Genomic DNA, 54,685 nt, shown 5'->3' with positions numbered 1-54,685 from the left:
CGTCACCGCGGCCCTCGTGCTAGCCGGCACCATGCTGGCCATGCTCTCCAGCGACGTGGTCAACATCGGCCAGGCCGGATCCACCATCTGCATCGGACTGATCTTCGACATGATGATCGTCCGGCTGTTCCTGGTCATGCCACTGGCCAGAATCCTCGGACCATGGTTCTGGTGGCCCCAGAAACTGCCCGCACGGAAACACGCCACGTTCAGGGATGAGCCCGAACGGGGCCTGCAATCGGGCGAGTCGGAGACCACCCGGGTTTGATGGATTGCCCACATTCTTGACGTGATCACTTGCCGGTCGCGGGCCACAGGACGAACAGTGGCCCGCGACCGGCGAGTGTGGGGTAACCGCAAGGAGTTTCCTGCTTCATTGCCTACCAATGATGTATATGCAACAATGGTCTCATGGTCACTGGCGCTGTCGACGAGATCGCGAGTAACTGCCTGGCGGTCCGCGTCCGGCTGCTCGGCCGGGCCATTACGGGCGTCTACGATCGCGCCCTCGAGGGCCATGGTGTGAGCATTGCGCAAATCAACCTCATGGCAGCGCTGGGCAAGATCGGTCCCTGCTCCCCGGCACGCATCGGCGAGGTCTTGCAACTGGAACGCTCGACCGTCAGTCGCAACCTGAGTCTGTTGATCAGGCGCGGCTGGGTAGAAGCCGTGTCGTCGGACGCCAAGGGAGTGCGCGAGGTCGCGTTGACTTCATCGGGTGGTGAAAAGGTCGAGACCGTGATGCCCGAATGGCGGCGAGCGCAAGAAGAGGCTGCGCAGCTCTTGGGATCCGGTGGGGTCAAAGCCGTCCGTACCCTGGCGACCAATATCGGTCTGCTGCCCGGCGATTAACGATCAACATGGTCCACCCATAGTCATCCCAAATGTTGCATATACACCATAAGGAGTACGTCGCAATGCCATCACATGCCACCTCAAAGATCTTCATGATCGGGGCCACGGGTGCCCAGGGCATTCCCGTCGCGCAGGCCCTCGTAGTTGACAAGCAGTATTCCGTCCGATTCCTCACCCGCGATGCCGCGAGTGCGCGGGCACGAGCGCTGCTGGAATTGGGAAATACTTCGGCCCTTGAGGGCACCTTTGCCGACGAAACCATTCTCCGAGAAGGGTTTCGCGGATGCGACGGTGCGTTCATCAACATCGACGGATTCAATACCGGCGAGAAAACCGAGATGTACTGGGCGATCCGCGCGTACGAGATCGCAATCGAGGAGGGGATCAAGTTCCTCGTGTACGGAAATCTTGACTACGGGCTCAAGAAGGCAGGCTACGACTCCACGTACCGCGTCGGTCACTATGACGGTAAGGGGCGCATCGCAGAATGGATTCTGCTTCAGAATCAGACGAACGCCGAGCGGATGGGTGCGGCCATCTTCACGTCGGGTCCGTACATCGAGATGACGATCTCGCCGCTGACACCCATGGCGCCCACAGTGGAGGACGGCATCGTCACCTGGCGTGTTCCACTCGGCAATGGAGCGGTACCCCATGTCTCGCTTGAAGATTGCGGCTATTACGTCCGGTGGCTCTTCGACAACACCGACCGGTCCAATGGCATGGACCTCGAAGTGGCCATCGACCACATTCCGTACAGCGAGCTTGCTCGGGCGTTCGAAGAGGTCACCGGGCATCCCGCGCGGTACGTAGACACCGATCTGGACGCCTATTGGCAAGGGCCACTCGGCGGCATGGCTGACCGTCCCGCCGGATACAACGCGGACCCGCATGACCCAAGCACCATGACATTCCGCGACAACTTCACCGGCTTCTGGAATCTGTGGAAAGACGGAATCGTCACACGTGATTACGCACTGCTGGATGAAATCCACCCGAATAGGATCCGCACAGCTGAGCAGTGGTTCGCACGTGAGGAGGAATTGGGCAGGGAGCGCGGGCAGGGCAGCCTGTGGGAGCGGGTGCAACCGGAAAACTGGAGTCTGGACGCAGCAATTTTGAAGAGTAGTCAAGACCTGCGGACCGGCAAGCTGTGATAGTCATAGAACGTGATGGACCCTGTCGCGAAGATTTCGGATTCGACTGCACGATAATAGAATCCGGACAGGCAGTAGCCCGTGCGGTAGCGACCGTTAAATAGGTTGTTCGCGCCCATAGGATGGCAACCATGGGTGAGATGGATGGTTGGCTAGGTGCCAATCGCGCCAACTGGAACGAGCGGGCCGCGATTCATGCGGCCCGTGACGGGTCCGGATACCAGGTTCAGGCGTTCGTCGAAGATCGGTTGTTGCTCTCCGAAGTCGTCCGTTTCGACCTGCCGGTGTTGGGCGATATCGCGGGCAAGAACGCGGTGCATCTGCAATGCCATATCGGTACTGACACCATTTCACTGGCCCGTCTGGGCGCCACCGTGACGGGACTCGACTTCTCCGACGATGCCATACGTGAGGCGCGGGTGCTGGCCGCCGAGGCCGGTGATGCCGTGACGTTCGTGCAGGCGGATGTCCATGATCCGTCAAAGATATTACCGCGCAACAGTTTCGACCTTGCCGTTGATCTGCTGATACGGATCAATCCCGATATCGGTGCCGACCTCCACGCCGGGCGACGAATCGGTACGGCACCCCACGAAGTACCCAGACTCCAGCTGGGCGTCCTGAATCACGGCCTCACCAGAACCACTCACTCGCGCTTCTGAGCGCAGCGTGACGCGGGCCTGCCACGAGTTGGAGGCCCCCGGCCAGGTTGTCGATGTGGTTGATCACCTCATTGGTGGTGTTCACATCGACCACCCAGCCGTCATCGGTGACGAACTGCGTCCACCTGTCCGGCATCGCTTGCGGATCTGAATTCGCAACGCCCGCCGGAAAAACGCAAGAAGCAACAGATGTAGCGAACACCGATAACCCGGTAACACAGGGACGGAAAGTCCCCAGACCGCCACCCATACAGTGACCTTCCCCCGCGAAATCCGGTCAAGCCACCCGGCCACCTTCACATTTCGCCTCTACCGCGAAGATTGACACAATTACCCAACCCCGTCAACAGGAAACCGTCAAGGTCGCGACAGCTAACACAGGCTCGGTGATCGCCGTCACCGCCCGACACGCGCGCCGACCGCTGCACCGCCACAACGATTGCGCGTGACGCTCACCGTCATTTGCGGTGGGGGCCGCGGTGTGCCAACGCCGCGGATGCCGTTCTGAGGGAGGGGACCATGGCGATGGCGCAGATGAAATCATGGGTGGGGCGCATCGCGGCGCTGGTAGCTGGCGTGCCAATGGTGTTGGCTTCCGGCGTAGCCGTGGCGTCCCCGGGGATGGACATCTCCCGGATTGAGGCGGTTAGGAACCAGCTTCCGCCGGGCTACAGCCCGGTACCCAAGGCCTCCGTTGCCTCGATCATTCCGGACCGGCTGCTCAAAGACTCGGCCAACGACCTCATCAACAATGCCGTCGTCACACCACCGGAGTGCGTGCGCACCGCCCCCGACAGCGTTCGGCGCATAGCCGGCAGCAGAACGGACCTCGTGGTCGCCTTCAACGACGGCCAACAGTTGCTCATGGCGACCGGCATCGAGACGCCCTCCCCCATCCCACCGCGTTCTGTGCCGCCCGCCTGCGCCACATTCACCGTGTCGATACCCGGAAAATAGGACGCCATCGTCGACCTGATACCGGCCCCTCCCGTCGCCGGCAGTGTGTTCACCCTGGGCGCTCGCGTGAGCACGCACAGCACCGAACCCGGGCAGGAACAGACCCAAGACACGACCACCATCTACCAGGCGCAACTCGACGCCACCCACGTGGTGTCAGCCGCAGGCACAGCAGGTGTCGATGACGCTGACCTGCAACAGCTGTTCCGCACCGCAGTGACCGCGATGCGCGGCTAACACCCACCAACCAGTTCCAGTTCATGCCGTCACGTTCGCCAAGCAGTGAACCGACCGCGACATGGGTCGGTCCCCACCGTCGAATGAAGGGGCTAGGGGTTGAGCCGATGAGCCACAGCGACTAAATACTGCGACTTGAGGCTACGCTGCAGAATGCCCACCCGGACTTGCTTGCCGCCCTTGCCCCCGGGGCGAGCGCCGAGCAGCTCGACGAGCTGGAACCAGTGGTCGGTCAGCCACTGACGCCGATACTGCGGGACCTGCTCGCCTGGCACAACGGCACCCTCGACGGCGCCGTGAACGTCCGGATCGACGGGCCATGGTCACTGATGTCGGTGGAAGAGATCATCGGGACAGTCGAGATGATGCGCGACCTACTCCATGGCGAACCCGGCTGGATCGAGCAGACATGGTGGAGCGAAGACTGGGTCCCATTCTTGGACGACGGTGGCGGCGACAACATCTGTGTCGACCTCACCGGCGACGGCCACACCCTTCAACGTAATCGCAAGCCCTACCAAGGAGTCCCCGGACAGCTCATCATGTTTGACCACGAGGCCGAATGGCGCACGGTCGAGGCCCCATCCCTGCAGACCTGGCTGTCGAGATGCAGCGCAGATTGACAAGACACGCCTGGCCGCTTTGACGAGATTTCGGGCGTGTCGTCGAGGCCGTCGATCTAGGATGCAAAATCCCAGCTCAGGGGGCAATGGTCAGATGCGGACCAAGCAGGGTGGCGAGCAGTCGACTGGCGGTTGCGGCGGCGTGGTCGGCATCGCCTTCGGCGAGGCCGAAGAGGGGGTCGAGGCCGGATGAATGTGGGGCCAGTGCCAGGTGGGGCAGCAGCAGCAGCAGCAGTGCCAGCAGGGCCTCGAGGTCCGCGGTGGGCAACAGGATGCCGGTACGGGCGGCGTGGTCGAGCAGGGGTTTGAGCACGGCCAAATAGTGGCGGTCGACGCTCTCGCGGACAGCGACGCGGGCCGCGGAGTCGGGTTCGAGATTGGCCGCTGCGGTCATCGCGCGTTCGAGTGGGTGATCGTAGAAGTAGCGCACCCAGGTGTTGAGCAACGCTTCGAGTGAGGCGAAGAAGTCGGTGGCCCAGTCCAGAGTGCGCGCCTTGGCGTCGATCGCGGCGTGAACGCGTTCACTGGATAGCTCGGCGAGGTGGACGTAGAGGTCGGCCTTGTCGGTGAAGTACTGGAACAGGCTGCCCTTGGACACCCCCGCGTTGCGACAGATCGTGTTGAGGCTACCCGCGCTGAATCCGCGCGTAGCGAATTCGGCCTCAGCCGCTGCCACCACTGCGGCACGGCGCGGGGCCGGAAGTCGCTCCCATGTTCCCGTCGGCATACCAGGGCCCCTTCGTATGGGCGGTTGTTGACTAACTGCCATTCTTATCCTAATGTGACCAGTGGTCACATGACCATTGGTCACATTAAGTGCCCGTTGTATTCACCAAACGAACAAACCGGCCTGCCTTCCCTGAAGAACTCGCCACGCCTCACGAACTAGGAGACACCACAGCATGACCGCCCGCATCGTTCTGCTAGGAGCCACCGGCTACACCGGCGCGCTTGTATTGGAGTCCCTGCGGGCTCGGGGAATCAAACCCGTGCTCGCCGGACGCGACGAGGCCGCGGTGGCGGCGCTCGCCAAACGCCACGGCGGGTTGGACTCCCTGCGGGTCGATGTCACCGACGCCGCGAGCGTCGCCGGTCTTGTCGGCGCCGGTGACGTGCTGATTAGCACCGTCGGCCCCTTCGAACGCTACGGGTACGCGGTCGCTGAGGCAGCCGCCGAGGTGGGCGCCCACTACCTCGACTCCAGCGGCGAGGTCGGCTTCGCGCTAACTTTGCGCCAAAGGCTGGACGCCCGCGCTCGCGCCAACGGATCGGTGATGGTCCCCGGGTTCGGGTACGACTACGTTCCCGGCGTGCTCGCCGGAACCCTCGCGCTTGAGGAAGCCGGTCCGGCCGCCCGCTCGGTCGATATCGGCTACTTCGCCACCGGACCCCTATGGCGCGGCCTAAGCCAGGGCACACGCACCACGATGCGCGACGGGCAGACGCTGCCCTCGGCGCGCTGGCGTGATCACCGGCTGATCGAGGAACGCACCGCTTCGGCGACACACACCTTCACCGTCCGAGGCCGCCGCCGATCCGGATTCCTCGTCTCAGGCACCGAGGTCGTGCACCTGCCCGAGGCCTTCCCCACCCTCGCCAATGTCAGTGTCTACAACGGATGGTTTCCCGCTCTGGCCCGCGCCGCCACCATCGGATCGGCGATCACCGCGGCGACGCTGCGGATCCCTGGCGGCCGCGCACTCGTCGACCTGATCACCCGCCCCGCTATCGGGCGACCGGGCGGCCCCGACGCGACCGAACGCAGCCGGACCCGTACCCACGTGGTTGCCCTCGCCTCGTCAGAGACCACACAACTGGCTGAGGTCCATCTCGAAGGACCCAGCATCTACGACCTCACCGGCGAACTGCTCGCCTGGGGCGCCCAGCGTCTCGCGTCCGGGACCCATCCAGCCACCGGTGTTGTCGGGCCGATCGCAGCATTCGGTTCCGAGACCCTGATGCAAGGTTGTGTCGACATCGGGCTCGTGACTGTATGACCTCGCATCGTGAACTGGCTATGACCACGACGAACCGGCTTTGCACGACCGCGTGCTGGTCTGCGAGCCCTTTGGCGAACGACCGGCCCAAGACGTACTCACCGGCTTCGGCATCACCCGGCAACAGTTACGGTCATTGCCCTGGTTAACTACCTTTGCAGCATTTACAAAAACGGAAGACTTGTTAACAAGCATGCCTTTCCTTAGTATCCGTCGGCATGCTGCACCACAGGGTGAAGGGCGAGTAGATGACCGATCAACCAGTCACTATCGGAGTTGTCCGAGAGTCGGGTGAGGATGAGCGCCGCGTAGCGCTGGTACCGAAGTCGATCGCCGGCCTGATTGGCAAGGGTGTGAACATCGTCATAGAAAGTGGCGCCGGAGAGCGCGCGCTACTGCCTGACGAGCTTTACACTGAAGCCGGCGCGACGGTCGGTGACGCCTGGTCCGCCGACATCGTGGTGAAGGTGGCACCGCCATCGGAGGCCGAGGTCGCTCGCCTGCGCGAGGGGCAGACCCTCATCGGCTTCCTGGCGCCTCGCAATGCCGATAACAGCATCGGCGCGTTGAAGAGTGCCGGCGTGCAAGCCTTTGCGGTGGAAGCCATTCCGCGTATCTCTCGCGCACAGGTGATGGACGCGCTGTCGTCGCAGGCCAATGTCGCCGGTTACAAGTCGGTGCTCGTAGCGGCTTCCGAATCGACCCGCTTCTTCCCGATGCTCACCACCGCCGCCGGGACCGTGAAGCCCGCGCTGTTGTTGGTCCTCGGCGTCGGTGTGGCCGGCCTGCAGGCTCTGGCCACCGCCAAGCGCCTCGGTGCCCGCACCACCGGCTACGACGTGCGCCCCGAGGTGGCCGATCAGGTTCGTTCGGTCGGCGCCCAGTGGCTTGATCTCGGGATCGATGCGGCCGGCGAGGGCGGTTACGCCCGCGAGCTGACCGACGAGGAGCGTCAGAAGCAGCAGCAGGCACTCGAAGATGCCATCAAGGGATTCGATGTCGTCATCACCACCGCACTGGTGCCGGGACGCCCCGCTCCGCGCCTGGTGACCGCCGCCGCCGTTCAAGGGATGAAGCCGGGTTCGGTGGTTGTCGACCTCGCCGGCGAGACCGGCGGCAACTGTGAGCTCACCGAGCCGGGCCAGACCGTCGTCAAGCACGGCGTCACCATCGTCTCGCCCCTGAACCTGCCGGCCACCATGCCCGAACACGCCAGCGAGCTGTATGCCAAGAACATCACGTCCGTCCTCGAACTCCTCATCAAGGACGGTGCCCTGGCGCCGGACTTCGATGACGAGATCGTCGCGGGTTCCTGCGTTACCCGGGAGGTCTCCTAGTCATGTATGGACAGCTGCTGGCCAACATCGCGATCCTAGTGCTTGCCGGGTTCGTCGGGTTCGCCGTTATCTCCAAGGTGCCCAACACCTTGCACACCCCGCTGATGTCGGGCACCAACGCCATTCACGGCATCGTCGTGCTGGGTGCGTTGATCGTGCTGGGCAATCTGCCCGCTGATGCCAGCTGGGGTACCCGGATCATCGCGTTCGTCGCGCTGATCTTCGGAACCCTGAACGTGATTGGTGGCTTCCTGGTGACCGATCGCATGCTGGGCATGTTCAAGTCGAAGAAGCCAGCACAGTCTGAGCAGCAGAAAGAGGCAGTCAAGTGACTTCTGAGAGCCTCAACTACATCGTCGATGTTCTCTACATCGCCGCATTCGCCCTCTTCATCTACGGCCTGTCCGGGCTGACCGGACCCAAGACCGCGGTGCGCGGTAACTGGATCGCCGCCGTCGGTATGGGTATCGCGGTGCTCGCCACGCTGATCAAGGTCAGCGAGACGGCCACCACGCTGGACTGGATTCTTATCGGCGCCGGTCTGGGAATCGGTGTCGCGCTGGGTATCCCGCCCGCGCTGAAGACCAAGATGACGGCCATGCCGCAGCTGGTGGCGCTGTTCAACGGCGTCGGCGGCGGCACCGTGGCACTTATCGCCTGGTCGGAATTCATTGAAACCAAGGGTTTCTCGGAGTTCAAGCCGGACCAGTCGCCGACCGTCGCGCTGGTAGTGGGGTCGCTGTTCGCCGCGGTCATCGGCTCGGTGTCGTTCTGGGGCTCGCTGGTGGCCTTCGCCAAGCTGCAGGAGTCCATTCCGAAAAACGTCGAGAAGCGGCTCGTCGCCTCCGCCAAGCTCTTCCAGGCCTCCAACATCGTGCTGCTGCTGGCCGCCGTCGGTGCTGCCGTTTACATCGGGCTGCACCCGGGTCTGCCCGTGTGGTGGATCGTCGCGGTGCTGACATTCGCCGGTGTGATGGGTCTGTTCGTGGTGTTCCCGATCGGTGGCGCCGATATGCCGGTGGTCATCTCACTGCTCAACGCGATGACCGGTTTGTCCGCCGCCGCAGCAGGTTTGGCACTGAACAACACCGCCATGATCGTCGCGGGCATGATCGTCGGCGCGTCCGGTTCGATCCTGACCAACTTGATGGCTGTCGCGATGAACCGGTCGATTCCGGCCATCGTGTTCGGCTCGTTCGGTGGCGGTGACACCCCGGCTGCGGGTGGCTCGGCCGAGCAGGGCACGGTCAAGGCCACATCGGCTTCCGATGCCGCGATCCAGATGGCCTACGCCAACCAGGTCATCGTGGTGCCCGGTTACGGTCTGGCCGTCGCGCAGGCCCAGCACACCGTCAAGGAGATGGCGGACCTGCTGGAGAGCAAGGGTGTTGAGGTCAAGTACGCGATTCACCCGGTCGCGGGCCGCATGCCGGGCCACATGAACGTGCTGCTGGCCGAGGCCGATGTCGAGTACGACGCCATGAAGGAAATGGACGACATCAACGGCGAGTTCAACCGGACCGATGTCACCATCGTGATCGGCGCCAACGACGTCACCAACCCGGCGGCTCGCAATGACCCGTCGAGCCCGATTCACGGCATGCCGATTCTGAACGTCGACGAGTCGCGCTCGGTGATCGTGCTGAAGCGCTCGATGAGCTCGGGCTACGCCGGTATCGAGAACCCGCTGTTCTTCCAGCCGCAGACCTCGATGCTATTCGGGGATGCCAAGAAGTCGGTGTCCGCGGTCATCGAGGAGCTGAAGGCGCTGTAAGGAATCCCTTGCTCTGACAGGGCAAGTCAACGACGGTGACGTGATGGAGGGCTTCCTCCATCACGTCACTTCGTCGTTGAGGGCTTGTTCTAGAACCTTATGGGGCTTCCTTGGCGAACATGGGGCATGGAGTATCTCGATCACGGCCGCCTGGCGGTAACGACCGTGTGCCAGGTTCCCACTCGGCGTAGTCGGCGTTGACGTCGTAGCATTTGTTCGTGTCGCGTAGTGCGCTAGTGGTGGTTCTCATGTCGGCTGTCGCCGTGGTTGTGCCGGTGTCGGCGGCTGCCGAACCGCATGACTGTTCTTCGGTGGATAAGGCGCGTCAACAGATCCAACAGATGACGTACACCCAAGGGCAGTCGGCCAGTCAGGTCGGCGCCACCCGGAACCGTGCGATTGCAGAGGTACTTCGCAATGCTGCAGCGGGTACGACCGATGACCTGGTGCGCACTCGCGCCACCGATGCGGCGGCTGCCGCCGACCAGTATGCGGATCAGCTCTCCGCTGTCACGTCGGTAACCGAGATATTGCCTTCCCAGAACGACGCGATGGTTCGCGCTGTCAACGCGATGGCGACCCTGGAGCAGATCTGTCCGATCGTGCAACCACAAGAAGTTCCGGAACCACAAGAAGTTCCGCAGCCGAGCTAATGGGCTTCGGTGTCCTCGACCCGGCGCCAGGTCACCAGTGCGGCGGCCAGTGCCGCCAACCCGGCCAGCCAGTACAACGGGTGTGGCAGTGATGAAACCAACACTGCCACAACGGCAATCGCCGGTAGCCCGATATTCAGGATGGTGTCGCGGCGTTGCAGGAGCAGCACCAGCCACGCCAGCACCAGATAGATGGCGAACGGGACCGTGATCGTGAAGGCCGCAACGGTGGGACTTAGGTGACTCTTGCCGAGCCCCTCGTCGACGGCGATCTCGAATCCCGCCGACAGCGCGGCAACGGCGGCGAAGATGAAGTAGTGGCTGTAACCCCACAGCAGGGTCGACCGCAGGGACGTGTCCTTGCACTCTTGTTCCTGATCGAAGTAGATCCACCACACCGCGGCCACGATGAGCAAGGCCGACGCCGCGATGCCGATCATGGTGCCGGTGTGATCGGCTTCCTCGGCGCCGCCGATGATCGAGTTCGCCGAGGCCAGGATCGATTCTCCGAGCACGATCAGGGTGAACAGTCCGTAGCGCTCCGCGATGTGCTCGGGGTGCCACGTAGTCGGGGCCACGCGCTCGGCGAACACGGGCACCGACATATCGGCCAGTGCGATCACCACGAACAGTGGTATGCGCAGATGCTCCGGTGCGAACAGCCCCCAGCAGACCCATGCCGCCTGGACGACGGTAATGCCGGCCGCGTAGCGCAGGCAGGTGGCACGCGTGGTGGGATCACTGATGGCGGCACGCACCCATTGACTGCCCGCGGCGATGCGCATGAGCACGTAGCCACCGATGGCGATGCCGAAGTCGGCGCCTGTCATCGCGCGCTCGACACCTGCCGCGACGGTGAGCGCCCCGGCCATCTGAACGATCACCGTCAGCCGGTAGAGCCAGTCGTCGGTGTCGAAGGCGCTGGCGAACCAGGTGAAGTTCATCCAGGCCCACCAGATGGCGAAGAAGCCGATCGCATACCCGGCGAGTCCCTCGGCGAAATGACCTTCGGCCCAGAAATGGTGCAGGGTTCCGGAGGCACGGGACACCGCGACCACGAAGACGAGGTCGAAGAGCAGTTCTAGCGGGGTGGCTGCGCGATGCTGCTGGGCGGGATCGCGTGCCACCATGGCCCGCAGGCCACTGATCATGTGGTTACCTACCGGTGTCGGAGGAGCGATGGACGCAGGCAGCTTAACGTGCTTTTGGCGACAGAGCCGGCGAACATCGGGCCTCACTAATCCAACCAGTTGATCGGGATTCCGTCCGCGTGGGAAACCCTGCGCATATAGTGAGGCACCATGCAACCGGTCCCCGCTGCCTCGAAGGCAGGCAATTCCTCGCAGCGCCGTGCTGGCCGCCGCGAGGAATTGGTGGCGGTGGCGTCCAAGTTGTTCGCGGCGCGCGGTTATCACGGCACCAGGATGGACGATATCGCCGATGTCGCTGGCCTGAACAAGGCGACGGTGTACCACTACTTCGCCTCGAAGGCGCTCATCCTGTACGAGATCTACTTCAAGGCCGCCGAGGAGACGCTGGCCTGCCTGCAGGACGATCCGAGATGGTCCGCGCGTGAGTCGCTGTATCAATGCACGAGCCGCATGCTCGCGCTCATCTTCTCGAACCGCGAACAGGGGGCGGTGTACTTCCAGGAGAACCCGTTCCTTTCCGAATGGCTCTCACCCGAGCAGGTCGCCGAGATCCGCAAGCGCGAGGACATGGTGCAGGAGCGGGTGCAGAACATCATCGAGCGGGGCATCGCCAGCTCCGAGTTCGTCGAGTGCGACTCGCATGTCATGGCGCTCGGTTACATCGGAATGGTTCTGGGCTCCTATCGGTGGCTCAATCCGAGTGGTCGCCGCAGCGCTCAGGAGATCGCTGTGGAGTTCAGCACCACGCTGTTGCGGGGGCTGATTCGGGACGAGGCAACTCGGATCAACGATCCGTTGGGTGTGGCGACGACGACGTCTGCTGACGGCACCCTGTAGCGACGGACGTGTAGTGGCCGCTGATTCCGTCCTGACCTTGGACCTGCCCAATGTCAGACTGCAGGCCCTGTCCTGGGGTCCGCACGACGGTCCGCTGCTGATCTGCGGACACGGTTTTCCCGACTCTGCTCACACCTGGCGTCTGTTGGGCCCGAGATTGGCCGCGGACGGGTGGCGCGTGGTGGCGCCGTTCACCCGTGGTTACTCGCCCAGTGAAATCCCGGCCGACGCCGAGTACGGCGTGGGTGCGCTGATGCAAGACATCATCGACATCCACACAGTGCTGGGCGGTGACGAGCGCGCGGTGTACATCGGCCACGACTGGGGCGCGCTGGTCGGTAATGCCCTCGCCCGCAGCGGCCTGTCGCCGTTTGCCCGCATCGTCACCATGGCCGTGCCACCGTTTGAGGTTCTCGGCTCCAGTTTCGCCTCGATCGGGCCGATCGGCTGGCCAGGTGTACTCGGGCGTCAGCTGTTGATGAGCTGGTACACGTTGTTCCACCAGGTCCCGGTACTGCCGGAGTTGTTGTTGCCCTGGCTACTTCGGCTGTACTGGCGGCGGTGGTCGCCGGGATACGACGCGCACGCCGATCTGCAGTACACCGGTGAGGCGATGCTCCAGAAGGGGAACCGCAGGGCAGTCATCGGCTACTACCGCGCAAACATCGGGCGGGCCCTGGTTCCGGCGCGGAAGTACTGGAAGACCCAACGATCCCTCCTGGACGGCGCACGCACCCCACTGCTCTATCTGCATGGTCGTGCTGACGGGTGCATGACGCCGCGACTGGTAGAGTCTGCGCGCCCCGATCTGCCCGACCGCAGCGTTGAAATCATCGATGGCGGTGGACATTTCGTGCATCTGGAATGCCCGGATGTGGTGTATGAGCTCGTGCGTGAGTTCCTGCGCCCGCCCACTACGAAGGTAGAGTGAACTAATGCCAGTCGTCAGTCAGACCGTCGAGGTGGCCGCGCCTCCGCAGGTGATCGTCTCCATTGTCACCAACTATGAGGCCTACCCCGAGTGGAACAAGGAGATCACCAGCGTCGAGATTCTGGATCGCCTCCCCGACGGCCGCCCCCGCATCGTGCGGTTGAAGGTGGAGATGACGGGCATGGCCTCGACCAACGTCGCCGAGATCGCCTACCTCAACGCTGCTCAGGTGGCGACGCGGCTGCTGGAAAGCGACATCTTCGAGAAGCAGGAACAGACGTTTTCGATCGTTCCGATGGGGCCCACCTGCCTGCTCACGGTCGATATGGATGTCGAGACCAAGCTGCCGATCCCCAAGCCAATGGTGAAGAAGCTTGCCAACCAGGTCCTCGAGCATCTGGCCGAGGGGCTGAAGAACAGGGCCGAGCAGATCGCGTCGGGAGCTGTCGTGTCGCAGCAACCGCCGGCACCCGCCCCGGCCTATCAGCCCCAGCCGGGCCACCAGCCCCCGACAAGCCCGCATCTACCCCCCGGACCACATCCCGGCGCGGTCTAGGTACTCGATCAATCGGCGGGCACCGTCGATGAACTGAACCTCGGTCTGGGCTACTACCTCAGTGGCGTCACCAGCGCGCAGGGCGGCGATGAGCTTGTCGTGCGCGCTGACTGCGTGCCGCGTCCATTCGGCGTCAGATGCGAAGAGTAGGTGCGGGGTGTACCGCGTCGCCTGTAGCAGGAACCAGGCCAGCTTGGGGCGATTTGCCACGTGATTGAGAAATCTGTGAAACTCGAACTCCGCCACGGAGATTGATTCAGGCGCACTCGCATGGCGAAGCACGTCATTCAGGTCTGCCAGGGTGTCGATTTGCTCCGGGCCGATGCGCTCCGCGGCAGTCTTCGCCAACTCCACGGCAAGGTGTGATTGTTGCGCGAAAATGTCTTCGATATCGGCTCGGCTCAGTGGGGCGGCCATGTAACCGCGATGCGGGACGGCCTCGACCAGTCCTTCGCCGCGCAGCGTCAATAGCGCCTCACGTACCGGCGTGACGCTGACACCCAGCTGAGCCGCCGTCTCGTCCATCCGAATGTACTCACCCGGGCGCAATTCGCCTGTCATGATCGAGGCGCGTAGTCGGCCGGCAACCTCCTCGGATAGCTGCGGCCTACGGATCTCGCGGATCTGGGCCCGGGGAGCATTCATCCGATTCGCCTGCCATTTCCATGTGTGGTGACGCACTTGCATCTAAAGTCATATCAAATATATTTGACCAGACGCGACGAAGCGACAACCCAGGAGGCAGCGACTTGAGTCCCCATGAATCGGTCGGCGCACCTGATGTAGCCGCCGACGGTGGCATCATGCGGATCACGTTCACCAGGCCCGATCGGATGAATGCCCTCAACGGGCCGGCCACCGCGGGCTTGATCGAGGCGTTGGAATCTGTCCACGAGCGCAGCGACGTCCGGGTAGTCGTCATCAGTGGGGGAGCACCCGGGAACGCGTTCACGGCGGGCGCCGATGTCGCCGAGCTGGCGGCCGGAGCCGGCGACCTGACGCCGCTGCAAGCCGCCGAACAGACGATGGACAACGCCGAACGGTTGGTGCGCGCGGTTCTCAATTGTCCGGTGCCCACCATCGCGGAAGTCACGGGCGCTGCCGCCGGTATCGGCGCGTCGGTGGGTCTGGCGTGCGACCTGATCTACGCCGCCGACACGGCCTTCTTTCTGATGGCCTTCGCGAACATTGGGCTCATGCCCGATGGCGGATCGAGTGCCTTGGTCTCGGCCTCGATCGGCCGGGTGAAGGCCAATGCGATGGCGCTGCTGGCCCAGCCGCTCCATGCCGCCGACGCCTATGCGGCCGGACTGGTCAACGAGGTGCTGCCCGGGGATCAGCTGCGCGAGCGCGTCGACAAATCGGCGCGCAAGTTGGCCCATGGTTCCCGTCGCGCGATGCAGCTGACCAAGGAAGCCATGAATTCGGTGTCACTCAAGCTCTTCGACGAGGCCATTGCACGTGAGCGTGAGGGGCAGATCGAACTGTTGACCTCACCCGACGCCCAAGAAGGCTTCGCCGCCTTCCTTGAGGGCCGCCGCCCCAATTTTAGTTAGTAGGAGAATCTGTGACCGACACGATTGATGTGACCACCTTGCCCACCAGCCTTGATCAGCCTTACCGCGCACGTCGGCAGAACTGGTGTAACCAGCTGGCTCGGCATGCGCTCATGCAACCCAATGCCACAGCGATTCGATATCTCGGGCGCAGCATCTCCTGGGGCGAGCTGAACCAGCGTGTGCAATCACTTGCCGATGCGCTGTCGCGCCGCGGAGTCGGATTCGGGGATCGCGTACTCATCCTCATGCTCAACCGCCCCGAATATGTCGAATCATGGCTGGCCATTAACGAACTCGGAGCCATCGCCATTCCGGTGAACTTCCGCATGACTCCGCCGGAAGTCGCATTCCTGGTCGAGAACAGCGGGGCCAAGGTCGCTATCACCGAGACGGTCCTGGCGCCAGTGGCAGCCGCGGTGCGCCAGCAAGTGCCCGCGCTGGAGACAGTCATTGTCGCGGGCTCGGGATCCGAGGACGGTGCTCTTGGATACGAAGAGGTCATTGCCGAAGACGGCGAAGCCCATGCTGAGGTGGATCTGCCCGGGGATTCTCCCGCGCTCATCATGTACACCTCGGGGACGACGGGCCGCCCCAAGGGTGCGGTGCTGACCCATCTCAATCTGTCCGGACAGGCGATGACATACCTGTTGAGCACCACCGTCGACTTGAACTCGGATGTGGGATTCATCGGAGTCCCCATGTTCCACATCGCGGGCGTGGGGAACATGATCACCGGATTGCTGTTGGGTTTACCCACGGTCATTCACCCCCTTGGCGCCTTCGATCCGGGTGCTCTGCTGGACGTTTTGGAGTCCGAGGGCGTCACCGGGATCTTCCTGGTGCCGGCTCAATGGCAGGCCGTTTGTGCGGCGCAACGGGCAAACCCCCGCAAGGTCAAGCTCAAGACGCTCTCCTGGGGTGCGGCCCCGGCGAGCGATGTGTTGCTGCGGACGATGTCCGAGACGTTCCCCGACGCGAGAATTCTGGCCGCGTTCGGGCAGACCGAGATGTCGCCGGTGACCTGCATGCTCATGGGGGAGGACGCAATCCGGAAGATGGGCTCCGTCGGCCGGGTGATTCCCACGGTTGCCGCGCGCGTCGTGGACGAGAACATGAACGATGTGCCGGTCGGTGAGGTAGGGGAGATCGTCTACCGGGCGCCGACGCTGATGCAGGGCTACTGGAACAACCCCGAGGCGACCGCCGACGCCTTCACGGGTGGCTGGTTCCACTCCGGCGACCTGGTACGCCAGGACGCGGACGGCTTCATGTGGGTGGTGGACCGCAAGAAGGACATGATCATCTCCGGCGGCGAGAACATCTACTGCGCCGAGGTGGAGAACGTTCTGGCCGAGCATGAGCAGATCGCTGAGGTGGCGGTGATCGGCAGGCCGCATGAGAAGTGGGGCGAGGTGCCGGTGGCCGTGGCGGCCATCCACGGGGAAGCCCTGACCATCGGTGACCTCGATGGCTTCCTCACCGAGCGGCTGGCCCGTTATAAGCACCCCAAGGACCTCGTGGTCGTGGACGCGTTACCGCGCAACCCCTCGGGCAAGGTCCTCAAGACCGAGCTGCGCAAGCAGTTCGGTGGCAGTTGATAGCAAACATGAATCTGGATTCAGAAAAGTTTGGTAAAGCGTAATACGCAGAACTGTACGTCATGTACATTCCTGTAATCGCCGTCACATCGGAGGGGTTGACGTGACCGAACCTGTAGATCTTTGCAGGCCACGTTTGCTGACGAAAGGGACCCGGTGATGTCTCGGATGCTGTGGTGGCGCTGCACCGACGTACGCCCAGATGCCGAAGGAGGTCTGTGTGCCGAACTCCTTTGAGACCGACGGCCGCGGCCCGTCGGACCGCCAGCTCCTCCTGTGCGGTGTGGCGATCGCTCTGGTGGCCGCCCTGATAGGTACGGCCTTGGTCATCAAGTCGACGGGCCGGTTCAACTACTACGTGCGGGTGGTAGCGGAACTCACGAACGTGGGAGACGGCCTTCCCGCGAAGTCGGACGTCAAATTCCAGGGCGTGCTCGTGGGTTCGGTCAACGATCTGACCCCCTCGCAGCGCGGTCGGCCCAATGTCGTGCACATCGATCTGAAATCCGATCTGGCGCATACGATTCCACGAACGGTCACTGCCAGGGTGGTTCCCAGTAACGTCTTCGCGGTCTCCTCGGTGGAGCTTGTGGACCACGGCCCCGGTGCGGCGATCACCAATGGAACCGTCATCGGCGAGGACACCGAGCTTCCGACGGTGCTGTTCCAGACGACCATCAGCAAGCTGCGCGACATCCTCCTGGCCAACGGGCGCGGTCGCGATGACGATTCGGTGGGCATCTTCGCCGTCATCGCCGCGGCGACGGAGGGCCGGCGTGCGACCCTGTTGAACGCGGCCGGCCAACTGACCAGGATCATCGATCAACTCAACGATATCGTCGCGACGGATACGGGCCCGTCGACCCTTTCCGCACTCCTGAACGCGACCAAGGGGCTGCAGACAACCGCCCCGGAGCTCGTCGATGCGTTACATCAGGCGGTTAAGCCCATGCAGACGCTGGCCGAAAGGCGAGACCAGCTAGAGACTCTGCTCAGCGCCGGATTGCACACCACCGGCACCGTCCGGCAGTCGTTGGATAACCAGACCGACCGGCTGATCGACATCACCACCAAGCTGACCCCGGTTGTCGGTGTGCTCGCGCAGAACTCCGTGCACTTCCTGCCGATCGCGGCACGACTGAAGGTGTTCTCGGACAAGTTCTTCAGCGATGTGTGGGATTCGGAAAGGGATGTCGTCAATATCCGGGGAAATCTGTCCTTCACGCCGTCGACGATGTACACCCGCGCCGACTGCCCGCGATACGGCGAGCTGAAGGGGCCGAGCTGCTACACCGCACCCGAGCTGGTGGTGCGCCCCGATCTCCCCGAAGTACTACTGCCGCAGAACTTCAAGCCACCGCCCGATCTCGCGCCGCCGCCGGGAACCGAGGTCGGTCCGGACGGGAATTTGATCGTTACCGGCCCGCCACTGCACAATCCGTCCCCGAATTTGCAGGATCCCAACCCGCCGTTGCCGTGGTGGCAGCCCAATCCGTCACCGCGTGTCCCCGGCACCGCTGACCCCGATGACGCCGAACCGCCGCCGCTGCCAGGCGGTGCCGCTCCCGCTGCCACCGCGCCGGCCTCGTTCGGTGGCGCCGTGGGGCCCATCGGTAGCAGGACCGAACGTGAGCAACTGGGCATGATCACCGGAAGCACGGCGACATCGTCCACCCAACTTCTGCTTGGGCCGGTCGCGCGCGGCACCAAACCCGTTGTCGCCCAGCAGGTCCAGGCGGGGGGACGGCGATGAAGTTTCGTGGACCTTTGATTGGCCTGTCGGTGTTCATGGTGATCGCGGTGGCGATGACCTGGCTGGTGTACGCCACCCTGCGCCGCGAGGTCGCGGGATCGACGTACAGCTACGCCGCGATGTTCACCGATGTCACCGGGTTGCGCGATGGGGATGACGTGCGTGTAGCTGGTGTTCGGGTCGGGCGCGTCGAATCGGTCGCGATCGACGGTGATCTGGCCAAGGTGGAGTTCCGGGTACAGACCGAGCAGCCGTTGTACGGCAACACGATTGCGACGATCACGTACCAGAACATTGTTGGTCAGCGTTATCTGGGACTCTCCCTGGGTAAGACAGGCAGCACCGATCGGCTCAAGCCGGGCAGCGTGATTCCCGTGGAACAGACGGAGCCATCCTTCGACATCGGCATGCTGTTGCACGGATTTGAACCTCTTTTCAGCGTGCTTGATCCCACCGAGGTCGACAACCTCACCGACGGTGTCGTCAAGTCGCTGCAAGGGGACAGCGGCTCGATCGTCGGCCTGGTCGACCAGACGTCGCAACTTACCGAGACCTTCGCGGGCCGCGACAAGGTTCTCGACGAGGTGATCACCAATCTCAATGGTCTGACGAAAACCCTTGCCGGCCAGAATAAAAATCTGGATACCGTGTTGACGCATACGCGTGAGATGGTGGCAATCCTGGACAACCGGCGCGCGGGGTTGGTGGATTCGATCGGTTCGACGGGTTTCGCGGTACGTCGATTGTCGAAGATCTCCGACTCGGTATATCCGCAGCTCAACGAAATACTTTACCGGCAACCGGGATTCGTCAGCCACCTGAACGCCATAGAACCGCAGCTGGCGTTTACCGGCGCCAATCTGCCGCTCCTCCTCAAGGGTGTCGCGCGGACCACCCAAGAGGGCGCGTTCATCAACGGATATGTCTGCGATCTCAATCTCACCGGGTTTTTCCCCGGACTGAACGACGTCGTTCCGATCATCGTGAATGCCGCCACCCCTGGTAACAAGGCTCAATACACTCCGAAGTGCAGGAACCTGGCAGATGGATAAACGCACAGTGTGGCAACGTATCTCGCGGCGCCCCGTTGAGACGTATAACAAGATCTGGTTGGGCGCCATCGCGCTGGCGGTGATTGGTTCCCTGGTGGGGGCGATGCTGCTGGTGAAGGCGATTGGCATCGGCTATAGCCACTACACCGGCGAGTTCTTGCAGGCGGCATCGCTGCAACCTGGGGCCAATGTGTCGTATGCGGGGGTCCCGGTGGGGAACGTCACGAGTGTCGAGCTGGCGGGCGACCATATCGAAGTCGGTATGCGAGTCCGCGACGACATCACCTTGCGTAAGGATGCCAAAGCGTCGATCAAGATCACCACGATTCTCGGTAATCAGTACGTGGAGTTACGCAATGGCGGTGAGGGCGTGTTGCCCAACCGTCGAATCGATCTTGCGCACACCGATGTTCCGTATGACCTACAGGCCACGCTGCAGGACGCAACCTCCACTTTCGAACAGGTAGATGCGGACAAGATCGCGGAGTCGGTGGCGATACTGGGTAAACAGCTCGAGGGCTTACCCGCCGTACTGCCGCAGGCGATGGAGAACATCCAGACGCTGTCGTCGGTGATAGCGCATCGCCGCGATCAGATCGGCACGCTGCTGGCCAGTACCGAGTTGGTGTCGGGCACCCTGTACCGCCAACAGAGCGATATCGGCAAGCTGATCATTCAGGGCCGTGATCTGCTCGGCGAGTTCGTTTCTCGGCAGGCGAGTTTTCATTCCATGATGCGCGCGGTGACCGAGCTGACGAACTTCCTGAGCAAGGTTGTGGTCAAGGACAGGCGCGCGGTCGATGCGCTCATCGCCGATGTGAAGACCTTCAGCAATTTGATCGGTGGCCATGATGACTTGTTCCGGAGCATCCTGCAGGTGACGGCGGTCGCGGCCCGAAACTTCACCAATCTCACGGGTTACGGAAACGCGCTCGAGCTGAGCGCGCCCGGTGGTCTCGCCGTGGATTCGTGGATGTGCGCGATCAGCGGGCGGGCCAAGCAGTTCAACATGATCCCGTACTTCAAGGATTGCCAATGAGCACACCGATAAGCGCCCGGACGCGGCGAGTCATCTGGATCGCGGGGGCGCTGGCCGTGGTGGTCGCGGTGGTGGTGGCGGCCGTCGGGTGGACCTATGTGCGCGAGCGGATCGACAGGCTCACCGTCACGGCTCAATTCGAATCGGTCTCCGGCCTCTACCCCGATAACAAGGTGTCGGTACTGGGCATGCCCATCGGCAAGGTCACGAAGATCACCTCGCGTGGCACCTATATGGAAGTTGAATTCGAAGTCGACTCGAAGGTCAAGGTGCCGGCAGACGCCAAGGCCGTCACGGTGTCCACCTCGATTCTCACCGACCGTCACATCGAACTGACACCGGTGTATCGCGGAGGACCGACGCTTAAGAACGGGGACGTCATCGGGCTGGACCGCACGAAGACGCCCGTGGAGTTTGATCGGGTCCTGGCCATGATCGACAGGCTCTCCAAGGCGATGAAGGGTGACGGCAAGGGCGGCGGCCCGCTGGCCGATGTCGTGAACAACAGTGCCAATGCGTTATCCGGAAACGGTGAGCTGATGAGAGCATCTCTGGACGAGTTGTCCAAGGCGCTTCGTCTGAGTGCCGACGGCGGTGCGATGACTCGGGATCAGCTGACCAAGATCATCACCCGTCTCAGTTCGCTCTTCGACGCTGCGGCACGCAACGACCAGAACATCCGGGAGTTCTCGTCCCAGGTGCGGCAGTTGTCCCAGGTGCTCGATCAGGAGCAGCTGGGATCCGGTACCACCGGAAAACAGCTGAATAACATTTTGTTGCAGGCTGGTTCGCTGCTAGAGCAGAATCGCGATGCCATTAAGCAGTCCGTGGGCAACTCCAACCAAATCTCCCAGGCGATATACGACAACCGGCGAGAGTTATCGGAAGGGTTCGACCTGCTTCCGCTGATGGCGGACAACGTCTACAACATCGTCGACCCGATCAACAACGTGGTGCGTGCCCATGTGCCGGCAGACAGGTTGTTGTTCGACACGCAGGCCGCCAAAGAGATCTGCAATCTGATGGGTCTGCGCCAACTGGGTTGCAGCACAGGCACCTTGCAGGACTACGGGCCCGATTTCGGATTGACGTATGTGCTCGACGGTCTCGCGGCGATGGGGCAGAAATGAACAGATGGCAAAGATACGCGGCGTCCGCGGTGGTTCTCGCCGTGCTGCTGACCAGTGGCTGTAGCACGAACGGTCTTGCCAGCCTCCCGCTTCCGGCGCCGGGCATGACGGGTGGTTCCTATGGCCTGACGGCAGTGTTCACCAACATCTTGAACCTGCCGTCGCGCGCCAAGGTGAAACTGGGCGGCGCCGACGTCGGTGAGGTCGACTCCATGAGCACCACCAACTACACCGCCGTGGTCACGATGCGGATTCGTTCGGATGTGGAGATTCCCAAGGGGACGACCGTGGAGCTGCGCACCGCGACGCCGCTGGGTGACGTGTTCGTCGCGCTGAAACCGCCGCGCCCCGCGGACCCAAACGCACCCCTCCTGCGCGACGGGGACACGATCGGTCTGGATTCGACAACCGCCGCCGCGACGGTGGAGGCGGTGCTGAGTTCGGCGGCCATCATCGTCAACGGCGGTGCGGTACGTAATCTCACCGGCACGGTGAACGGTCTCGGCCGCGCCACCGGGCCCAATGGCGCGGCGTTCGGCGATCTGATCGGAAAGTCGAACCGGCTGCTGGGCACGCTCAACGCCCGGTCCGGCCAGCTGGATTCCGCGCTGCGGGACACCGCACAGCTTGCCGCTGAGATGAATACGCGGCACGAGACGCTCTCGGAGCTGTTGGTCGCGGCGGCACCTGCCACGGACACCCTGTCTGCCAATGCATCTCATATCGCGGACCTTGCCGACCAGGTGGGTGCGGTGACCAAGCAGCTCTCCAAATTCCCGTCGATCGCGGGTACCGATACCAGCGGCCGCAGCGTCATCGCCGATTTCAATACCCTGGCAGGCTCATTCAACGACATCGCGGTCAGTCCCGATACCAGCCTTGCCGCGCTGAATCGGCTGATGCCTCCCATCATCAAGATCATGGCGGGCTCGGCCTTCGCCGCCCGGGTATCGATCGACAGGCTGGTGCTCGGCTCGATACCCGATATCGGTTACCAGGGTGATCCGGGACTTCATGGCCCGAAGCGCTATGACTGGGCCAAGTTGGTCGGATCGTTCAAGTACACCCTGTGGCGCTTGCAGGAGCGCGTCGTGGGTAAAGGCCCCGATGCTCCCGCGATTCCGGTGCGCCCGAGCCCGACGGAGCCCGGAGTCATCGAACCGATACCGGGCGCTGTGCCCGTACCCCAGGGGCCGCCGCGATGATCAACGTATTGGCCAACACGGTGGTGGACGCCGTGAAGATGGGGCACCGCAACCGCTTCTGGCTGTCGGGGCTTGCCCTGGTGGCCACCCTGGTGGTGGCGTGCGCCTACCTCGCGGTGGGCGCGTTGCGTGCCCGGGCATTCGCTTCGACCTATGAGGTGTCGATCGAGCTTCCGGAGTCCGGTGGTTTGATCCCCAACCAGGATGTGGCGTTGCGCGGCATGCGGATTGGACGGGTGGACTCGGTGACGCCGTCTCCTCGTGGACCGGTCGCACGGATTCACATCGAGTCCGACGTGAAGATTCCGGTGGGGAGCCCGGTGCGCGTGTCCGGTCTTTCTCCCGCGGGTGAGCAGTACGTCGACTTCGCGCCGGTGACGACCACAGGCCCGTACCTGGACAACGGCAGTGTGATCGCCCGCGGGCAGGCAACGGTCCCGGTATCGTTATCGAAGCTGCTTGCCAACGCCGATGGTGCTCTTGCACAGGCAGATACGCAGAAATTAGAGATCATCAAGAAGGAACTCCATCTCTCGCGCGAGGCGCCGCGCAAGATGACCGACATCATCGACGGCGGCGTGTTCCTCCTGTCGACGCTGGACTCCGTGCTTCCGGAGACGGTCAGTATTCTCAAGAAGAGTCGTGTGACGTTGTCTTCCTTCGCGGAGATGAACAATGGCCTTGCCACCACCACACAGGGCCTGAATCGGTCCCTGAACGGCGTTGCCCGCATGGACGGCGGCTTTCGCACGCTGATCGACAGGGTGCCCGGGCCGTTGGCCACCACCGACGCCGTGTTCGCCGACAACTCCGACACCATGGCGCAGCTGCTGGGGAACCTCACCACGGTGGCGCAGCTGTCCTACGTGCGCGTGCCGGCGCTCAACGCGTTGTTCCCCTCGTACCGCGGATCGGTAATCGAGGCGGTGGGCAACACCTTCTACGACCATGGCGTGTGGGCCACCGCCGACATATATCCCCGCTACACCTGTGATTACGGATATCCGCGCACCGCAGTGTCGGCTGCCGATTACCCGGAGCCGTTCCTGTATGCGGGCTACTGCCGAGATGACGACCCGGCGGTGTTGGTGCGCGGCGCCAAGAATGCCCCGCGGCCGGCCGATGACGATACCGCCAGCCCACCCAAGGGCGCCGATCTAGGTAAGGTGGCCGACCCGACTCCGAAGGGACGCTTCACCATTCCGACGCCGTACGGTGGACCGACGCTTCCGATCGAGCCGCCGAAGTAGGTGGCTTAACTGAATCCCAGCCAGCTGGGCAGCGCCCGTCCGACGCCCCCGGCGGCATCGCACAGGGTGTAGGTGGTATCGCAATTGCCTTTGGGGGAGCCGTATCCCGCCCACATGCCGCCGGCGTCGCGGCGCAGCACGATGGCCGAGGAGCCGCCCCCGTCGAGGGCAATGGCATTGTCGGCGCCTAGTCCGCGGTAGAGGTCCTGGAGGTTGTCGGGGGTGTAGCTGCCGCCCTGGAAGACCATGAGTTCGTCGGTCGAGGACTTGTAACCGAGCGCGGTGCGGGCGGCAGCGGGGCCGGGATCGTTCAGCTGCTCGGTGAATCCTGGAAGCAACAGTTTCAATCCGCTTACCGCGACGAACTGAACTCCCTTGTCCATCAGGCCTTCTAGCGGACCGGTGGCGTACCCGTAGTCCTTGGGCCCTGCGGAGGCGATGATCTCGGGTGCTGATCCGGGGGAGAAGACCATGGTGGCCAGCGCCGTCCAGACTTCATCTCCGCCGGAGAGCGCTTGCTTGCCCGCGTACACGCGCGTTCCGGTGACCTGCTTGTTGTAGTTGGCACTGCCGTTGGCGGTATCGACATAGGCGCCCAGCGGCGAGGTACATCCGGTGCTCTTCCAGTTACCGCCCTTTTGGCCCCGGACGTCGAAGAAGTTGGCGTTGATGATGAACGTGGGCTTGCCCATGGTCATCCAGGCGGCCATGGGCTTGTATGTCTCCGAGGCCTGCCACAGCCCCTCGGAGGTGCGGGCGCGCGCATCACGTTCGCAGCGGGACTGATAGCCGGAATGGGTGTCCACCAACAGGTTTGCGCGCATCCGCGACGAGGCGCTCTTGATGACCATGAGGTGGCCGCCATTGTCCAGCGTGTACTCATTGCCGGCCGCATTGCGGAAGGGGGCCGGGTTGCCGCTGCCGAAGTTGTAGACCAGGAAGGTGCCCTTGGTGTTGGCGATGGCCGCGAGTACCGCATCGTGGGCCGCCTCGGCCCGGGCGGTGTTATGGGTGGCGGGAATGGGCAATGCCGCCACCAGCATCATGCCGAAGGCGGCGGCGATCAGGCGACGTCCGGAACGGGCTCGCGGAAGACGCGATAAGCGCGAAATGCCCACGGCGGTCCCTCCTGTGACGATCTTGAATAGTCAACGATAATCACAGCAGCAACACGGTCAACTTTGGTAACAAGTGGGGATCGATCGGACATCGGCAGCGTCGCGATGAGGTGCGCTAGCCGCCCAAGCGGGCGTGCATCTCCCATACGAGGACTTCGGCATCGGTCGTCGCGGTGACCCGTGCAGCGCCGGTGTCGCTGAGTCGCACGGCATCTCCCTCGGCAAGCTCACCGGCTCCCTCGAGGACCACGGCGCCGCGGGCGATAAACAGATGCACGAACGGTGCTGCCGGAAGCTCGACGCTGTCCCCGGCGGGGATGCGCGCCGCGTGCAGTGCCGCGTTCTTCTGGGCAATGGTGATCGCCGTCTGATCCCGGTGCCGCGGCATCCCCGAGGCCACGGTCACCAGCCCGCCGCTGAGCAGCTCGCCATCGATCTCCAGCTGTTGGTAACCCGGATCAAGCCCCGAGTCGTCGGGACTGACCCACATCTGGATGAATCGCACCGGGTCGGAGTGACGTTCACCCGAGAGTCGCCACGAGTCGTTCTTCTCCGAATGCAGAATGCCGGATCCTGCCGACATTCGTTGTGCCAGACCGGGATAGATCACCCCTGCGTTGCCCTCGGAGTCCTGGTGCACCAGCGATCCCTGCAGCACCCAGGTGACGATCTCCATATCGCGATGGGGATGTGTCTCGAAGCCGGCGCCCGGCAGCACGATGTCGTCGTTGTTGACCAGCAGTAGTCCGTGGTGGGTGTTGTGCGGGTCGTAGTGCTCGCCGAAGGAAAAGGAGTGCTTGGAATCCAGCCACGAGATCGTGGTCGCGAGCCGCTCACTCGCGCGCCGGACGTCGATAGCCATATATCGACAGTAACGCCACGCAGGGAATCCGGGGGAATCGTCTGCGTGGCGTTACCGTCGGCGAAAGATTCGGCTTACCAGTCGGCTTCGGTGTACTTGATGACGCCGCGGATGTTCTTGCCGTCGAGCATGTCCTGGTAGCCCTCGTTGATCTGCTCCAGGCTGTAAGTGGTGGTGACCATCTCGTCGATCTTGAGTAGGCCCTGCTTGTACAGGCCGACCAGACGCGGTGTCTCCGTGTGGGTGGTGCCACCGCCAAAGATGTTGCCCTTCAGCGTCTTCTGCAGCATCGTGAAGAGGAACAGGTTGAACTTCACGTCCACATCGACCATCGCGCCCATGCCGGTGACCACGCAGGTGCCGGTCTTCGCGGTGAGGATCATGGCCTCTTCGATGTATTCGCCCTTCATCTCGCCGACCGTGATGATGGTCTTCTGCGCCATGATGCCCCAGGTCAGGTCCATAACCGGCATGATGGCCTCGGCCATCGAGGCATAGACATGAGTGGCGCCGAACTTCAGGGCCTGCTCACGCTTCCACGGCACCGGGTCGATCGCGATGACGTATCGGGCGCCGGAGACGACGGCGCCCTGCAGGGCGCTCATGCCGATTCCGCCAACACCGATGATGATGACGTCCTCGCCGGGCCTGACCTCGGCGATATTGGTGGCAGAGCCGAAGCCGGTGGGCACGGCGCAGCCGAGGAGTGCGGCCGACTCGAAGGGCACACTGTCGTCGATCTTGACCACGGAATCCTCGTGCACCACGGCGTACGGCGAGAACGTGCCGAGCAGGTTCATTGCGGAGACGGGGGTGTCGCCCGCGTGGATGCGGTTGGTGCCGTCGGCGATAGCCTTGCCGCCCAGCAGGATTGCGCCGCGGTCACACAGCGACCGGTAGCCGCGCATACACGGTGGGCACTTACCGCAGGCCGGGATGAAGGCGAAGATGACGTGGTCACCCTCCTGGACGGAGGTGACGCCCTTGCCCACCTTGGTCACGACGCCCGCGCCCTCGTGGCCGGGCAGCACCGGTAGCTCCATCGGGGTGGCGCCGGTCAGCACATGGTAGTCGGAGTGGCACATGCCAGCGGCGTGTAACTGGACCTGAACTTCGCCCTCGGCCGGATCACCGAAGGTGATCTCTTCGACGACGATCGGCTTGTTGAGCTCGCGAATCAGCGCGCCTTTTGTCTTCATTGACTGGCTAGTCCTTCCAGATACACGTGAACCAGATCACTCTCGTGGACGAGGATAGCGGCTTTACGAGAAAAGTGAAACGCGTTCTAAAAGTGCGTGGTCAACGGGCCAAGAGTGCCTCTGACGACTACCTATGCACGATTATGAGGTCTTGTTAGGAGACGCCCGCGTCGCGGGTATCCCAGTACTTCTGCCGAAGCACGCGCTTGAGGATCTTGCCCGCACCGGACAGCGGGAGCTCATCTACGAACTCGAAGCTGCGCGGCACCTTGTAGTTGGCGATGTGTTCGCGGCAGTGCTCCTGGAGGTCTTCGCCGCAGCACTCGGACTGCGTCTGTTTGACGACCACGGCGTGCACGCGTTCGCCCCAACGTTCGTCGGGGATGCCGATCACCGCGCACGCCGCTACCGCCGGATGCTTGGCCAGTGCGTTCTCTACCTCGGCCGAGTACACGTTCTCACCGCCGGTCACCACCATGTCCTTGATGCGATCCACGATGTAGACGTACCCGCGTTCGTCCATCCGTCCGGCGTCGCCGGTGTGCATCCATCCGTCCCGGGCGGCGGCCGCAGACTCCTCGGGTAGCTCCCAGTAGCCGAGCATGACGTTGTCGCCCTTGACGACTACTTCGCCGATCTCGCCGCGTGGGACTTCGTTGTCGGTGTCTCCGCTGGAGTCGACGATCATCACCTCGCAGTGGGGGGCCGCGCGTCCCGCCGAGCGCAGCAGCGCGGGGTCGTCATGATCGTCGGGAAGCAGCAGCGTCGCGACGGGGGACACCTCGGTCATGCCGTAGGCCTGGGTGAATCGCGCGTTGGGGAACACCTGTTTGGCGCGCTGCAGCACTGCCTCGGAGATGACCGAGGCGCCGTAGACGATTCCACGGATACCACTGAGGTCGAGCTGTGCGGCCGCTGGATGATCGACGAGCATCTGGATCATGGTGGGCACCAGCAGCATGTCCTGGACATCGTGCTCGACGATGGCGTCCAGCACGGCCTGCGGAGTGAACGACGGGACGATCACGTGCGTGGAACCCGAGAGGTTCCCCGCGAGGACGGCACTGAAGTCGGCCATGTGGAACATCGGAGCCGAGTGCAGCAGTCGGCCGTCGCGGGTGAGGAAGTTTCCGGTGGATAGCGACCCCATCGCCGAGGTCAGCACGTTGTCATGAGACAGCATGACGCCCTTGGGATTTCCGGTGGTTCCCCCCGTATAGAAGACGCCTAGCAGGCTGGCGCCACCGGTGCGGGTGTCCGTGACGGGCTCGTGCGTGGCGAGGAGGTCCTCGTACCCGATCATGTCCTCGGGTGTGGGACCGTCGCCGCAGTAGACGACAGTGTCCAGGCACGCACAGGCAGCACGCAGCGGTGCGGCGGCGGCCTTGAATGCGTCGTCCACGAACAGCACACGGGTGCCGGATTCACGCAGGGAGTAGCCGATCTCGGCAAGGCTCCAGCGGATGTTGACGGCGTTCAGCGCAGCACCCAACCACGGCACCGCGGTGAGGTATTCGACGTAGCGGTCGGAGTTCAGCGAGAGCATGCCCACTCGGTCGCCCGGCTGGACGCCGACAGCTCGAAGCGCCCCGGCCAACCGGGCGACACGGTCCGCGAACTGCTCCACGGTGCGTTCCCGGCCCTGGTAGATCGTGATGGGGCGGTTCGGGTCCTGCTGCAGGGCACGGTGCAGCCACTGGGTGAATTGCATATTCCAATCCTGCCGTCCGGAACTGTCTCGGGTGTGGGATTCATCGAGCTAACAGGCAATGTCCAGTGTCCGGGTACGATGCACCGAGGGGCAACGGGCGACAAGGGGGGAATTGTGTCTGAGAGTCTGCTGATGGTGTCGGGTATTGCTCTCTTCGTGCTGGTCTTCGCTGGGATGTGGTTCCTCTCGTCCCGGATGCGTAAGAAGCGAATCGCCATCCTCACCGCCTGGGCCCGGGCGCATGGTTGGACGTACACCGCCGACGATCAGAGCCTGCTGGGCCTATCCGATGGTGCGCCGTTTGGTCAGGGACATAGCCGCACCGTTCAGGACGCATTCAACGGCACCATCGATGGGCACGGGTTCGTGTCCTTCCAATACTCGTACCAGGTGACCACCAGCAACGGCGAACGCTCGAGCACCACGACGTACGAGTTCATGGTGACGTGCATTGCTACGCCACCGTCGTCGCACTGTCTGGAGATCAAGCCCGAGGGCGTACTCTCCGGATTCTTTGGTGCTCTGGGCTTTTCCGATCTGGAACTGGAGTCCGACGAGTTCAATAAGAGGTTCAAGGTGAAGGCCAGTCCGGAACGGTTTGCGTACGATGTGCTCAACCCGCGTGCCATGGAACGGATGCTTGCCGACCAAAAATATTCGCAACCCTTGCGATTCGAGAATGGTCGGCTATTGACGTGGCGAACAGGGAAGCTTGACGAGCGAAAGATCGCCGACGACGTGAAGTACCTGATCGAGGCCCTCGAACCCATTCCAGCATACGCCTGGGAGCAGCGGTAGGAACGACATAAACCAGCTGGCCGCCGACTGGTATTGTTTTGCTAAACCGGCGGCTAGATGCGTCGGGCGGCAAGTCGGGGGTTATATGTTCAATAACAGCATCATAGCCACTGTGCTCGCAGTGGCGGGTATTGCCGTGGTGGCGGCTGTCGTGGGATTGTCGGGTTACCGGTATCGGCGAGGTATTACCAGTAGGAAACTTGCTGAGGAACTTGCGCAGTTCGCGGCGGCTCAAGGCTGGACCTACAGCAACACATCCGATCCGCTTCTGGCGGAACTCTCCTCCGGACCCCCCTTCGGCCTGGGAGATTGCCGCAGGGTCAGGGGCGTGTACCGCGGTAAGGCCGGCGCTTGCGATTTCGTGTCGTTCGGATACGCCTACGAAATCAGCCGGGACACGGGCACGTTCGACATGACGACAACGTACGAGTACATGGTGACGTACATCGAGACGCCCACATGTGACTCTCGGCTCGAGATCACCTCTGGTAAGACACTTTTGGATGAGCTAGGTGCCAATGACCTTCAGCTGGAATCTGACGAGTTCAATCAGCGCTTCCATATCGAATGCGAGCCGGAACGATTCGCTTACGACGTGCTCAATCCGCTGACCATGCAGCGGATGCTTGCTGACCCGCGGTCCGCGTGGCCGCTGAGGTTTGAGCACTCCAAGCTGATGACCTGGCAGTACGGCGAACTTGATGTGCGGCGCATCCCCAGTGCTGTTCAGTATCTGATCGACACTCTCGAGCCGGTCCCCGCGTATGCCTGGCACCAACACTAGGAGAAGGAAATGGCCCCAATTCTGATCGTGATCGTCCTCGCGGCGTTCATCTTCCTGATAGTCGGACTATGGATCCTGACGACGTACAACGGCTTCGTCAGGATCCGCAATCTGGTGCAGGAGGCGTGGAAGCAGATTGACGTCGAGCTGCAACGGCGACATGATCTCATTCCCAATCTCGTCGAAACGGCCAGTGCCGCAGCACAGTTTGAGCGGAGCACGTTGCAGCAGGTGACTGCGGCGCGCAACCTCGCTCGCGAGGTCTCCGCCACACATCGGGGCGTCGCGGCCCAGGCGCAGGCTGAGCAGCAGCTTTCCGGGGCTTTGGGCCGGTTCTTCGCTATCGCCGAGAGCTACCCACAACTACAGTCGGTTCAGAACTTCGTCGGGCTGCAGACTGAGCTGGCCAACACCGAAGACCGTATTGCCGCGGGACGGCGTTTCTATAACGGCAATGTGCGCGCACTGAATACCAAGGTGCAAACGGTGCCGTCCAACTTTGTCGCGGGATGGTTCGGTTTCACCGAGGCCGAGTACTTCGAGCTCGATGACCCGGAGGCTCGCAAGGCGCCGGATGTCCGGGGAGTCTTCGACCGTCTGAACCCGCCTCCACAGCAGTAGATGACTTCAATCGGCGTTTTCACCTCCGCGCCAACGACACCCGCTTTGCCTATGATGTATTGAATCCAGCACGATGCACCGCATGCTCACCGACCGGCGGTTCCAGCTCCCTATGAGATTCGACAATTCCAACCTGTTTACGTGGAGATGGGAAGCGTTGCGACCTGAGTGGGTAGAGCCGCACGCCCGCTATCTGATCGACGTCCTTCGTGAGGTGCCGCCGTACGCCTGGGAGCATCGATGAATTTCGAACGCGGGAACAGTCGGTATCGGTGAACGGTGGAAACGCCACCGTCCTGCCGGTAGGAGCCCCGATGTCCCGCATGTTGTTCGTCAATATTCCCATCGCTAATGCCGCGGCAAGCCGCAAGTTCTTCGATCACCTGGGCTTCTCCTTCAACGACCAGTTCTGTGACGAGAACACCCTCTGTATGGCGATCAACGAGCAGAGCTGGGTGGTGATGCTGGAGGAGGACCGCTTCCGTGGCTTCATCGCCGACGACATCGCCGATACCTCGAAGAATCGCGAAGTGCTGCTCTGCGTTTCGGCCGACAGCCGGGACGGGGTGGACGAGCTGACCGACGCGGCGCTGGCCGCGGGCGGGGTGGATTGGATGCCGGCGCAGGAGCTTGGCTTCATGTACGGCCGTTCGTTCCGTGACCTGGACGGACACGTGTGGGAGATCAGTTGGATGGATCCGGCTCACCTCCAGTAGCTACGCACGATCGGTGCCGCCTTACGTAGAGTCGCTCGTTAGGGTCACAGGGGCCCGCTCTACGTAAGGCTCACATGACACACAGGATTCTCGGGATCCCTACCGCTGTCGCGGTGCTCGTGGTCGGTGGCGGCGTCGCCGCGGCACCCGCATATGCCACCGACACCTTCACGCCCGGATCACCCAACGGTATTGACAGTTACTTTCCGCAGGATGGCAACGGCGGCTATCGCGTCACCCAGTACGACCTGACGCTGCGGTTCGACCCCGAGAGCACCGATGTGAACGGCACGATGGTGATCCGGGCTGCCGCCACCCAGAACCTGTCCAGCTTCAATCTGGACTACTCGGATCTGGGCACTGTGACGGCATCCGTGGACGGCCGGCCGGCCGCCACCGAATTCAGCGGCGAGCACGAAATGACCGTCACCCCGGAAAAGGGCATCCGCGCCGGTAGCGCCTTCACCACCACGATCACCTACGCGTTCAACGAGCAGCAAGAGGCGCAGGAGCGCGATCTCGGCGCGCTGCCCGGCTGGGTCCGCAGCACCAGCGGCGGGTACGCCAAGGGCGGCGAGCCCGACGGAGCGGAGAACTGGTACCCGTCGAACAACACCCCGGTGAACAAGGCGCCCTTCAAGCTCACCGCGACAGTTCCGTCGTCGTGGACCGCCGTGGCAGGCGGCCGAGAAGGCAAGGCCACCGAGTCGGGTGGCTGGACCACCACCACCTGGAACGAGCCGAATCCCGTTGCCATGTATCTCGTTCCGTTTGCCGTGGATCACTTCTCGGTGTTCCGGTCCACGCTGCCCAGCGGTACCCCCGTGGTGAGCGCGTTTGCGCCCGACGCTGGTTCGGGGGATTCCGAGGCGCGCCTGCCGGAGATACTCACGTTCCTGGAATCCAAGCTCGGGAAGTACCCGCACGTGGCGGCCGGAGGCATCTTCGCCGATCCGATCCGCGAGGACATCGCCTTTAGCGCCTTGGAAACTCAGACGCGTCCCTACTACACCTTCAGTCGCGATACCGAAGAGTCCGGCCGCCTGTCGACGATCGTGCACGAAAACACCCACGAGTGGTACGGCGATCTGGTGTCGGTCGAGCAGTGGCGCGATATCTGCCTCAACGAATGCTTCGCCTCCTATCTGCCGTGGATGTGGTCGGAGGAAAAGGAAGGCAAGTCCATCGACGAGCACTACCGCAAGACGGTGGAGAAGATCTGGGATGAGGACAAGGTCTGGGGGAACCTGCTCTACGACATGTGCCCGGGTGCCGCCGAATGCAGCGCCGACGAGGTCTTCAATCCGCTGGGTGTGTACGGCAAGGGCCCGCTGGCGCTGCACGCGCTGCGACGCACTATTGGGGACAAAGCATTCCTGGAGATTCTGCGGTCATGGCCGGCCGCGCACAAGTGGGGCAATGCCACCTGGCCGCAGTTCGAGGCGTACGTGCAGAAAGTCGCGGGTAAGGACTTGTCCGGGTTCTTCACCGCCTGGTTCCACAGCGTGACCAGGCCCTCGGACCAGTATCTGTTCCCGGGGAGCCTGGCTCAGCGGTAAGCGGCGCCCTAGTCGGTGAGTTCGCTTGGCAGGCCGAACCTCTCGAACAGTGAGATATCGAAGAAGCACACCACATGGGCCACGCCGTCCTGCGTGACGTCCAGGACGTGCATCTGGAACGGGCGGTGCACCCCATCGCCCTCGCGCATGTAGAGGCCGATCGCCGGTTGACCATTGGCGGACGTTTCGATGAGGCGCATATCGCCGGCATGCTCGGCGGGGCATTGCTCCTTGATGAGCGTGGCGATGCTCTGTCCGCCCTGATACCAGCCGGTGAACGGAGGCATCTCCCAAATCGCCTCGGTGGTAAACATTTTCGCGATGGCGTCAACGTCGTAGCGCTCGAAAGCGTTGATGTACTGGCGGAGCTGCTCGCGCAGCATGGGGTCCTCGGGCTCCAGCAGGTTGTCTTCTTGTGGCGACACCTCGTGCAGCTGCGCGCGGGCGCGCTGCAGCAGGCTGTTCACTGCGGCGGTGGTGGAGCCGATGGCCTCGGCGACCTCTTGGGCCTTCCACTGCAGTACCTCGCGCAGCACCAGCACCGCACGCTGCTTGGCGGGCAGGTGTTGCAAGGCGGCGACGAAAGCCAGGCGCACCGACTCCCGTGATCCCACGATGCTGGCCGGGTCGGTGGCGTCGTCGGGCAGCGGCTCCAGCCACGGGATCTCGGCGCGTTCGTCCAACTCGTCGAGCGGGTTGGCGCTGGGTGCTCCCAGCCCGGTCGGCAGCGGCCGTCGCTGCTTGCCCTCGAGCGCCGTCAGACAGGTGTTGGTGGCGATCCGGTACAGCCAGGTGCGCAGCGATGACTTTCCCTCGAACCGGTCGTACGCCTTCCATCCGCGCAGGTACGTCTCCTGCACCAGGTCTTCGGCATCGTGGATGGACCCCGTCATCCGGTAACAATGGGCCAGAATCTCGCGCCGATATTGTTCGGTGCGCGAAAGAAATTCATCCTCGATGGCTTGTGCCGTCACGGGCGAGAGAATAGTCCCGTACACCGACACCTGTCAGGTCGTTACGGGGTGTTGACGTGTACGGGCAGCTCGTCATCCCAGGGCTGGCGGTTGACCATATCGGCCACTCGGACATAGCCGCTTTCGAACTCGCCAGTGGCAGCGTCCACGAGACGGTATTGCTGGGTTTGACGATGGATGGGCTGTGCGTCGAGCAGCACGATGCGCACCTCGCCGGGTTCGAACCGGCAGCGTTCTTGCATCGCGGCGATCAGCTGCTCGTTGTGCATGTGCCCGTCGCCGAAGTTCCAGCCGATGGCGGTGCTGCAGATCCGTTCGCCGTCGGTGATGACGTAGTCATCCTCGTTCTGTCCCGCCATGGCGCGGTGCGCGAGCGTGAACATGGCCCGACCGTGGGTGTTCATGGCGCGGAACGCATAGCCGATGTACATGAGCAGCGGCGCCTGTTCGGTGCCGTAGAAACGTTCCATCTGCGCTTGCGGCATGCTGGCGATCGCGACGATGCCCTTGTCGATCTTGGCGCTGGCGGATGGTTTGACGCACCACAGTGTGGTGTCCCAGTTTCCGGCGTAGTACCGCATGCCCGGCAGGAAGGAAATCTTGCGGGGCAACAGGTTTCCTGCGACAACCACACCGGCGCTGACGGCGAACAGAAGCAGCACGGGTACGGGGTGCTGGATGTCTTTGAGGCCGATGTTCGCGTGCGCGACGAACAGCGACAGCACACCGAAGATCATGAACACATTCCATTCCAGCGGTACACCCATCGGAATGGCGGTCAGGATGCCCAGGTGGAAACAGACCATGACGATGGCCGCGCTGGTGGTGACCCAGCCGCCATGGCTGAAGAACAACGCGATCGGCACCAGCATCTCGATGGCGGTGCTCACGTGCGCGACAAAGCGGGAGAGCCGTCCGGGGCGCAGGTCATCGGGGAACTTCTCGAAGAACGCCCGCTTGAGCCGCTTGGCGCGGATGAGCGGGTTGTTGGACATCATGGTCGAGATGACAAAGGGGAAGTGGTGGTTGAGCTTTGACGTCGCTGCTCCCATCCAGATGACGACGAAGATGAGCTTGGCGGCGACGATCATGTCGGCCCCGGATAAGAGGAACGTGACGGTGAGGGCCCCGTACACCTCGCCACGGGCGGCCAGGAAGATCACCTTGTCACGCAGGCCGGTGAGGGCCAGCAGCCCCAGGATGGTGGCGACCAGCCAGGTGGGTAGCAGCCCCGTCTCGGTGGGCTGGGAGAACAGCGCGACCAACAGAATTGCCAGGAGTGCCGCGTAGAGCGCGATGTCGACAGGGGTACGTGCGGAGCCCTTGGTGAGTGGGACGCGGGGCCAGGGGGGCAAGCGAATGGTGTTGGGGCGCAACCAGTACAAGATTGACCCCAGAGGGGGGAAGAACCTGTTGTTAAGCGGTCCGAAACCGCAGCCGAGGCCGATGACCTCGAACAGCATGGTGTAGAGCACCACCTTCTGGAAGACGATGGGCGCGGAGAAATCCGCCAATTCGTCAACACCGTTGGTGGTCGCCACGGCGGACAGCCACCCGCCCAGGATGTACAGCCCGATTTTCAGTACGTAGAAGAGGTGCAAGGCGACCGGTGTGCCGAAGCCCACCTCGGCCCAGTGCCGGGCCATCGGACGTATCTTCTCGGCGCGGGTGCCCTTGCTCCATTCGGCGACATCGACGACGGGCAATGTGGGCTTGAGGAATCCCATGCGCCCACACTAGAACGTGTTCTAGTTGATGTTGGCCGGTTCGACAGTTCCGTAGAGTTTCCGGGGTGAGTGGATCTCGGGTGCAGCGCGCCTTCGACGGCGCCGATAACGTGCGGATTGTCTACGACACCTGGACGCCGGCGGGAACGCCTCGCGCCGTCGTTGTGCTCTCGCACGGTTTCGGCGAGCACGCGCGCCGGTACGACCATGTCGCGCGGCGGTTCAACGACGCCGGGTACCTGGTGTACGCCCTGGATCACCGCGGCCATGGCCGTTCCGGTGGCAAGCGCGTGTACGTCAGGGATATCTCGGAATACACCGACGACTTCGGCACCCTGGTCGATATCGCGGCCCGCGAGCACCCCGACCTGAAGCGCATCGTGCTGGGACACAGCATGGGCGGTGGGATTGTCTTCGCCTACGGAGTGGACCACCAGGACCGCTATGACCTGATGGTGCTGTCCGGGCCCGCGATCGCCGCGCAGGTGGGATTGCCGTATGTGCTGACACTGGTGGCTCCGGTGGTGGGACGGCTGATGCCCGGGCTGCCGGTCCAAAAGCTCGATGTCAACGCGATCTCTCACGACCCGGCGATCATCGCCGCGTACAACGCGGACCCGTTGGTCCATCACGGCCGGGTGCCCGCGGGGATCGGCCGGGCACTGCTGGGCGTGGGTAAGACGATGCGCCAGCGCGCCGCAGGTCTGAAGCGTCCGGTGCTGACGATGCACGGCGAAGACGACCGTTTGACGGCGCCCGAAGGCAGCGTGTGGCTCTCCGAAGCGGCACCCGATGCGACGCTGAAGATCTGGAATGGCCTCTACCACGAGATCTTCAACGAGTTCGACAAGGAACTCGTGCTCGACGAGGTGGTGTCCTGGATCGACGCCAGGCTTTCCTGACGGGCCTCTGCTCGACACGCCGCGTTCTGCGCGAGCCACTCGACGAATGCGTCGAAAGACGGCGTGTCGAAGGCGGAGTAGTGGCGATTAGCGCCGCATCTGTGACAGATCGCGGAAGTCATGGGTGTGCGCGCCGGACTGCCAGTCGATCCAGTGTTCCCAGCGCCGCATCTTGCCGTCCTGCCAGCGGCGGTCTACGGCGGGGACAGCGTGGCGGGCGAGTTCTATCGCGGCGATAAACGGGGCACGAGCGACAAGTGCCGCGGTGCCGAGCCAGCCGGTGGGGATCCGGTAGAGCCTGCGGTTCCACGGCAGCATGAACAGCCTCGTGAAACCCGCCTGCAGTTGCAGGTGGAACAGTCCCCGGAGGCGATTGACCGGTGATGAGCCGGGGTTCGGCGTGAACGACGGAACGAACGACTCCACGAGCTCGCGTGAGGCGTCCCCACCGTCATAGGCGCGGGTGGCGTCGAAGTGATACAGAATCCGTACCGCATCGGCGACCGTCTCGGGGTAGATGTCATCGCACCGCACCCCGAGCAGATAGCCCAAGTATCGACAAAAGTGCAGGGCCGCAACCATTTCCGATCGAGTCGTGAGATAACCGACGGCCCACAGTCCTAGCCCGGGCGCCACGCTGCCGGCGATGAGTGTCAGCAACATCTCCGATTGGCTGATCGGCTCGCCCCACTGCTCGCGGCGCCATTCGGGATGCTGGCGCACGCCGCGGCGCACGGAGACGTGCATGACGCGGATCTTCATGGTGATCTGCCGGGCTACCGAATACCGGTCCAGAGCGGCACCGGGCCGTGCGCACTCTAGCCACCACCTGCTGGTCTCGAGGTGGCGATGCATCGCGCCCTGGCCCGCGTAGCCGCCCGCCAGTGACAGAGGGGTTGCCAGCCAGCCCTCGGTGTAGGTGTCCATGGTGCCCGCATTGGCGATGGAGCCCATGTCGTAGCCCCACCGCCGCCACACCGCGGCCCCGGCCTCGATGAGCTCCGGATCGGCCCAGGGAGGCAGCGTGTCGAACTCGGCGAACAACGCCCGCATCGATTCGGGCGCATCCTCGACGGCGTCGATTCCCTCGTTGAGGGCGCGGTCAAGGAGCGCTCGGCCGCGCTCCGGGCCGATCTGCCCGTAGTAGACCTCTGCCACGAAGCGCTCGGCGACCGGATCGGTTATCCACAGACCTTCCCCGTATTGGCGCACCACCTCGTCGGATGGCGTGAGATCGAACCCCGTCCAGCGGCGGAGGGCGTTTCGCACTCCCGTGTGCGCCGGTGCCGGGTTGGCGAGATTCTCCGCGTATGCCGCGGGCAGTACGGCATCTTCCTGAAGGGTCACGCGGCCTCCACTGTCTCCCCATGTCGTGTGTCCGGCTATCGAAACACAACCCGAACAGATTGACAATCATGGTTGTCAGAAGTGTGGGTGATGCTTGCTACCGCGGTATGTCGCCGGGCTCGCCTAACCTGGCCTTCGTGACAGAGGACAAGCAGCTCTCGCGGATCGCCGCTCTGCTCCGTCAGGCCGAGGGCACCGACAACGCGCACGAGGCCGAGGCCTTCATGGCGGCGGCACAGCGACTGGCCACCGCGACCTCGATCGACTTGGCGGTCGCCCGGGCGCACTCGGCCAAGCGAGATGCGCAGGCGCGGCCCATCCAGCGCACCATCACCATCGGTGAGGCGGGCACCCGCGGCCTGCGGACCTACGTCAACCTGTTCGCGTTGATCGCCGGCGCCAACGACGTCACGTGCGATGTCGCGTCCAACTCGACGTATGTGTATGCCTACGGTTTCGCCGAGGACATCGACGCCGTCCACGCGCTCTACGCCAGCCTGGTGGTCCAGATGGTCAGGGCCTCGGACACCTACATCGGCTCCGGTGCGCACCGGCCCACCCCGACCATTACGGCCCGCCTGAACTTTCAGCTGGCGTTCGGCACACGGGTGGGGCAGCGGCTCTCCGATGCCCGGCAGGAGGCGCGTGCCGAGGCAGTGAAGACCGAGAAGCGCGGCACGGGAACCGAACTAGTGTTGCGGGACAAGGACATCGAGCTGCGTGATTTCTATAAGGGCACCTCGACGGCACGCGGGAGGTGGCGCGCGGTGAGCGCGCAGGCCGGTTACTCCTCGCACGCCCGCCGCGCGGGCGATCGTGCCGGGCGGCGGGCCAGGCTTGGCAGTAGCTCCGAATTAGCTGGTGCTCGCGGCGCATTGGAGCAGAACTGAGCGATCAGCCACGGCCACGTGATTCCCAGCGCGCCAAGGTATACGCGGCCGAGGAGTTTGTGCGCACCATGTTCGAGCGGGCGGCGAGTCACAGTCAGCGCGATATCGATTTCTTCGGCACCAGATTGACGCTCCCACCCGAGGCGCGCTTCGCGTCGGTGGAATCGGTGCAGCGTTATGTCGATGACGTGCTGGCCCTCGTGGCGAGCAGATGGACCGCCGGGCCCGTCACGGTGCGTGCCCGTCGCGGCGCGACGGCTGCGCATTACGAGCGCGACGGAGACCGGGCGGCCATCGCCGTTCCGGACGATCGCAACGGGAGTGCCTGGGCCATGCGGGAACTGGTGATTCTGCACGAGCTGGCGCACCACCTGTGTCCACAGGACGGCCCGGCACACGGGCACGAGTTCGTAACCCTCTATGCGGAGCTGGCGGGGCTAGCCATGGGGCCGGAGGTTGAGTTCGTCCTGCGCACCGTGTACGCCCGTGAGGGTGTGCGCTAGCGCACGACGGCGATCGCCAGCCCGTCCCAGCCCTTAACGCCCACCGTCTGCAGCGCGGTGGCATCCAGACGTGGATCAGAGCCCAGCCGTTCCAAAGCCTGGCGGGTGCCTTCGGCGTTCGGGCCTTCTTCCGAAATCCAGCGAATCACGTTGTCCACCACAATGACTGCCCCGGGTTGAGTGAGCCGCAGCGCCCAATCGAGATAGCCCGGGTTGTTGGATTTGTCGGCATCGATGAACACCAGATCGAACGGCCCCTCGACCGAGGGCAGCGAATCCAGTGCCGGGCCTACCAGGACCTCCACACGTTCGGCGAGCCCGGCGCGCTTCAGGCTGGCCTGCGCGACGGAGGCGTGTTTGGGATCAAACTCCAGCGTCACCACCGCACCGTCAGGGCCTACCGCCTTGGCGAGCCATGCGGTGCTGTACCCGCCGAGGGTGCCGATCTCCAGCACTCGGCTGGCCTTGGCAATCGTGGCCAACAAGTACAGGAACTTGCCCTGCGCGGCAGATACCGCGATATCGGGCAGGCCGCCTTCCTGCTGTGCCTGCCGGATGTGGTCCAGCTCGGCCGCGTCGGTGGCGACGGTGCGCTCCAGGTAGTCGTCGGTGTCGGTCCACACTGATTGGGAGAGAGTCACTTCCGTGAGGGTACGCCCGTTTCCTGGATTTTGAGTCGCCAGCACGAGCCTCGTGGTATTAACACCTAACCCGCTGTCGTCGCGGCCGAAGGAGTCGGTAATGGCGCTCGTCGACTATCGCGATGTGCCCGGGAAGATTGTCGTCGGGGTGAGTGTCCCGGCCATACTCGGCTTGGGTGCACTGATGGCCAGTCGCTGGGGCAATGCCGTCGCCTACGCAGGCGGCTCCCACCACATGGCCCTCGTGCACACGTGTTTCTCGATACTCGGCGTGATCGGTGGAGCCTCGCTGATCATCATGTTTGTCCGGGTGGTGTACGTGTACATGGCCGCGGATTCGGGCAGCGCGACATTCGATCCGTGGGATTTGATCTTGCTGGTGTGCGGTCTGGCCAGCCTCGTCGGTGGAGTCGCGTACTTCATCGACATCTTCACCTACATGCCGCCTCGCCCGCCCGTACCGTGGCGATTCCCCGTGCCCACGTCCCCGCGCATCAGTCCCACACGGATATTCACCCCGACGACCACCGTCAGGTGGCCGTCGTAAATTCTCAGCCGCGCAGTGCGGAGATAAAGATCTTCGGCACCTTCAGCAGGCTGGGCTTACTGGCGAAGTCGACCAGCAATTCGCCGGTGCCCGCTGCGGTGGCATTGCTCACGAACCACGGCGGCTTCGGGGACAGCGCCCACTCTCCATGGGCAAAAGACCTCGGGAACGGCCGGAACGGGCCGCGCACCACGGTGCGTTCCGGCTTCTCGACGAGGAAACCGTTATGCACGACGCCGATGCCGCTCTGTACGTCGTTCAGAAGGTGGCCGGGGAACGCGCCCCAGGTGGCCGAGGGGGTCAGGTAGCCCACGCCGGTCCAGGCGTTGACAGCCACGGTGCCGTATCGCAGGTTCTCGACCAGGGTGTCGAAATCCGATCCCAGCGCTTTGATGGTGTCGGGATGCGCGAGGACGTTCACGCCGAGGGTTCCGACGAACTCGTCATTGGCGACCCGGGCCGCCTCCTGAATGAAGAGGGCTCCATCCGGGTCATTGGCGACATCGAGTTCGATGACGCCGAGGACCGGCCCGAAGTACTCGGTACGCAGCAGTGCCGTGCGATCTTCGGGGTCGACGACGAGCACTCGCGCGCCGTTCTGGCCGAGGCGCTCGGCATCGGGGTAGGACTGTTGTGCGCCGGCCACGCGGTCGTCCGAACCGGGGTAGTAGGCGGGCCGGGGCGGTGCCTCGTCGACGGCTTTGCGCAGCGCGGCGAGGAACTCCTCGCGCTGCGGCCATGCCTTGGAGAGCACCACGACCTGCGACGCGATGCAGTTGTAGCCGTTGTTGTGCAACCGCTGGGTGGCGATGTGGTGGGTCTGGAACTCGATGTCGGATGAGCTCCACTTGCCGGGCACCACGATGGTCGGCGAAACGCCGCCGAGCTCGCTGGTGATGGCCTTGTCCAGGACCGGCTGGTTGGCGGCCTTGCGCTGTGCACCCTCGTCGCCGGTGCCGAACACGATCGCGTCGTGGGTGACCGAGCTGCCGGTCATGTGGACGTGGTCGACCAGTTGGTGGTGCACCAGGTAGGTACCGACATCGGCGCCACCGGTCAGAATCCGTACCGCGCCGATTGCGATGAAGGGCTGCAGCACCTGGGTGAACACCGGCAACAACGGGTCGGTGATGGGATTGAGCTTCAGTGCGACCACACGGTTGTTGGCGAACAGTTCATACAGGGTGTCCAGCGGCGCGATGGAGGTGATGTTGCCGGCACCGAGCACCGCGCCAACACCGTGGGTGTGGCTGGGATCGCGCTGTGCCAGGCCCGCGGTGCGCAAGGCCTCGGCCTGATCGACGCCGGGCTGCAGCCACAGTTCGGCACTGAATCCGGACAGCAGCAGGCTGTCAAAGATGTTGAGCGGCAACACCGAAACGGTCGTGCGTCCACCGGGGGTGACACCGAATTTGGCGTCTCGAAGCGGGCTGTGCCCGGCTTGGAGCTGCTCCAGACTGGCGATCAGGGCGGCGACGGCCCCCGCGACGGCGTACGGGCCCGAGATCCATTCCTCGCCGACCAGCGGTGATTCCGGGTCGAGTTTCTTGATCTGGAATGCCGCGGCGTGCACCCATTGCTGTGCGTTGTCGATCACGCGCTGGCGAGTATCCGCCAACAGTTGCAAACGATCTGCCAACGAGGTTTCGGCCCAAGCCTTTTCGCCTTCAGTCAAGTCCTGTAGTGCCTGGTCGACGGGGGATTCGATCTGTACGTCGGTCATGGAAGTCAGCTCGCGCTCTAGTCGAAGTCGGATAGTTCGGATAGTGATGTGTTCGGTGGGTCACATGGTACGTGACGTACCACCTCATTGCTAGAGTGAGCTTCGTGCAGCCCGACAGCCAAGAACTCCCCGCTGGCAGGTGGGATGGCCAGCGCGAACGGCGCCGGGCCGAGTTTGTCGAGGCCGCCCTGGCCGCCATTGCCGAGCACGGTCCGCAGACGTCCACGGAGCAGATCGCGGTCTATGTAGGGGTCACCCGGACAAAGCTCTATCGACATTTCGACGGTGCCGCGGACCTACAGCGCGCCGTGGCCCGGCGGGCCGGCGACATGATCATCGCTGAGCTTGCACCCGTATGGCAGCCGCTCGGCTCGATGGCACAGATCATCGAGGCGGGTATCGGTGCGTACGTCCGTTTTCTGGTCGGGCACCGCAATCTGTATCGGTATCTTGCGCGCTGCTCACTCTCCGAGGATTCAGACGCACCGGACGCCATTGCCGATATCAAAATGTCTGCGGGACTGCATCTTTCGCGGGTGTTTGCCGTCTATCTCGATGCGTTCGGGGTAGATACCGATGCCGAGCTACTCGCGATGGGCATTGTCGGCATGGCCGAGACCTCGGTGAGTTACTGGCTGGACCAGCCGGGGGAGACCTCGCAGGAGCGATTGATCGAAAGTCTGGTCCGGCGGATCTGGCTCATCGTGGAGGACAACCTGCGCGCGGGGGGTGTCTATCTCGACAGTCACGAGCCACTTCCGGAGCCCGGGGAAATCGCACGGAACGCGCAGCGCTATCGCGACGCCGCGCGCCTTCCCTAGCCGGAAGATTTACCTCGGCCGTGGGATGCCGGCGTCATAGGCTCAGCGGGTGCTCCCTTCACCGCGTGTCGACGCCGCCGTCCTGATCACTGGAGCCTCATCGGGGATCGGCGAAGAGCTGGCGCGCGAATTCTCCGGACGTGGCTACCCCGTGGTGTTGGTGGCCCGGCGTGCCGACCGGCTGCATGAGCTGGCCGCGATGCTGGGACCGTCCGCGCGGGTGCTACCCGTCGATCTGTCCAACGATCACGAACGCGCCCAATTGCCGTACCGCGTGGCAGAGCTGGGACTCGCCGTTGATGTGCTGGTGAACAACGCCGGGCTGAGCACGGCAGGGCCCGTCGCCGAATCCGACCCCGCCGCCGAGCTCAATCTCGTGACGGTGGACGTCAGCGCGGTGGTGGACCTCTGTTCACGTTTTGTGCCGCCGATGGTGGCACGCGGCAGGGGTGTGGTGCTCAACCTCGGCTCGGTCGGCGCCTTCGGCCCGCTGCCTGGGCAGGCCGCCTACGGGGCCGCGAAGGCATTCGTGGTGTCGTACACCCACGCGCTCAACGAGGAGTTGCGCGGCACCGGCGTCAGTGCCGCCACGCTGTGTCCGGGTCCGGTGAAGACGGGATTCGGCGCGGCGGTGGGAATCTCGGACGAGGACGCCGAAGCCGCGATGCCCAAGGTCATGTGGGTAGACGCGGCGACTGTCGCCAGGACCGCGGTCGACGGATTGTCAGCGGGCAAGACGGTGATCGTGCCCGGCCTGGCCAACCGGATCGGTGCGGCCGCCAACCATCTGCTTCCGCGCGGATTGCTCACGCGCATGGTCGCGCGAAGCCACCCGGCGCTCAAGAGAGGCCGGAAGGTCTAGCCGCAGACGGCTCCGACGGCCGCCGACTGCACCAGCTTGGTGTACTTGGCCAGCACCCCAGTCTTGTACCGCGGTGGCAGCGGCTCGAATCCCTCACGGCGCTTCTCGATTTCAGCCTCGTCGACAAGCAGGTCCAGCTTGCCGTTGGAGACATCGAGCCGGATGCGGTCTCCGTCTTTGACGAACGCGATCGGCCCGCCATCGACGGCCTCCGGCGCGATGTGCCCAACACACAGACCGGTGGTGCCGCCGGAGAAGCGACCGTCGGTCATCAGCAGCACGTCCTTGCCCAGGCCTGCGCCCTTGATGGCGCCGGTGATGGCCAGCATCTCGCGCATACCGGGGCCGCCCTTGGGGCCCTCGTAGCGGATGACGACGACATCGCCGTGGGTGATGGTGCCATCCTCGAGGGCATCAAGTGCGGCCCGCTCCCGCTCGAAAACCCGTGCGGTGCCTTCGAACACGTCCGACTCGAAGCCGGCCGACTTCACCACGGCACCCTCCGGCGCCAGTGAGCCGTGCAGGATGGTGATGCCACCCGTCGGATGGATGGGGTTGTTCATGGCGCGCAGCACCTTGCCGTCCGGATCCGGTGGCGCGATATGCGCGAGGTTCTCGGCCATGGTCTGGCCGGTGACCGTGAGGCAGTCGCCGTGCAGCAGCCCGGCATCCAACAGAGCCCGCATCACGACCGGAACCCCGCCGATTTCGTCAACGTCCTTCATCACATGGCGCCCAAAGGGTTTCACGTCGGCCAGGTGGGGCACCTTGTTGCCGATGCGGGTGAAGTCGGCAAGGGTCAGGTCCACCTCGGCCTCCTTGGCGATGGCAAGCAGGTGCAGTACCGCGTTGGTGGACCCGCCGAACGCCATCACCACGGCGATGGCGTTCTCGAAGGCCTCTTTGGTCAGGATGTCGCGCGCGGTGATTCCGCGGCGCAGCATCTCCACCACGGCCTCTCCGGACTTGCGTGCGTACTCTTCGCGCCGCTTATCGATCGCGACAGGAGAGGCGCTGCCCGGCAATGACATGCCGAGTGCCTCGGCGGCACTGGCCATGGTGTTGGCGGTGTACATGCCGCCGCACGCACCCTCACCCGGACAGATGGCACGCTCGATGATGTCGACATCCTCGCGCGACATCAGCCCGCGTGCGCAGGCGCCGACGGCCTCGAAGGCGTCGATAATGGTGACTTCCTTCTCGGTGCCGTCCGTCAGCTTGGCCTTGCCGGGCATGATCGACCCGTTGTAGAAGAACACCGAGGCCAGATCTAAACGTGCTGCGGCCATGAGCATTCCGGGGATCGATTTATCGCATCCGGCCAGCAGCACGGACCCGTCGAGCCGTTCCGCCTGCATCACGGTCTCGACGCTGTCGGCGATCACCTCGCGGGACACCAGCGAGAAGTGCATGCCTTCATGGCCCATCGAGATGCCGTCGGACACCGAGATGGTGCCGAATTCGAGGGGGTATCCGCCAGCGGCATGCACGCCCGCTTTGACCGACTGAGCCAGGCGCTGCAGGGACATGTTGCACGGGGTGATCTCGTTCCACGACGAACCGACACCGATCTGCGGCTTCACCCAGTCGTCGTCACCCATGCCTACCGCGCGCAGCATTCCACGGGCGGCGGTCTTCTCCAGACCATCGGTGACGTCGCGACTACGCGGCTTGATATCGGGTGCGTCGTGGGCTGACATGGGCCTAAGTATCCCCGGCGGCTACTTAGCCGGTCAAAGGGGATTCGCTCTTCGCACCAGCAGCTCATCGCCGCGGATTCCGCCTCCGGAAGCCGAGCAAAGTGGCAGCATGGCCGCCATGCCATTTATGCCGGTCAGCGACTCGATGTTCCTCATCGGCGAGACGCGTGAGCATCCCTTCCATGTCGGCGGCCTTCAGCTGTTCAAACCGCCTGCTGACGTGGGCCCGGACTATGCCGAGGTGTTCTACGAACAGCTGATGTCCACCACCGAGGTGTCGTCGGACTTCCGCAAACGACCTGGGCAACCGCTGGCCGTGATGGGCAACGTCACCTGGATCATCGATGACGAGGTCGACTGGGAGTACCACGTGCGCCGCTCGGCACTTCCCCGCCCGGCCCGGGTGCGTGAACTGTTGACCGTCACCTCCCGCTGGCATAGCTCCCCGCTGGACAGGCACCGTCCATTGTGGGAAATGCATGTGGTGGAAGGACTCTCGGATGGACGTTTGGCCGTCTACACCAAGATGCACCACGCGGTAATCGATGGTGTCGGCGCGCTGCGCATGATGATGCGCTCGCTCTCCGATGATCCCGATGCGCGCGATTGTCAGGCCGTGTGGGCCCCGGCCAAGCGGCGCGCCAAGAGCAGCATCGTGAGCACCACGAACACCTCGGCGCTGGATCTGGTGCGGGGGGCGGCCGGCGCGGTGCGACAGGTTGTGTCCATTCCGCCCGGTCTGCTCAAGTACGGACGCCACGCGCTGTCGGACCCGCAGCTTGTCCGGCCGCTGTCGGCACCGCACACGATGCTGAATGTCTCGATAGGAGGCGCGCGGCGATTCGCGGCGCAAACCTGGTCGATGACCAGGATCAAGGAGGCTGGCAAAGCGCTCGGCGGCACCGTCAACGACGTGGTGCTGGCCATGTGTTCGGGTGCGTTGCGTACATATCTGGAGGAACAGAACGCGCTTCCCGCCAAACCGCTCATTGCCATGTGTCCGGTGTCGATCCGGGCAGAGGGGGACCAGAACGCAGGGAACTCGATCACCGCGCTGCTGGCCAACCTGGCGACCGACAAGCCAGATCCGTTGGAGCGGTTCAGTGCGATCCGGGACTCGGTGCAGGCTGCCAAGTCCGTGCTCTCGGAGATGACGCCGCTGCAGCGGATGTTGGTCGGCGCGCTCAACGGGGCCCCCGTGATCAGCAGCGCGGTACCGGGGCTGGCCGATCGAGCCGCACCTGCGTTCAACGTGATCATTTCTAATGTGCCGGGTCCGCGTACCGACATGTTCTGGAACGGGTTCGAGATGGATGGCTGCTACCCGGTGTCCATTCCGATCGACGGCGTGGCGTTGAACATCACCTGCACCAGCAGCGGGTCATCGATGCATTTCGGGCTGACCGGATGCCGCACGAGTGTGCCGCATCTGCAGCGCATCCTCACTCACCTGGAGGAGGCATTGACGCAGCTGGAGGAGTCGGTCGCGTAGGGCGCTGTACCCGCAAGGGGTATGCCCGGCCAGAACCTTGTACCCTACGGGGGTATCTGGGCTACCATAGTGGCATGCGAAACCGAACTCGGACTGCGATCCTTGCCGGCGCTGCTGCTGCGGTGCTGATTCTGTCAGCGTGTAGCTCGGACAAAAAGGGAGATGAGACGAAGTCTGAGCATTCGGGACACTCCGGAATGTCGGGTATGACGACGACGCTCGATACCAACCCTGCGACCGCTCCGGCGTCCGATCACAACGATGCCGATGTGACGTTCGCTCAGCAGATGATCATGCATCACCAGCAGGCCGTCGAGATGTCCAAGTTGACAGAGGGGCGCACCGCCAACCCGGCGGTGTTGGAGCTGGCGAATAACATTGAGACCGCGCAGCAGCCCGAGATCGACACCTTCACCGAGTGGCTCAAGAACTGGGGGCAGCCCCTCATGCCCGAGGGACATGACCCCGCGGGGCATATGCCTGGCATGGTGGACACGCCGGTGTTGGACCGGATGAAGACCCTCAATGGCGAGGTCTTCGACCAGCTGTGGCTGCAGTCGATGATCGCTCACCACCAGGGCGCCGTCGCCATGTCGAATGCGGAACTCTCCGGGGGCCAGTACCCTTCGGCAAAGCAGTTGGCGCAACAGATCATCGATAATCAGCAGCCTGAGATCGACACGATGCAAGGCCTTCTCAAGGGATAATGGACATGAGCACCAAGACTTCGACCGGACACGGTTACTCGCTGAAAAAGGATGACTACGCCAAGCGACTCCTGCGCATCGAGGGGCAGGTACGCGGTATCGCCAAGATGATCGACGAGGACAAGTACTGCATCGACGTGCTGACTCAGATCAGCGCCGCGCAGAGCGCATTGCGGTCTGTTGCCCTCGGACTGCTCGACGAGCACCTCGGGCATTGCGTCTCCAACGCCGTTGCCGACGGCGGCGCCGATGCCGAAGAGAAGCTGGCAGAGGCCTCTGCGGCGATCGCCCGGCTGGTACGCAGCTAGGAACCCACCGCGGCGACCACCATCTGCCGCAACACCGCCCGTGTCTGCGCGGGCGCTGATCGACCGGCGCTGTAGGGCGTGGAGTTCATCAGACCAAAAGCGGCGTGTGCCTTGATCCGAGCGTCGGATTCGTCGAGCGCGGGATCGACCTGGCAGAGCACCTGTACCCAGGCTTCGACGTAACGGCGCTGATACTGGCGTACCTGGCGACGCGCACTTTCCGGTAGCGAGTCGAGGTCGCGATCCTGTACCCGGATGAGATCGCTCTCGCTGAGCGCGAAGTCGAGGTGGAAATCGATGAGACCCGATAGCGCCTGGGGGGGCGTTGCCGCCGCCTCCACGACAGCCGTCCCGCCTTCCAGAAGCCGACGGCTGATATCGGTGAGCAGGTCCACCAGAAGCGCTTCCTTGTTCGGGAAGTGCCGGTAGATCGCTGGGCCGCTGATCCCGACGGCCGAGCCGAGATCTTCCAGTCGCACCCGTGCGTATCCGCGCATGGCGAGCAGCCGGGCCGCGGCGGTCAGCAGCTGATCCCGCCGATCCGCCTTGGCGCGTTCGCGCTTGTTCGGAATTGCCGACTCGGGTATCAGGTTGGTCATCAAACCTTCTTGAGCGGTGCGGTCTAGACAAATCAGTTAATGAAGATTATCTTAAAACAAGTTAATCTTCATTAACTGAAATTTCAAGACTTCGGAGCTGGGTATGACTCTGGTGGGTGAGCAGAACAGGGCTGAGCACTCCCGGCTCGTCGCCGAGCTGAGGGAGCGGCTCGCACGTGCGGCGCTCGGCGGCACCGAACAGTCCCGGCAGCGGCATGTAGACCGGGGCAAGCTCCTGCCGCGCGACCGTGTCGAGGCGCTCCTCGATCCAGGCAGCCCGTTCCTGGAGCTATCTGCGCTGGCGGCCAACGGCATGTACGACGACGACGCTCCCGGGGCGAGCATGATCGCCGGTATTGGCCGTGTCTCTGGGCGTGAATGCGTTATTGCGGCTAATGACGCGACAGTCAAGGGCGGCACTTATTACCCGATGACGGTGAAGAAGCATTTACGCGCCCAGGAAGTCGCGCTGCAGAACCGGCTGCCCTGCATTTATTTGGTCGACTCCGGTGGCGCCTTCTTGCCGAAACAGGACGAGGTGTTCCCGGACCGCGAGCACTTCGGCCGGATCTTCTACAACCAGGCCACGATGAGCGCCCAGGGAATTCCGCAAATCGCCGCGGTGCTGGGCAGTTGCACCGCGGGCGGCGCGTATGTGCCGGCGATGAGTGATGAGGCCGTCATCGTGCGCAAGCAGGGCACGATCTTCCTGGGCGGTCCGCCGCTGGTGAAGGCTGCCACCGGCGAGGTGGTGACGGCCGAGGAACTCGGCGGCGGCGACCTGCATTCGCGTACCTCGGGGGTAACCGACCACCTGGCTTCCGATGACAAGGATGCTCTGCGGATCGTGCGCCGCATCGTGTCAACGCTGGCGCCCAGGGTGGAGCCGCCGTGGCCGGTTGTCGAAACGGTTGCCCCGGAACGGGACCCGAACACGCTGTATGACGTGGTGCCCACCGATCCGCGCATTCCGTACGACGTGCACGAAGTGATCGTCAGGTTGGTCGACGGCGGCACCTTCACCGAGTTCAAGGCGGAATACGGAAAGTCGGTGGTGACGGGAACCGCGCGGCTGCACGGGCACCCGGTCGGGATCATCGCGAACAACGGTGTTTTGTTCGCTGAAAGTGCGATGAAGGCAGCTCATTTCATCGAGCTTTGCGATCAGCGACGTATCCCGCTGGTGTTCTTGCAGAACATCTCCGGGTTCATGGTGGGCCGCGATTACGAGGCTGCCGGTATCGCCAAGCACGGGGCAAAGATGGTCACCGCGGTGGCGTGTGCGCGGGTGCCCAAGCTGACCGTGGTGATCGGGGGCTCCTACGGGGCGGGTAACTACTCGATGTGTGGGCGGGCGTACTCGCCGCGATTCCTCTGGATGTGGCCGAACGCCCGTATCTCGGTGATGGGTGGCGAACAGGCCGCCTCGGTACTTGCCACGGTGCGCGCTGATCAAGGCGCGGCATCGGGCAAGGAGTTCACCGAGGACGAGCAGGAAGCGTTCAAGGCGCCGATACGTGAACAGTATGAGCGGCAAGGCAATCCGTACTACTCGACGGCGCGCCTATGGGATGACGGGGTCATCGACCCCGTCGATACCCGAACGGTGCTCGGACTGGCGCTGGGAATTTGCGCCAACGCACCGCTTGAGCCGGTTTCCTACGGCGTCTTCAGGATGTGACGGTGATGTGGGGTTACCTCCCGCCTGTGGGGGCCGCTTGCGCGAAGAACAGAAGGTGCAGTCAGTGATTCGTTCAGTCCTCATCGCCAACCGCGGCGAGATCGCGGTCCGCATCGCATCGACACTGCGAGCCATGGGAATTCGCTCCATCGCGATCTATACCGATGCGGACACCGACCACCTCGCTGCCTGCGATGCCGCGGTGTGCCTCGGCGCGGATGCCGCAGGCTATCTCGACATCGATGCGATCATCAGCGCTGCCAAACAGACCGGCGCCGACGCCATTCACCCTGGGTACGGATTCGTCTCGGAAAACGCCGGTTTCGTCCGCGCATGTCAGTCGGCGGGCATCGTCTTCATCGGACCGCCCGCCGAAGCCATGGATGCGATGGGCGACAAGATCAGGGCCAAGGACACGGTCGCCGCGGCCGGCGAGCCAGTCGTGCCGGGCAGCGTGGGCGCACTCTCGGATGCAGAGCTGGTCGCCACGGCGGAGAAGATCGGGACCCCGCTGATCATCAAGCCGTCCGCGGGTGGCGGTGGCAAGGGCATGCGGGTGGTGCAGGACCTGAGCCAGGTGCCCGATGCGCTGGTCGCGTCCCGGCGCGAGGCCACAGCGATCTTCGGCGACGACACCTTGCTGGTCGAGCGCTACCTCGCCCGCCCCAGGCATATCGAGATTCAGATCTTCGGTGACGCCCACGGCAATGTGGTGCACCTGGGCGAGCGCGAATGCAGTCTGCAACGCCGGCACCAGAAGGTGATCGAAGAGGCGCCGTCACCGCTGCTGACGCCGGAACTGCGGGCCGCGATGGGGCAGACCGCATGCCAGATCGCGCGCAGTGTCGGATATTTCGGTGCCGGGACAGTCGAGTTCATCCTGGACAGCGATAGTCCCGAGTCCTACTACTTCATGGAGATGAACACCCGGCTTCAGGTAGAACATCCGGTCACCGAGATGGTGACCGGTGTCGACCTGGTGCAGTGGCAGATCCTGGTCGCTGACGGACAACGGCTCCCGTTGACACAAGAGCAGATCGCGTTGACCGGCCATGCCATCGAGGCGCGGGTATATGCCGAAGACCCGGCCCGTGAGTTCCTGCCGACCGGTGGAACGGTTGCACTGGCAAGGTTTTCGGGCAGCGCACGTACGGACACAGCATTGACGACGGGATCGGTGGTGGGCTCGCGGTTCGACCCGATGCTGGCCAAGGTCATCGTGCATGCGGCCGACCGAGAGACCGCGCTAGCCGAAGCCGATCTGGCTCTGGCCGAGACTCGGATACTCGGGGTGGGCACCAACATCGACTTCTTGCGCGCGCTGGTGACGAACCCTGTTGTGCTCTCGGGAGATATCGATACGGCGCTGCTCGACAAGATCGCGTCCGATTACCGCCCACCCGCCGTACCGACCTGGGTGTGGTTGGCCGCGTCGGCCTTGTTGGACGGCGAATCCGGCATCGGAACATTGTGGAACAGCAAGTCCGGGTGGCGTATCGGTGAACATGCACCGCGCTCGTATCGGCTGCGGATAGGGGAGTCGGCCGAACTGGTTCGGCTCTGGGGCGACCCGGTGGCCGAAGTCGGCATCGGAGACGGCGAGCCGGCACCGGCCAGAGCTCATTGCACGACAGGACAGGTGAGCGTCCAGTTCGCCGGCCAGCTGTACCGCGCGGATGCCGCAGGGACCGGTGCCGCGGCGTGGATCGCCACCCAGGACGGGACCTGGCACGCCGATATCGCACCCGAACCACGGCTGCGGCACCACGACGGCGAGGACGAGGACGGCGAGATCCGTAGCTCTATGCCCGGAGTCGTCCGGGTGGTGTCGATGAGCACGGGCACCGTCGTCGAACGCGATGCCCCGGTTGTCGTAGTCGAGGCCATGAAGATGGAACACACCTTGCGCGCACCGATAGCCGGAACGGTCGCCGTTTCGGTGGCCGTCGGCGACCAGGTGGCTGTCGACCAACTCCTGGCCACCATCCACCCGACTGTCGACCCCGAGGAGGGAAGAGCATGACATTCAGCACCGCGGAGCTGCCGGACGAGTACGAATCGCTGCGCAAAACCGTTGAGGAATTCGCTAATTCGGTGGTGGCACCGGTTGCAGCACACCACGATGCCACCAAGACCTTCCCGTATGCGGTGGTGGCGCAGATGGGTGACATGGGGCTGTTCGGTCTGCCGTTCCCGGAGGAGTACGGCGGCATGGGCGGTGACTACTTCGCACTATGCCTGACGCTGGAGGAACTGGCCCGGGTAGACCAGAGCGTGGCCATCACCCTTGAGGCGGCCGTGTCGTTGGGCGCCATGCCGATTTACCGATTTGGCAGCGAAGAGCAGAAGCAGCGCTGGCTCCCCGAACTGTCCTCCGGACAATCGTTGGCGGCCTTCGGTTTGACCGAACCCGGAGGTGGTACCGATATCCCCGGATCGATTCGTACCCGGGCCGTCGAGGACAACGGCAGCTGGATTATCAACGGCTCCAAGGCATTCATCACCAACTCCGGGACGGATATCACTGCGGTGGTGGGCGTAGCAGCCGTGACCGGACGTTCGGCGGACGGATCGCCGGAGATCTCCGTCATTCACGTACCGGCGGGCACACCGGGATTCACCGTCGAACCTGGATACGACAAGGTGGGCTGGAATGCCTCGGACACGCATCCCCTGAGCTTCGACGACGTGCGGGTGCCCTACGACAACCTGTTGGGTGAACGTGGCCGTGGGTATGCGGGATTTCTGCGCATTCTCGATGAGGGGCGAATCGCGATCGCGGCGTTGGCGACCGGTGCCGCGCAGGGGTGCGTCGACGAAAGCCTGCGCTACGCGCGCAGCCGCCCGGCCTTCGGCAGCGCGATCATCGACTATCAGTCGGTCTCGTTCAAGATCGCCCGGATGCAGGCCCGCACGCATACCGCGCGTCTGGCCTACTACCACGCTGCCGCGTTGCTGCTGGCGGGCAAGCCGTTCAAGACAGAGGCCTCGATCGCCAAGCTGATCGCCAGTGAAGCGGCCATGGACAACGCCCGGGATGCCACCCAGATCTTCGGGGGAGCGGGGTTCATGAACGAGACTCCGGTCGCCCGCCAGTACCGCGACAGCAAGATCCTGGAGATCGGCGAGGGGACGAGCGAGGTGCAGCTGATGCTCATCGCCCGGGCTCTGAGCCGGTAAACTGTCGGGAGCACTTAGCTGGGCGGGTGACCTGGGCATCGCCATCAGCCACCCAGCGTGCTGTGTCACGTCAGGTACCCCCACGGGGTTATGAATGTGACCTTTTCTAATCAACGGCGATAAGGCCTGCTCAAGAGGTGTTTTCTTGGGCGGGTGAAACATCGTGTTGCCTGGTGGCGACGAACCCTATGACACACTGGATGTGTCGTGTCTACAGGAGTGAGCATGCTTGTCTTAACTCGTTGGTTCCGGCGCGCCCTTGTCAGCGGTGTCTGTGTCGCAGGACTGCTGGGTGCCGGGGTGGTTCCTGCCCTCGCAGAACCGGGCGATCCCGGCGATCCGGGCATCGAGGCACCGGCGCCCCCGCCGCCGCCCGGTGAGCTTCCGCCACCCCCGCCGC

At 63.7% G+C, this 54,685-nt stretch carries 53 protein-coding genes and 2 pseudogenes; 40 read left to right on the top strand and 15 right to left on the bottom strand.

Going from position 1 to position 54,685, the window contains the following annotated elements; translation table 11 throughout:
* From B4400_RS06810 to B4400_RS24845, 4 genes and pseudogenes are all read left to right on the top strand, one after another.
* On the top strand, window positions 1-268 hold a 268-nt coding region (locus B4400_RS06810), incomplete at its 5' end, for an MMPL family transporter (protein ID WP_170914938.1).
* 143 nt (window positions 269-411) lie between these two features.
* Window positions 412-852, top strand: a complete 441-nt coding sequence (locus B4400_RS06805) for a MarR family winged helix-turn-helix transcriptional regulator (RefSeq protein ID WP_078306943.1) — start codon at window positions 412-414, stop codon at window positions 850-852.
* Between the two features lie 65 nt (window positions 853-917).
* Window positions 918-2,012 carry an NmrA family NAD(P)-binding protein gene (locus tag B4400_RS06800; RefSeq protein WP_078307029.1) on the top strand — a complete coding sequence of 365 codons (1,095 nt, stop codon included), beginning with the start codon at window positions 918-920 and terminating at the stop codon, window positions 2,010-2,012.
* 122 nt (window positions 2,013-2,134) lie between these two features.
* Window positions 2,135-2,473: pseudogene (locus tag B4400_RS24845) on the top strand (class I SAM-dependent methyltransferase); the annotation flags it as partial.
* A gap of 48 nt (window positions 2,474-2,521) precedes the next feature.
* On the opposite strand, the pseudogene B4400_RS24840 reads toward B4400_RS24845, so the two are convergent.
* A pseudogene (locus B4400_RS24840) lies at window positions 2,522-2,924 on the bottom strand (MspA family porin); the annotation flags it as partial.
* Window positions 2,925-3,193: 269 nt separating this feature from the next.
* On the opposite strand from B4400_RS24840, the gene B4400_RS06790 reads away from it, so the two are divergent.
* The 3 genes from B4400_RS06790 to B4400_RS06780 all read left to right on the top strand — a co-directional run bounded on the left by B4400_RS06790 (window position 3,194) and on the right by B4400_RS06780 (window position 4,491).
* Window positions 3,194-3,631, top strand: a complete 438-nt coding sequence (locus B4400_RS06790) for a DUF5642 family protein (protein ID WP_078306945.1) — start codon at window positions 3,194-3,196, stop codon at window positions 3,629-3,631.
* 66 nt (window positions 3,632-3,697) lie between these two features.
* Window positions 3,698-3,868: a hypothetical protein gene (locus tag B4400_RS24585; protein ID WP_170914936.1), complete on the top strand. Its 171-nt coding sequence runs from the start codon at window positions 3,698-3,700 to the stop codon at window positions 3,866-3,868.
* A 167-nt stretch (window positions 3,869-4,035) separates the two neighbouring features.
* Complete coding sequence (locus B4400_RS06780) at window positions 4,036-4,491, top strand: SMI1/KNR4 family protein (protein WP_170914935.1); 456 nt, start codon at window positions 4,036-4,038, stop codon at window positions 4,489-4,491.
* 76 nt (window positions 4,492-4,567) lie between these two features.
* Here the strand turns inward: B4400_RS06780 and B4400_RS06775 are convergent, their stop codons facing one another.
* Window positions 4,568-5,218, bottom strand: coding sequence for a TetR/AcrR family transcriptional regulator (locus B4400_RS06775; protein ID WP_078306952.1), 651 nt, complete (start codon window positions 5,216-5,218; stop codon window positions 4,568-4,570).
* Between the two features lie 175 nt (window positions 5,219-5,393).
* Between B4400_RS06775 and B4400_RS06770 the strand changes: the two genes are divergently transcribed.
* The 5 genes from B4400_RS06770 to B4400_RS06750 all read left to right on the top strand — a co-directional run bounded on the left by B4400_RS06770 (window position 5,394) and on the right by B4400_RS06750 (window position 10,252).
* Window positions 5,394-6,488: a saccharopine dehydrogenase family protein gene (locus tag B4400_RS06770; RefSeq protein ID WP_078306954.1), complete on the top strand. Its 1,095-nt coding sequence runs from the start codon at window positions 5,394-5,396 to the stop codon at window positions 6,486-6,488.
* A 248-nt stretch (window positions 6,489-6,736) separates the two neighbouring features.
* Entirely contained in the window at window positions 6,737-7,825 is a 1,089-nt protein-coding gene (locus tag B4400_RS06765; protein ID WP_070937947.1) for a Re/Si-specific NAD(P)(+) transhydrogenase subunit alpha, read from the top strand.
* A 2-nt stretch (window positions 7,826-7,827) separates the two neighbouring features.
* Complete coding sequence (locus B4400_RS06760; protein WP_070937948.1) at window positions 7,828-8,157, top strand: NAD(P) transhydrogenase subunit alpha part 2; 330 nt, start codon at window positions 7,828-7,830, stop codon at window positions 8,155-8,157.
* Window positions 8,154-9,599, top strand: a complete 1,446-nt coding sequence (locus B4400_RS06755; protein ID WP_078306955.1) for an NAD(P)(+) transhydrogenase (Re/Si-specific) subunit beta — start codon at window positions 8,154-8,156, stop codon at window positions 9,597-9,599. Before B4400_RS06760 ends, B4400_RS06755 begins: the two co-directional genes overlap by 4 nt.
* Window positions 9,600-9,817: 218 nt before the next feature.
* Window positions 9,818-10,252: a hypothetical protein gene (locus B4400_RS06750; protein ID WP_502688385.1), complete on the top strand. Its 435-nt coding sequence runs from the start codon at window positions 9,818-9,820 to the stop codon at window positions 10,250-10,252.
* On the opposite strand, the gene B4400_RS06745 is transcribed toward B4400_RS06750, so the two are convergent.
* A complete protein-coding gene (locus B4400_RS06745; protein WP_078306957.1) occupies window positions 10,249-11,403 on the bottom strand; it encodes a low temperature requirement protein A in 1,155 nt (384 codons plus the stop codon). The two genes, B4400_RS06750 and B4400_RS06745, sit on opposite strands and share 4 nt — an antisense overlap.
* A 150-nt stretch (window positions 11,404-11,553) precedes the next feature.
* Between B4400_RS06745 and B4400_RS06740 the strand changes: the two genes are divergently transcribed.
* From B4400_RS06740 to B4400_RS06730, 3 genes are read left to right on the top strand one after another with little or no spacing between them, the layout of a single operon-like run.
* On the top strand, window positions 11,554-12,240 hold the full coding sequence (locus tag B4400_RS06740; protein WP_139360017.1) for a TetR/AcrR family transcriptional regulator: 687 nt from the start codon (window positions 11,554-11,556) through the stop codon (window positions 12,238-12,240).
* Between the two features lie 13 nt (window positions 12,241-12,253).
* Window positions 12,254-13,171: an alpha/beta fold hydrolase gene (locus tag B4400_RS06735; protein WP_078306959.1), complete on the top strand. Its 918-nt coding sequence runs from the start codon at window positions 12,254-12,256 to the stop codon at window positions 13,169-13,171.
* A gap of 4 nt (window positions 13,172-13,175) precedes the next feature.
* Entirely contained in the window at window positions 13,176-13,727 is a 552-nt protein-coding gene (locus tag B4400_RS06730; RefSeq protein ID WP_286141978.1) for an SRPBCC family protein, read from the top strand.
* On the opposite strand, the gene B4400_RS06725 is transcribed toward B4400_RS06730, so the two are convergent.
* A complete protein-coding gene (locus tag B4400_RS06725) occupies window positions 13,695-14,372 on the bottom strand; it encodes a GntR family transcriptional regulator (protein ID WP_078306962.1) in 678 nt (225 codons plus the stop codon). The genes B4400_RS06730 and B4400_RS06725 overlap by 33 nt on opposite strands.
* A 104-nt stretch (window positions 14,373-14,476) precedes the next feature.
* Here B4400_RS06725 and B4400_RS06720 point away from each other — a divergent pair, with 104 nt between their 5' ends.
* The 8 genes from B4400_RS06720 (at window position 14,477) to B4400_RS06685 (ending at window position 24,313) form a co-directional block, all read left to right on the top strand.
* Window positions 14,477-15,283 (top strand): enoyl-CoA hydratase, encoded by an 807-nt coding sequence (locus B4400_RS06720; RefSeq protein ID WP_078306964.1) that lies wholly within the window; start codon window positions 14,477-14,479, stop codon window positions 15,281-15,283.
* 11 nt (window positions 15,284-15,294) lie between these two features.
* Window positions 15,295-16,884 (top strand): fatty-acid--CoA ligase FadD5, encoded by a 1,590-nt coding sequence (gene fadD5 / locus B4400_RS06715; protein ID WP_078306966.1) that lies wholly within the window; start codon window positions 15,295-15,297, stop codon window positions 16,882-16,884.
* 220 nt (window positions 16,885-17,104) lie between these two features.
* Window positions 17,105-18,637 (top strand): MlaD family protein, encoded by a 1,533-nt coding sequence (locus tag B4400_RS06710; protein WP_078307035.1) that lies wholly within the window; start codon window positions 17,105-17,107, stop codon window positions 18,635-18,637.
* Window positions 18,634-19,689 carry an MCE family protein gene (locus tag B4400_RS06705; protein WP_078306968.1) on the top strand — a complete coding sequence of 352 codons (1,056 nt, stop codon included), beginning with the start codon at window positions 18,634-18,636 and terminating at the stop codon, window positions 19,687-19,689. Before B4400_RS06710 ends, B4400_RS06705 begins: the two co-directional genes overlap by 4 nt.
* Window positions 19,682-20,728, top strand: coding sequence for an MlaD family protein (locus tag B4400_RS06700; protein ID WP_078306970.1), 1,047 nt, complete (start codon window positions 19,682-19,684; stop codon window positions 20,726-20,728). Before B4400_RS06705 ends, B4400_RS06700 begins: the two co-directional genes overlap by 8 nt.
* On the top strand, window positions 20,725-21,858 hold the full coding sequence (locus tag B4400_RS06695; protein WP_078306972.1) for an MCE family protein: 1,134 nt from the start codon (window positions 20,725-20,727) through the stop codon (window positions 21,856-21,858). The genes B4400_RS06700 and B4400_RS06695 overlap by 4 nt, the downstream gene beginning before the upstream one ends.
* Entirely contained in the window at window positions 21,855-23,063 is a 1,209-nt protein-coding gene (locus tag B4400_RS06690) for an MlaD family protein (RefSeq protein WP_078306974.1), read from the top strand. Before B4400_RS06695 ends, B4400_RS06690 begins: the two co-directional genes overlap by 4 nt.
* Window positions 23,060-24,313 carry an MlaD family protein gene (locus tag B4400_RS06685; protein ID WP_078306976.1) on the top strand — a complete coding sequence of 418 codons (1,254 nt, stop codon included), beginning with the start codon at window positions 23,060-23,062 and terminating at the stop codon, window positions 24,311-24,313. Before B4400_RS06690 ends, B4400_RS06685 begins: the two co-directional genes overlap by 4 nt.
* A 5-nt stretch (window positions 24,314-24,318) precedes the next feature.
* On the opposite strand, the gene B4400_RS06680 is transcribed toward B4400_RS06685, so the two are convergent.
* From B4400_RS06680 to B4400_RS06665, 4 genes are all read right to left on the bottom strand, one after another.
* Window positions 24,319-25,431: a phosphodiester glycosidase family protein gene (locus B4400_RS06680; RefSeq protein WP_078306978.1), complete on the bottom strand. Its 1,113-nt coding sequence runs from the start codon at window positions 25,429-25,431 to the stop codon at window positions 24,319-24,321.
* A 115-nt stretch (window positions 25,432-25,546) separates the two neighbouring features.
* Window positions 25,547-26,293 (bottom strand): pirin family protein, encoded by a 747-nt coding sequence (locus tag B4400_RS06675; protein WP_078306980.1) that lies wholly within the window; start codon window positions 26,291-26,293, stop codon window positions 25,547-25,549.
* 74 nt (window positions 26,294-26,367) lie between these two features.
* Window positions 26,368-27,492 carry an NDMA-dependent alcohol dehydrogenase gene (locus B4400_RS06670; protein WP_078306982.1) on the bottom strand — a complete coding sequence of 375 codons (1,125 nt, stop codon included), beginning with the start codon at window positions 27,490-27,492 and terminating at the stop codon, window positions 26,368-26,370.
* Window positions 27,493-27,646: 154 nt separating this feature from the next.
* A complete protein-coding gene (locus B4400_RS06665; protein ID WP_078306984.1) occupies window positions 27,647-29,203 on the bottom strand; it encodes an acyl-CoA synthetase in 1,557 nt (518 codons plus the stop codon).
* A gap of 114 nt (window positions 29,204-29,317) precedes the next feature.
* Here B4400_RS06665 and B4400_RS06660 point away from each other — a divergent pair, with 114 nt between their 5' ends.
* The 5 genes from B4400_RS06660 to B4400_RS06640 all read left to right on the top strand — a co-directional run bounded on the left by B4400_RS06660 (window position 29,318) and on the right by B4400_RS06640 (window position 33,681).
* Complete coding sequence (locus B4400_RS06660; RefSeq protein ID WP_078306986.1) at window positions 29,318-30,001, top strand: DUF3137 domain-containing protein; 684 nt, start codon at window positions 29,318-29,320, stop codon at window positions 29,999-30,001.
* Between the two features lie 112 nt (window positions 30,002-30,113).
* Window positions 30,114-30,785 (top strand): hypothetical protein, encoded by a 672-nt coding sequence (locus B4400_RS06655; protein WP_139361289.1) that lies wholly within the window; start codon window positions 30,114-30,116, stop codon window positions 30,783-30,785.
* Between the two features lie 9 nt (window positions 30,786-30,794).
* Window positions 30,795-31,406, top strand: a complete 612-nt coding sequence (locus tag B4400_RS06650; RefSeq protein ID WP_078306990.1) for a LemA family protein — start codon at window positions 30,795-30,797, stop codon at window positions 31,404-31,406.
* 314 nt (window positions 31,407-31,720) lie between these two features.
* The gene (locus B4400_RS06645) at window positions 31,721-32,122 is read left to right on the top strand and encodes a VOC family protein (RefSeq protein WP_078307037.1); all 402 of its coding nucleotides are present in this window, start codon (window positions 31,721-31,723) and stop codon (window positions 32,120-32,122) included.
* 74 nt (window positions 32,123-32,196) lie between these two features.
* Window positions 32,197-33,681, top strand: a complete 1,485-nt coding sequence (locus tag B4400_RS06640; RefSeq protein ID WP_078306992.1) for a M1 family metallopeptidase — start codon at window positions 32,197-32,199, stop codon at window positions 33,679-33,681.
* Between the two features lie 8 nt (window positions 33,682-33,689).
* On the opposite strand, the gene B4400_RS06635 is transcribed toward B4400_RS06640, so the two are convergent.
* Together B4400_RS06635 and B4400_RS06630 are read right to left on the bottom strand one after the other, a co-directional pair.
* On the bottom strand, window positions 33,690-34,655 hold the full coding sequence (locus B4400_RS06635; RefSeq protein ID WP_078306994.1) for a sigma-70 family RNA polymerase sigma factor: 966 nt from the start codon (window positions 34,653-34,655) through the stop codon (window positions 33,690-33,692).
* A gap of 41 nt (window positions 34,656-34,696) precedes the next feature.
* The gene (locus B4400_RS06630) at window positions 34,697-36,382 is read right to left on the bottom strand and encodes a DUF3556 domain-containing protein (RefSeq protein ID WP_078306996.1); all 1,686 of its coding nucleotides are present in this window, start codon (window positions 36,380-36,382) and stop codon (window positions 34,697-34,699) included.
* 80 nt (window positions 36,383-36,462) lie between these two features.
* On the opposite strand from B4400_RS06630, the gene B4400_RS06625 reads away from it, so the two are divergent.
* Entirely contained in the window at window positions 36,463-37,284 is an 822-nt protein-coding gene (locus tag B4400_RS06625) for an alpha/beta hydrolase (RefSeq protein WP_078306998.1), read from the top strand.
* Window positions 37,285-37,371: 87 nt separating this feature from the next.
* On the opposite strand, the gene B4400_RS06620 is transcribed toward B4400_RS06625, so the two are convergent.
* Window positions 37,372-38,631: an oxygenase MpaB family protein gene (locus B4400_RS06620; protein ID WP_286150992.1), complete on the bottom strand. Its 1,260-nt coding sequence runs from the start codon at window positions 38,629-38,631 to the stop codon at window positions 37,372-37,374.
* A 137-nt stretch (window positions 38,632-38,768) separates the two neighbouring features.
* Here B4400_RS06620 and B4400_RS06615 point away from each other — a divergent pair, with 137 nt between their 5' ends.
* Both B4400_RS06615 and B4400_RS06610 read left to right on the top strand, forming a co-directional pair.
* Entirely contained in the window at window positions 38,769-39,521 is a 753-nt protein-coding gene (locus B4400_RS06615) for a DUF2786 domain-containing protein (protein ID WP_078307041.1), read from the top strand.
* Window positions 39,518-40,024 carry a TIGR04338 family metallohydrolase gene (locus tag B4400_RS06610; protein WP_078307002.1) on the top strand — a complete coding sequence of 169 codons (507 nt, stop codon included), beginning with the start codon at window positions 39,518-39,520 and terminating at the stop codon, window positions 40,022-40,024. Before B4400_RS06615 ends, B4400_RS06610 begins: the two co-directional genes overlap by 4 nt.
* On the opposite strand, the gene B4400_RS06605 is transcribed toward B4400_RS06610, so the two are convergent.
* The gene (locus B4400_RS06605) at window positions 40,021-40,665 is read right to left on the bottom strand and encodes an O-methyltransferase (protein WP_078307005.1); all 645 of its coding nucleotides are present in this window, start codon (window positions 40,663-40,665) and stop codon (window positions 40,021-40,023) included. The genes B4400_RS06610 and B4400_RS06605 overlap by 4 nt on opposite strands.
* A 100-nt stretch (window positions 40,666-40,765) precedes the next feature.
* Between B4400_RS06605 and B4400_RS06600 the strand changes: the two genes are divergently transcribed.
* Window positions 40,766-41,212 (top strand): hypothetical protein, encoded by a 447-nt coding sequence (locus B4400_RS06600; RefSeq protein WP_078307007.1) that lies wholly within the window; start codon window positions 40,766-40,768, stop codon window positions 41,210-41,212.
* 4 nt (window positions 41,213-41,216) lie between these two features.
* Here B4400_RS06600 and B4400_RS06595 read toward each other — a convergent pair whose 3' ends face one another.
* Window positions 41,217-42,935, bottom strand: coding sequence for an aldehyde dehydrogenase family protein (locus tag B4400_RS06595; protein ID WP_078307009.1), 1,719 nt, complete (start codon window positions 42,933-42,935; stop codon window positions 41,217-41,219).
* A 95-nt stretch (window positions 42,936-43,030) separates the two neighbouring features.
* On the opposite strand from B4400_RS06595, the gene B4400_RS06590 reads away from it, so the two are divergent.
* A complete protein-coding gene (locus tag B4400_RS06590; protein WP_139361288.1) occupies window positions 43,031-43,756 on the top strand; it encodes a TetR/AcrR family transcriptional regulator in 726 nt (241 codons plus the stop codon).
* Window positions 43,757-43,805: 49 nt separating this feature from the next.
* Window positions 43,806-44,618, top strand: coding sequence for an SDR family NAD(P)-dependent oxidoreductase (locus B4400_RS06585; protein ID WP_078307013.1), 813 nt, complete (start codon window positions 43,806-43,808; stop codon window positions 44,616-44,618).
* On the opposite strand, the gene ilvD is transcribed toward B4400_RS06585, so the two are convergent.
* On the bottom strand, window positions 44,615-46,318 hold the full coding sequence (gene ilvD / locus B4400_RS06580; RefSeq protein ID WP_078307015.1) for a dihydroxy-acid dehydratase: 1,704 nt from the start codon (window positions 46,316-46,318) through the stop codon (window positions 44,615-44,617). The genes B4400_RS06585 and ilvD overlap by 4 nt on opposite strands.
* Window positions 46,319-46,427: 109 nt before the next feature.
* Between ilvD and B4400_RS06575 the strand changes: the two genes are divergently transcribed.
* The 3 genes from B4400_RS06575 (at window position 46,428) to ricR (ending at window position 48,825) form a co-directional block, all read left to right on the top strand.
* Entirely contained in the window at window positions 46,428-47,810 is a 1,383-nt protein-coding gene (locus tag B4400_RS06575; RefSeq protein ID WP_078307017.1) for a WS/DGAT/MGAT family O-acyltransferase, read from the top strand.
* A gap of 74 nt (window positions 47,811-47,884) precedes the next feature.
* A complete protein-coding gene (locus tag B4400_RS06570) occupies window positions 47,885-48,517 on the top strand; it encodes a DUF305 domain-containing protein (protein WP_078307019.1) in 633 nt (210 codons plus the stop codon).
* A 5-nt stretch (window positions 48,518-48,522) separates the two neighbouring features.
* Window positions 48,523-48,825, top strand: a complete 303-nt coding sequence (gene ricR, locus B4400_RS06565; protein WP_078298256.1) for a copper-sensing transcriptional repressor RicR — start codon at window positions 48,523-48,525, stop codon at window positions 48,823-48,825.
* On the opposite strand, the gene B4400_RS06560 is transcribed toward ricR, so the two are convergent.
* Window positions 48,822-49,424, bottom strand: coding sequence for an SACE_7040 family transcriptional regulator (locus tag B4400_RS06560; RefSeq protein ID WP_078307021.1), 603 nt, complete (start codon window positions 49,422-49,424; stop codon window positions 48,822-48,824). The genes ricR and B4400_RS06560 overlap by 4 nt on opposite strands.
* 103 nt (window positions 49,425-49,527) lie before the next feature.
* Between B4400_RS06560 and B4400_RS06555 the strand changes: the two genes are divergently transcribed.
* The 3 genes from B4400_RS06555 to B4400_RS06545 all read left to right on the top strand — a co-directional run bounded on the left by B4400_RS06555 (window position 49,528) and on the right by B4400_RS06545 (window position 54,285).
* A complete protein-coding gene (locus tag B4400_RS06555) occupies window positions 49,528-51,105 on the top strand; it encodes a carboxyl transferase domain-containing protein (RefSeq protein ID WP_078307023.1) in 1,578 nt (525 codons plus the stop codon).
* A 64-nt stretch (window positions 51,106-51,169) separates the two neighbouring features.
* Window positions 51,170-53,128 carry an acetyl/propionyl/methylcrotonyl-CoA carboxylase subunit alpha gene (locus B4400_RS06550; protein ID WP_502688384.1) on the top strand — a complete coding sequence of 653 codons (1,959 nt, stop codon included), beginning with the start codon at window positions 51,170-51,172 and terminating at the stop codon, window positions 53,126-53,128.
* The gene (locus tag B4400_RS06545) at window positions 53,125-54,285 is read left to right on the top strand and encodes an acyl-CoA dehydrogenase family protein (protein WP_078307027.1); all 1,161 of its coding nucleotides are present in this window, start codon (window positions 53,125-53,127) and stop codon (window positions 54,283-54,285) included. The genes B4400_RS06550 and B4400_RS06545 overlap by 4 nt, the downstream gene beginning before the upstream one ends.
* Window positions 54,286-54,685: the final 400 nt, after the last annotated feature.

Source organism: Mycobacterium sp. D16Q13, assembly GCF_002013375.1.
In the GTDB taxonomy this organism is placed as follows: Bacteria; Actinomycetota; Actinomycetes; order Mycobacteriales; family Mycobacteriaceae; genus Mycobacterium.
This window is presented reverse-complemented; position numbering and strand designations above follow the sequence as displayed.

What these genes read in the sequence shown, in the direction of transcription:
- B4400_RS06690 (WP_078306974.1), top strand. Translation starts at nt 21,855, where the DNA reads ATGAACAGATGGCAAAGATACGCGGCGTCCGCGGTGGTTCTCGCCGTG.
- ilvD (WP_078307015.1), bottom strand. Translation starts at nt 46,318, where the DNA reads ATGTCAGCCCACGACGCACCCGATATCAAGCCGCGTAGTCGCGACGTC.
- B4400_RS06730 (WP_286141978.1), top strand. Translation starts at nt 13,176, where the DNA reads ATGCCAGTCGTCAGTCAGACCGTCGAGGTGGCCGCGCCTCCGCAGGTG.
- B4400_RS06760 (WP_070937948.1), top strand. Translation starts at nt 7,828, where the DNA reads ATGTATGGACAGCTGCTGGCCAACATCGCGATCCTAGTGCTTGCCGGG.
- B4400_RS06545 (WP_078307027.1), top strand. Translation starts at nt 53,125, where the DNA reads ATGACATTCAGCACCGCGGAGCTGCCGGACGAGTACGAATCGCTGCGC.
- B4400_RS06670 (WP_078306982.1), bottom strand. Translation starts at nt 27,492, where the DNA reads ATGAAGACAAAAGGCGCGCTGATTCGCGAGCTCAACAAGCCGATCGTC.
- B4400_RS06745 (WP_078306957.1), bottom strand. Translation starts at nt 11,403, where the DNA reads ATGATCAGTGGCCTGCGGGCCATGGTGGCACGCGATCCCGCCCAGCAG.
- B4400_RS06775 (WP_078306952.1), bottom strand. Translation starts at nt 5,218, where the DNA reads ATGCCGACGGGAACATGGGAGCGACTTCCGGCCCCGCGCCGTGCCGCA.
- B4400_RS06790 (WP_078306945.1), top strand. Translation starts at nt 3,194, where the DNA reads ATGGCGATGGCGCAGATGAAATCATGGGTGGGGCGCATCGCGGCGCTG.
- B4400_RS06555 (WP_078307023.1), top strand. Translation starts at nt 49,528, where the DNA reads ATGACTCTGGTGGGTGAGCAGAACAGGGCTGAGCACTCCCGGCTCGTC.
- B4400_RS06560 (WP_078307021.1), bottom strand. Translation starts at nt 49,424, where the DNA reads ATGACCAACCTGATACCCGAGTCGGCAATTCCGAACAAGCGCGAACGC.
- B4400_RS06705 (WP_078306968.1), top strand. Translation starts at nt 18,634, where the DNA reads ATGAAGTTTCGTGGACCTTTGATTGGCCTGTCGGTGTTCATGGTGATC.
- B4400_RS06640 (WP_078306992.1), top strand. Translation starts at nt 32,197, where the DNA reads ATGACACACAGGATTCTCGGGATCCCTACCGCTGTCGCGGTGCTCGTG.
- B4400_RS06630 (WP_078306996.1), bottom strand. Translation starts at nt 36,382, where the DNA reads ATGGGATTCCTCAAGCCCACATTGCCCGTCGTCGATGTCGCCGAATGG.
- B4400_RS06800 (WP_078307029.1), top strand. Translation starts at nt 918, where the DNA reads ATGCCATCACATGCCACCTCAAAGATCTTCATGATCGGGGCCACGGGT.
- B4400_RS06575 (WP_078307017.1), top strand. Translation starts at nt 46,428, where the DNA reads ATGGCCGCCATGCCATTTATGCCGGTCAGCGACTCGATGTTCCTCATC.
- ricR (WP_078298256.1), top strand. Translation starts at nt 48,523, where the DNA reads ATGAGCACCAAGACTTCGACCGGACACGGTTACTCGCTGAAAAAGGAT.
- B4400_RS06725 (WP_078306962.1), bottom strand. Translation starts at nt 14,372, where the DNA reads ATGAATGCTCCCCGGGCCCAGATCCGCGAGATCCGTAGGCCGCAGCTA.
- B4400_RS06740 (WP_139360017.1), top strand. Translation starts at nt 11,554, where the DNA reads ATGCAACCGGTCCCCGCTGCCTCGAAGGCAGGCAATTCCTCGCAGCGC.
- B4400_RS06665 (WP_078306984.1), bottom strand. Translation starts at nt 29,203, where the DNA reads ATGCAATTCACCCAGTGGCTGCACCGTGCCCTGCAGCAGGACCCGAAC.
- B4400_RS06570 (WP_078307019.1), top strand. Translation starts at nt 47,885, where the DNA reads ATGCGAAACCGAACTCGGACTGCGATCCTTGCCGGCGCTGCTGCTGCG.
- B4400_RS06645 (WP_078307037.1), top strand. Translation starts at nt 31,721, where the DNA reads ATGTCCCGCATGTTGTTCGTCAATATTCCCATCGCTAATGCCGCGGCA.
- B4400_RS06600 (WP_078307007.1), top strand. Translation starts at nt 40,766, where the DNA reads ATGGCGCTCGTCGACTATCGCGATGTGCCCGGGAAGATTGTCGTCGGG.
- B4400_RS06805 (WP_078306943.1), top strand. Translation starts at nt 412, where the DNA reads ATGGTCACTGGCGCTGTCGACGAGATCGCGAGTAACTGCCTGGCGGTC.
- B4400_RS06700 (WP_078306970.1), top strand. Translation starts at nt 19,682, where the DNA reads ATGGATAAACGCACAGTGTGGCAACGTATCTCGCGGCGCCCCGTTGAG.
- B4400_RS06675 (WP_078306980.1), bottom strand. Translation starts at nt 26,293, where the DNA reads ATGGCTATCGACGTCCGGCGCGCGAGTGAGCGGCTCGCGACCACGATC.
- B4400_RS06650 (WP_078306990.1), top strand. Translation starts at nt 30,795, where the DNA reads ATGGCCCCAATTCTGATCGTGATCGTCCTCGCGGCGTTCATCTTCCTG.
- B4400_RS06685 (WP_078306976.1), top strand. Translation starts at nt 23,060, where the DNA reads ATGATCAACGTATTGGCCAACACGGTGGTGGACGCCGTGAAGATGGGG.
- B4400_RS06765 (WP_070937947.1), top strand. Translation starts at nt 6,737, where the DNA reads ATGACCGATCAACCAGTCACTATCGGAGTTGTCCGAGAGTCGGGTGAG.
- B4400_RS06770 (WP_078306954.1), top strand. Translation starts at nt 5,394, where the DNA reads ATGACCGCCCGCATCGTTCTGCTAGGAGCCACCGGCTACACCGGCGCG.
- B4400_RS06595 (WP_078307009.1), bottom strand. Translation starts at nt 42,935, where the DNA reads ATGACCGACGTACAGATCGAATCCCCCGTCGACCAGGCACTACAGGAC.
- B4400_RS06695 (WP_078306972.1), top strand. Translation starts at nt 20,725, where the DNA reads ATGAGCACACCGATAAGCGCCCGGACGCGGCGAGTCATCTGGATCGCG.